The sequence below is a fragment of the Flavobacterium sp. CG_9.10 genome, assembly GCF_015752245.1.
Lineage (GTDB): Bacteria > Bacteroidota > Bacteroidia > Flavobacteriales > Flavobacteriaceae > Flavobacterium.
On sequence record NZ_JADOVD010000018.1, the window covers coordinates 1 to 57671 of the forward strand.

Sequence of the window (57671 nt, forward strand, 5' to 3'; positions counted from 1 at the left end):
CCTGCGCAGATGGTACTGCAGTTATGTGGGAGAGTATGTCGTCGCCTTTCTTTAATCTGAACTCGTTTCAGATTCTTTAAAAACCCCGTTCTAACCAACGGGGTTTTTTGTTTTTAAACCATTTTTATTTTTAGATTTATTATGAATTATTATAGGAATCACCATTAGTAAATGCTATTTTCGCTTTTAAATACATAATATAGTAATGGAATCTAATTTTTTAATAAAGAGTATTACAGTTAATGTAATTCGAATATCATATAATTTTTTAAATAATAAATGTGTCAAGCAAAGTGAATTAATTAATGATTTCATAATGGGTTTTACTTTCTATATGTATTTATTAAAAATGATTTCCCCTCGGACAGTATTTGTTTGTGAAATATTTTTTAACAAAAATATTTTTACATGCAACAACTAAAAAAATTAATCAGTTGCTTTTGTTTAATCTTCTTTCCTTGCTTACTCATTGGACAATATTTACCTTCTCGTAATTATTCGACTAAAGATGGGTTACCAAATAATGCCGTTCGATCATTATTTTTAGATTCAAAAAATGTTTTATGGATTGGAACTGAAAATGGAGTTTCAAGAAAGGAAAATGGAGCATTTATTAACTTGGACGAGTCAGATGGTTTAGGACACAACAGTTGTTGGGATATCTCTCAAGATACTAATGGGAATATGTGGTTTGCCAGTTATGGCGGCGGAGTTAGTAAATTTAATGGCGATAAATTTACGGTTTTCACAACCAAAGAAGGCTTACTCGCCAATAAAACACGAAAAGTTTTTCCTTACAAAAATAAAATGTATGTTGGCACAGAACAAGGCGTTTCTATAATTGATATCAATACCAATAAAGTTGTAACGCCAAAAATGCCTTCACATAAAGAGGATTTTATATGTATTTCATTTTTTGAATATGATGGTGAAGTTTATTTTACTTCTATTTTTGACGGTTTATATAAAATAGATGAATCAGATAAGTATCCCAAAATAATTCCCGTCATTTTACATAAAAACACTTACTGCTTAGGACTTTTTGGTTCAAGTTTATATAGTGCTAATGCAGGTTATATAGATAAATTTAATATTTTAGATATTAAAAAAGCAAAATGTACTTCTTCTAAATTTGGAAAGTCTATGGTTTGGCAATTTGCCAACGATAAAAGAAATTCCATTTTTGCAGCTGCTTGGGGAGTTTATAACCCCGATGGTGGGCTTTATCGCATTGTGGATGACAAAATGACTGATGTTTCAGCGCAGTATGGAATAGATTCAAAAGTCTTACTCAATGTTGTTTATGATAAAACAAAGGACATTCTATATGTTGGTTCGAACGACAAAGGAATCTATCAGGTTCGATTGGATAAAATGATCGATTATTCTCCATTTGATGGAAATTCAATTATTGATTTTGAAAATTTTGATAAACGAAAATTTATTTTACACAACAAGGGAGTAACTATTTTAGAATCTAACAAGGAAATAATAAAAAAGATTTCACTTTCTGATTTTAAAAAGGTTGAACTAGCCTATTTAAACAAAGGAAGTAATATTGTAAACAGACAAGGAGTTGAATCGAGAGATTTTGAACTGAATTTTAATATTAAAGAGGACGGAATTGTATTTTATGAGATGGTTAAACATAAAAATTCATTCTGGATTGGCAGCAATATTGGAATATTTGAAATTAATTCTTTAGGAAAAATCATCAATTACGTACCTAAACATAGTCTAAAATTTGGATTTTCTTCGAACGATAAATTTATTGAAACCATTACTTATGCAGGTGTTCGAGTATATGATGATATTTATAAACTTAAAAGTACAAATTATTCAAAATTTGAAAAAAATACACCACAATATATTGTACAAATATTAAATAATAAGGACAAAACGTATCTTTTGTCGGTTTTTAATGGTTTGTATGTATATCATAACAATCAATTTCAATCGTATTTAGCTGATGGTATTTGGAAAGAAAATAAGTTTAAGCATATCACTGTAAATGATAAAGGCCAACTTATTTTAGCTGCTGAATTTGGAAATGTATTTATTATCGAGGACACTAATACTTTTAAAGTTTTAAAAACGATTTCTAAAAATAAACTCGTTGGTAAAACCATTCTTTTCCTAGAAGCTTACAAAGATTGTATTCTTATAGGAACTGAAAAAGGAATTAACATTTACCTAAATGGTAAATTTCGATTGATCGACCAAGAGCAAGGCTTAAAAGATTGTAATTTTACAACCTCTCAAATTTTTGACAATCAGTTGTCGTTAGGGACGAAAAATGGTTTTTATACTGTTGATTTAGATAAACTTTTAAAGGAGCAAATTACCGTTTCGGGTTTAGATATAACGAAGATAGCGGTAAATAACATTCTCGTCGATCAATCAAATTACAAATGGTTCAAGTATGCTTCAAGTAAATTAGTCCGTGATTATCAACAGAATTCTTTTTCTATTGATTTTATTCCAAAGGGACATCCTTTTCCGGAGAAATTAAAATTCCGTTATCGCTTGAAGTCTACAAATCGATGGAGTCCTTACAGTGATAAAGCAAACTTATTTTTACCTTATTTGCCTTTTGGGGATTATGCAGTAGAAATAGAAGTTTTTGATTCTAACGCTGGAAAATCCAATATTTTTAAACTGTTGGATATTTGTGTGGAGCCGCCATTTTGGTTTACTTGGTGGTTTATATGTCTAATAATTTTATTTATTTCGGGTATTGTATTATATATCATTAACCGAAAAAAGAATATTGCCAGAGATAAAGCTAGTAAAGAAAAACAAATAACTGAAGCTAAGTTTGAAGCCTTGTCTAACCAGATGAATCCTCATTTTATTTATAATGCTTTAAATTCTATTCAAGATTATGTTGGTGCTAATGATGAGCACAATTCAACATTATATATTAGTGAATTTGCCGGATTGATGCGAAAAACTTTGAAAAATTCACCAAAACAGACCATCACAATTGAAGATGAAGTAGAGTATTTAGAAAGTTATATATATATTGAAAACATGCGATTTAAGGATCGTGTTGTAAGTGAAATTTATTTAGATCCTTCAATTGATGATACAGTATTAGAAATTCCTCCCATGCTAATTCAGCCTTTTGTAGAAAATGTTTTTGTTCACGCTTTTGATGAATCACATCCATCGCCAAAACTGAAAATTTCTTTTGAAATGGTTAACGAGAAAGTTTTAGAATGCAAAATAATTGATAATGGAAAAGGATTAAATGCTCATAAACAATCTAAATTTCATGTTTCAAGAGGAATTGCATTAGCTCGAGAGCGAATCATTTTATTGCAGCCTTCTAATGTTGACCCGATCCATATTCAGTTTACGGAAAATGACGGAACTACGGTTACCATCCAATTGTTTTTTTAATAGTCAAAATTCTAATTTTTAAAAGCTCTTATCACTAGGTAAGGGCTTTTTCGTTTTCATTCTTTTAATAATTCAAGAATATTTAACAAAATTATAAATATTTTTTAAAAAAAACAGCTCATTTACGGTTTTCCGTAAAGAATCTCTTTCGAATAGCTATATGTTTGGCTTATAAATTTAGAAACATCAAATTTCACTCGTGTAAAATTTTAAAAAATTGACACAAGCTATTTCAAATTTTTTATGTTAGACCTATTGAATTTTAAAAATATGTTAGACCCAAACCGACCGTATAGCAGAGTAGAAATAGATCGAGTTTTTACCCGAGTTAAAGCAGCTATGCATGTTAAGGCTTTATTAAATGGAGAATCCAAAGGATTGAGCCAAGCACATTTTTATGACGCTTACACAGGAAAAGAACTTATAGGCGGCGATGCATACGATTATGAACACATTCGATCATCGGAAGAAATTCACACAAGGTATAAATCAATCCTAACTGATGAACAAATAGCCTTAGTTGCTAACTGTGTGGAAAACGTTGCTGTAACTCGTACCTCCATTAACAAATCTAAGGGAAAGCGAAAAATGGAAGATTGGTTGCGTAATAAGGACAATATCGTAACTCATGGAATTGATCTGAAATTAGCACTATCCAATTTAAAAAAAGCTGATGATGGGATTGAAAGAATTGTGAAATGGTTTTGAAATTGTAGCATTCAAATCTGGTCTTAAAAGATTATTTGAATCTATACGGTATAATTTATATTTAAATCTGAACTCATTTTTCTTTACAACCCACCTTGTTGGCCAAATCAAGCTCTTAAATAATAATTTATTAACATAGTTGAACAATTGGTTTATATAAAGTACTTTAGAGGAATCTATTTTACCAAAATAAACCACTTAACCTATGAAAAGGAGAACCTTTTTGACCACTGCAACGTTAGCATCTGCAGGCTTGAGTACACTTTTGATTTCGAGTTGTGTTGATACAAAGAAAAATGAAAAACAAGAGGCTACAGATGATTCCGTTGAAGCATTTGAATTAGAAGAAGAAACTATCAGTAATTTAAGAGAAAAGTTAGCTTCGGGAAAGTACAGTTCAGAGCAATTAGTACAAATGTATTTAGATCGAATAGAGGCCATTGATAAAAAAGGTCCAAAACTAAATTCGATTATAGAATTAAATCCAGATGGGTTGTCTATTGCAAAAGCATTGGATTCTGACATGAAAGCAGGTAGAATTAGAGGGATTTTACATGGAATTCCAATTCTGATAAAAGACAATATCGATACTGCTGATAAAATGCAAACTACTGCCGGTTCATTAGCAATGGTTGGTAATATTGCTTCAAAAGATGCTTTTATAGTTAAAAAGCTCAGAGAGGCTGGTGCCGTAATCATTGGTAAAACCAATTTAAGCGAATGGGCAAATTTTCGTTCTACCCAATCCTCTTCCGGATGGAGCAGCAGAGGCGGTCAAACAAAAAATCCTTATATTTTAGATCATAGTCCCTGCGGTTCGAGTGCTGGTTCAGGAGTGGCAGTGTCCGCAAATCTCTGCGCTGCAGCCGTTGGAACAGAGACTGATGGCTCTATTGTGTGTCCAGCTTCAGTTAATGGTGTCGTAGGGATTAAACCTACTGTAGGTTTAGTAAGCAGATCCGGAATTATTCCTATTTCAAAAACGCAAGATACAGCGGGTCCTATGGCAAGGACTGTAAGTGATGCTGCTATTTTATTAAGTGCATTGGCAGCTGTTGACCCAGAAGATGCTGTAACGCTTGAAAGCAAGGGAAAGGCTCAAAAGGATTATACGACTTTTTTAGATGTTAATGCTTTGAAAGGCAAACGCATTGGAATTGAGAAAAAACCTCAAGGGAATAATAAAATCATTAATGAAGTTTTAGACGGTGCCATCAAGCTTCTCAAAAAACAAGGTGCTGTCATTATCGAAATTGACTATTTGGATAAAATTAATGCTTTTGGTCAAGCCGAATTTGAAGTTTTGCAGTATGAATTTAAAGATGGATTGAATAATTATTTGGCTAAATCCAATGCAAAAGTAAAGACTTTGAAAGAAGTAATTGATTACAACAATACTAATGAAGATAAAGCAATGCCCTATTTTAGACAGGAAACTTTAGAAAGTTCAAATGCTAAACAAGGGTTGAATGACCCAAAATATTTAGATGCTTTGGCCAAAAGTTTTGAAGGCAGTAAAAAGGTTTTGAACGCTGTTTTCAAAGAACATCAATTAGATGCCATTTGTGGAATTACAATGGGACCAGCATGCAGTATTGATACTATTTATGGTGACCGTTGGGGATATTCATTAACAACACCGGCCGCCGCGAGTGGTTATCCTCATATTACAGTTCCTTGCGGGCAGGCTTATGATTTACCCGTTGGTTTGTCTTTTTTTGGAACTCCTTATATGGAAGGAGAATTAATTGGGTTGGGTTATGCTTATGAACAAGCATCCAAAAAACGTTTAAAACCGGTGCTTAAAACTTCTTTTTTATAAAATATTACGGTTGAAAATATTTATAAGGGTAAATGAGTGGCTCACTTTTTACCCTTGTATTTTTTTATAAAAGACACAAATGGCGTTAATTGGACATTCCGGACATTTGGGTTGTGGTCTGCAAATTTCTCTTCCCAAAAAAGAGATTGACATCCCAATTTCACCCCAAATTTCTTTAGGAAATATTTGCATGAGTTGTTTTTCGGCTTTGATACCGTCTTTGGTTTCAGGGATTAATCCAATTCTTGGAGCGACGCGGATCACATGTAAATCGGTTATGATTCCTTCTGCAGGAACTTTTGCTTCTCGCATAATGACATTGGCCGATTTTCTTCCAATTCCTTTTAGCGCTGTCAAATCGTCCATTGTGAGGGGAATATTCTTGTCTTTTTGGACGGTTTTTGCAATTTCTAATATCCAACTGGCTTTCGTACCAAAGTTTCTAATTTTAGAGATATAAGGAATCACTGCTTCCACATTCGAAACAGCTAAACTTTCCATATTTGGAAAAGCTTTAAATAAATTAGGTGCAATTAAATTAATTTTTGCATCCGAATCTTGGGCAGATAAAACAATCATTACCACAAATTGGTATAAATTGTGGTAATCCAGTGGATGTTTTCGTCCTTTGTATTTTTTCAGAATAGGTTCCAATTTTTGCGCCCAATCATTTGACTTTTCTGATAAAGACATCTTTTATTTTTCTTTAAAATCTACGGATAAGGAATTTACACAATAGCGTTGTCCTGTTTTAGTAGGTCCATCATCAAATACATGACCCAAATGGCTACCGCAATTTGCGCATAAAATTTCGGTGCGTTTCATTCCATGAGTGACGTCCGAGATGTATTCTACTTTTCCGGGAATTGATTCATCGAATGATGGCCAACCGCAATGCGCGTCAAACTTAGAATTGCTTTCAAATAAAGGTTCTCCGCAGGCGCCACAACAATAGGTGCCTTTTTCGAAAGTAAGGTTGTACTTGCCAGTGTGTGGGTATTCGGTTCCTTTTTGGCGAAGAATACGGTAACGCTCCGCACCTAATTCTTCTTTCCACTGATCTTCTGATTTTTCTATGGGATATTTCATCGTTATTAATTTTAGTAAAAATTATTATTATTTATTTTTTATCTCTAGCTGATAAAATTATAAAATTTTTGATTTATATTGTTGTAAACCAGTTATTTATTCTGAATGAATTGCACTGTCTTTTCAATTACTTTTTGGTTACCCAGAATCTTGCGATGTCCTAATCCTTCGGTTAACATTAGCTCTCCATTTTTTAAGTGTTTGTGAATGTGGATTCCAGCTTTTACAGCAACGTCAGGATCATTTTTATCATGAATTACCAAAACGGGGACGGCAGTTTCTGCAGCTGCCAAATAAGCCGAATAACTATTCATATCTTCCTTATATTTTTTTTCGAAATGCAACCGTAAAAGAGTGCTAATATTTGGTTTCAGTTCTAATTTCGCCACAAAATCATCCATAATATCTTGTACGATATCTCCGCTTCCAATAACTACGGCATGTTCTACTTTAAGTCCTTTTTTTATAGCATTCAAAATTGACATTCCGCCTAATGAATGACCAACAGCAGCTTCGAAAGGGCCAAATTGTTTGTCTATTTCTAAAATAGTGGCAATAAAATCCACCATAATGGTAGTTTTTCCGGGAGATTTGCCGTGTGCCGGTGCGTCAAAACTAATAGTCGAATAACCGGCTTTAAGCATTTCATCTGCTATTTTGAATAATTGAGTACCTCGGCCTGACCAGCCGTGAACTAATAAAATTTTCTTTTCACTTTTACCATAATTATAAACGATTACCTTTTTTTTAATTGTAGGAATAAGAATCAATTTTTGAATGCTTTTACGGTCCATTTCTAATTCTCTTTTAGGAATTTTATGTTTTATAGGCGTGGTAAATAATTTTGCGGCGAATAGCGTAACTAGTTTTGGAGAAATAAAAGAGAAAAATTTACTGGTTAGTATTATTAATCTAGGAATTTTCAATGATTGTGTATGAATAGAAGTTTTTTTTGTCATTACAATAAATTTTCAACAGCGTTATAAGTTTATAAATTTTTCACTAAATTTAGAAAAACATAAAAGTAGTATTTTTTCTAAAAATTTAATGAATTATTAGCAATTACTTAAAAGTAAATAAAGCAAATACGCTGTAATAAAATCTAGTATTGTCTCAGCTATAATTATTGAAAAAAAAATCAGAAATGGAAATATTTCATATTAGTGCAGAATGTTATCCTGTAGCAAAAGTAGGTGGCTTAGCGGATGTAGTTGGCGCATTGCCAAAGTATCAAAGCATTGCCGGACACAAAGTGAGAGTCGTGATGCCTTGTTACGACACTAAATTCAGGAAAGAAAATGAATTTGAATGCGTGCATTGGGGCCATGTAAAATTAGGAAATTTCAATTTTCCCTTCAATATTCTTAAAGAGAAAACGGATAAATTGGAATTTGAACTGTATTTGGTTGAAATGCCAGATTTATTTGATAGAAAAGAAGTTTATGGTTATGAAGATGATATTGAACGTTTCTTGTCTTTCCAAATTGCCACTTTAGATTGGATAATAGGAAGAAATCAGATTCCAGATGTAATTAATTGTCATGATCATCATACTGGATTAATTCCATTTATGATGTTGTATTGTGATAAATATGAAAAATTACAGGATACACCGTCCATGATTACGATTCACAATGGGTTGTATCAAGGGCAGTTTGGATTCGATAAATTGTTTTATTTACCAAAATTTGATTTATCGCATGTCAAAGTTTTAGAGTGGGATAATTGTATCAATTCATTGGCAGTAGCCATTAAATGTGCTTGGGCCGTGACGACAGTTTCTCCTAACTATTTGAATGAAATAAATTATTCGGCAAATGGATTAGAATCTTTATTTAATCTGGTGCGCTATAAGTCAAAAGGAATATTAAACGGAATCGATGTAGAAGTTTGGGATCCTTCAAATGATGCCATGTTGGAAAAAAATTATTCGATTAAAAATTTCGAAAAAGGGAAACAGGAAAATAAAGAAAAATTGTGCAACCTTTTCAATTTAGACCCAAGTAAACCACTTTTTAGTTTCATTGGACGATTATTAGAAGAAAAAGGAGGAGACCTATTGCCTCATGCTTCAGCACTTGCTTTGTCTGAGAATTTTGGGGAAATCAACATTTTGATTTTAGGTTCAGGAAACCCAGTTATAGAAAAACAATTGAATAATTTATTATCAGATTATAAAGGGAACTACAATACTTTTATTGGTTATAATGAAGAGTTAGCACATTTGATTTATGCCGGTTCTGATTTTTTACTAATGCCTTCCAGAGTTGAACCCTGTGGATTAAACCAAATGTATTCGCTACGCTACGGAACAATTCCTATTGTTAGAAGGACAGGCGGATTGAAAGATACTGTAATTGATTTTGGAGATGGAGGAAATGGAATATGCCATGATCAGGCTAGTGTTGGCGACATTTGTTATTCAATACAAAGAGCCGTTGATTTATTTCAGGACAAAAAAAGTTTTAATAAAATTAGAGAAATAGGCATGAACACAGATCACTCTTGGGGAAGTGTTTGCCAAGAATACATAGACACATATAATTTAATAATGAGTAAAAAATGAAAGCTAAAAAGAAAAATGTTATTGCAATTATTTTAGGTGGAGGACAAGGGTCTAGATTATATCCATTAACGGAAAGCAGGTCAAAACCGGCTGTGCCAATAGGAGGGAAATATAGATTGGTTGATATTCCAATTTCGAATTGCATGAATTCAGATATATACAGAATGTTTGTATTGACGCAATTTAATTCGGCTTCCTTAAACGCTCACATAAAAAACACCTATAACTTTAGTATTTTTAGTCATGCTTTTGTTGATATTCTTGCGGCGGAACAAACGCCTGATAATCCTACGTGGTTTCAAGGTACCGCGGATGCTGTAAGACAATGTATGCCGCATTTTTTAAATCATGATTTTGATTATGCATTAATTCTTTCAGGAGATCAATTGTATCAAATGGATTTTAATGATATGGTTGAAGAACATATTAAAAGGGAAGCCGATATTACTATTGCAACCTTGCCAGTTAATGCAAAAGATGCTCCGGAATTTGGAATTTTAAAAACAAATTCGGAAAATTGTATAGAATCCTTTATTGAAAAACCAGCTAAGGAATTATTACCAGATTGGGAATCTGACGTAAGTGATCAAATGAAGAGCGAAGGGAAAAATTATTTGGCGTCCATGGGCATTTATATATTCAACAGAAAATTGTTGATTGATATTATGTCTAATAAAGACACGAAAGATTTTGGTAAAGAAATTATTCCGCAGGCTGTTGGGCATAAAAAGATTTTGAGCTATCAATATGAAGGATATTGGACAGACATTGGGAATATTGACTCTTTTTTTGAAGCTAATATTGGATTGACCGAAGACTTACCTAAGTTTAATTTATTTGATAACGATAATAAGATTTTTACCAGACCAAGATTACTGCCTCCATCAAAATTTCAAAATACTATGGTTGATAAATCATTAATTTCTGAAGGTTGTATTTTGAATGCCAAAGAGATTGGTCATTCTGTAATTGGTATTCGATCCAGAATTGGTGATGGAACCATAATTCAGAATTGTTATGTTATGGGAAATGACTTCTATCAAAGTATTGATGACATGAATGAAGACATTAAAAACGGCAATCAATTAGTGGGAATTGGTGAAAGATGCTTTATCAATAATGCGATTGTAGATAAGAATTGTAGAATCGGAGATGATGTTTACATCAATGGTGGTTCTCATTTAGAAGATTTTTCAAATGAATTATATGCTATTAAAGATGGAATCGTTGTTATTAAAAAAGGCGCAGTGATACCTGATAATTATATAATAAAGTAGAGTAATAACCCGGAGGGTGTAAGTATTAAAAACGTCAGTTCGAGTGTTTTTGTGTAATAAAATGAAACAAAAAATGTATCGAGAACCGTTTTTAATAAAAATTTTTCTTGTTCTCGATACAATATTCTTCCCGAAGCTTAGGGAAGAAAATCACTCGAGCTGACGAAAAATTAACACCAAATACTAATTGCACCCAATGGGTAGAGAAATAAACTGTTTTTTCTTAAAACTAATGTTCTGTTTTTAATAAAATAGAACTAGAAGATTATTATATGAGTAAAGTTATCTCGCATTCCCTTTTTACTGATTTTGATATCGATTTATTTAAAGCGGGGAAGCATTTCCGGCTTTATGAAAAACTAGGTGCGCATCTTATTGAAATTGATGGTGTTAAAGGTGTATATTTTGCAGTTTGGGCGCCCACGGCTCACTCGGTTTCTGTAGTCGGGGACTTTAATTTTTGGACACAAGGGGAACATCCGTTGCAAGTTCGTTGGGATTCTTCAGGGATTTGGGAAGGTTTTATTCCAAATATCGAAAAAGGTACAACCTATAAGTACATGATACAATCTAATAACGGCGGAATTATCACAGAGAAAGCGGATCCTTTTGCTTTTTATTGTGAAAAACCACCACACACTGCTTCAGTAGTTTGGGATTTAGATTATAAATGGAAAGATAAAAAATGGATGGAAACGCGTCAAAATCATAATGGTTTAGACAAGCCTTATTCTGTTTATGAAGTACATTTAGGTTCATGGAAGCGTCATGCTGGAGACAATCGTTTTTTGACGTATCTTGAATTTGCCGAAGATTTGGTAAATTATATAAAAGAAACGGGCTTTACTCACGTAGAGTTCATGCCTATCATGGAGTATCCTTATGATCCGTCTTGGGGATATCAATTAGTCGGGTATTTTGCACCAACATCTCGTTTTGGAAACCCACAAGAATTTATGTTTTTGGTTGATAAATTGCATGAAGCAGGAATTGGAGTGATTCTGGATTGGGTTCCTTCTCATTTTCCTGATGATGCTCATGGTTTAGGTTTTTTTGACGGATCAAATCTATTTGAACATCCGGATCGCAGAAAAGGATATCATCCAGATTGGAAAAGTTTAGTTTTTAATTATGGACGAAACGAAGTTCGCTCGTTCTTAATCAGTAATGCACTTTTTTGGTTGCAACATTATCATGCTGATGCACTTCGTGTTGATGCCGTTGCCTCGATGTTGTATTTAGATTATTCCAGAAATGAAGGGGAATGGGAGCCTAATATTTACGGAGGTAGAGAGAATCTTGATACGATAAGTTTTTTGAAAGAATTTAATGAAGCCGTTTATTCTAATTTTGAAGGCGTTCAGACTATTGCTGAAGAAAGTACCTCTTTCCCTATGGTTTCGAGACCAACATCTGTTGGGGGACTTGGATTTGGTATGAAATGGATGATGGGTTGGATGCACGATACTTTGGAATATTTTCAAAAAGATACTGTTTACAGAAAATACCATCAAAATGATTTGACTTTCTCTATGACCTACACGTTTTCTGAAAATTTCATGTTACCGCTTTCCCATGACGAAGTGGTGTATGGAAAGAAATCTATTGCCGGCAGAATGCCGGGTGACGAATGGCAGAAATTTGCAAACCTACGATTATTGTACGGTTATATGTTTATGCATCCTGGAACAAAGCTTTTGTTTATGGGTTGTGAATTTGGGCAAAGCAGAGAGTGGAATTTTGAAGGAAGTCTGGATTGGCATTTATTTGAATATCCGTATCATGAAGGCGTAAAAAAATTGATTACTGATTTGAACCATTTATACAAAACACAACCTGCATTGTATGAAAAACAATTTAGTCCTGAAGGTTTTGAATGGATTAATTATTCCGATCATCAAAATGCGGTAATGTCATTCATTCGAAAAGGAAACAACCAAAAAGAAGATGTTATTGTAGTTTGCAATTTTACACAAATTGTTCGTCCAAATTATCGCATTGGCCTACCAAGAAAAGGAAAACTAACAGAGATTTTTAATAGTGACGCTAAAATTTATGGCGGAAGTGGAGTAGCAAATCCTAAAAGAATAGCAATTGAAGCAATGCCTTATGACGGAAGAGATTATTCATCTGAATTGCTATTGTCGCCTTTGAGTGTTATCGTTTTTAAAATTTCATAAATTGCTTAAACAAAAACAGACTATTTTTTAACAAAGAGAATTAGAGATTAAGAGGCATTCGTGACAATATGAGCTTTTTTTGTAAACAAACAATCTACCCAGTCCATAAATTCTATACTAATTCAAAGATTTTTAATAACATTTGCTCTTAATCTCTTTAACTCTGTGTTAAAAAAATAAATCTTTAAATTTCATTGTTGAAAAACGAATAGAAAAATGATAATCATATGGTTACAAAAGAATTTGTAAATGATTTAAGTTATGAAATTTTTGCTTCAATAATTGAAGTTCACAAAAATATTGGTCCTGGTTTGATAGAAAGTATTTATCATAAATGTTTGGCCCACGAATTAAGATTGAGGAATATTAATTTCACTTCTGAAGCTTCGTTTGATTTTAATTATAAAGATTTAAATTTAACAACTGATTTTAGATGCGATTTGTTTGTGGAAGATTGTATTATGCTAGAATTAAAAGCCGTTCAGGAGATTATTCCTTATTTCAAAACTAAACTAATTAGTCAAATGAAAATCGCAAAAGCGCCAAAAGGAATTCTTGTAAACTTTAATGTAAAAAATATAATGTCAGAAGGAAAATTTGTATTTCTAAATGAATATTACAGCCAATTGCCGTAAACAAAAGTAAAAAATGAAGCCAGAATTCGAACCCCCTCTAATACTTAAATTTGTTTTTTATAAAACATAAGAATAGCTCTTAATCTCTAGATCTCATTGTCAGGTAACTACAACGTTTTCGTTAATAAACATCAGATATACATAGGCTTACGAAGTAATTTTGTATTTTTGAAAACCCAATTTTGAATAAAAAAAAATTCCACAGAAAATGATTACAAACACAGAATTAGAATATAAAGGAGATTTATATCCTACAAAAATAGTCTCTTTTGAGCATGAAGTTGATTCAATAAGTTTCCATACTGATAATAGTGTTATACTAAAAGTAACCGTATTAAGAGATAGTTTAATTCGTTTTAGATTTACAACAAAAGGATATTTCAGCAATGATTTTTCCTATGCTATTGATAAAAGCCATTCTCATGGATATAATTTTCTTGAAGTTTCTGAAGTTGCTGATTATTACCAGATAAAAACAAGCAAAGTACAATGTAGAATTCAAAAAGCAGATATGAGATTATCTATTTTTGATTTGAATGAAAATATAATTTTAGAAGATGAATTAGGTTTTCATTGGGAGGAAAGCTACGAATATGGAGGTAATATCGTCAAAATGAGTAAAGCTTCCAAAGATGGAGAATGCTTTTATGGACTTGGCGATAAAGCTACACAGTTGAATTTGAAAGGAAAAAGATTGGAGAATTTTGCTACTGACCAATATGCTTTTCAAAAAGACCAAGAACCCTTGTATAAAGTAGTCCCTTTTTACATTGGATTACAAAATAAGCAGTCTTACGGAATTTTCTTTGATAATACATTTAGAACTTATTTTGATTTTTGTCATGAAAGAAGAAATGTAACCAGTTTTTGGGCAGAAGGTGGAGAGATGAATTACTATTTCATTTATGGTCCTCAAATGCAGGATGTAGTCACGACTTATACTGATTTAACTGGTAAACCGGAATTACCACCTTTATGGGCGCTAGGATATCACCAATGTAAATGGAGTTACTATCCCGAAAGTAATGTAAAAGAAGTAACGGCCAAATTCCGAGAATTGAAAATTCCTTGTGATGCGATTTATTTGGATATTGATTATATGGAAGGTTTTCGCTGTTTCACTTGGAACAAAGAATATTTTCCTGATCCGAAAAGAATGGTGGCTGAACTAGCCGAAGATGGTTTCAAAACAGTTGTAATCATTGACCCGGGTATAAAAATTGACAAAGAATATTCCGTATATAAAGAAGCTTTAGAAAAAGATTATTTCTGTAAAAGAGCGGATGGTCCTTATATGAAAGGAAAAGTATGGCCTGGGGAATGTAACTTTCCCGATTATACAAACCCTGCAGTTAGAGAATGGTGGGCAGGATTATTTAAAGAATTAATTTCAGACATTGGTGTAAAAGGGGTGTGGAATGACATGAACGAACCTGCCGTCATGGAAGTTCCCAATAAAACATTCCCAATGGACGTACGTCATGATTACGATGGAAATCCTTGCAGTCATAGAAAAGCCCATAATATCTATGGAACACAAATGGCAAGAGCCACGTATCATGGTGTAAAAAGATTTGCTTACCCGAAAAGGCCTTTTATTATAACTAGATCTGCTTATTCCGGTGCACAACGTTACACCTCTTCTTGGACTGGAGATAACGTTGCAACTTGGGAACATTTATGGATAGCGAATATCCAAGTGCAACGAATGTCTATTTCAGGAATGGGTTTCACTGGTTCAGATATTGGTGGATTTGCGGAACAACCTTCAGGTGAATTATATGCACGTTGGATTCAATTAGGCGTTTTTCATCCCTTTTGTAGAACTCACTCTTCTGGTGATCATGGCGATCAAGAGCCTTGGGCTTTTGACGAAGAAGTGATTGATATTACTAGAAAATTCGTCAATCTACGATACCAATTATTACCCTATTTATATACAATGTTTTGGCAGTATATTGAAGAAGGAATACCTATGCTAAAACCTTTGGTATATTATGATCAGGAAGATATTCAGACGCATTATAGAAATGACGAATTTGTGTTTGGTAATCAAATTTTAGTTTGCCCTATTCTTGAACCAAACTCTTTAGGTAGAAGGATGTATATACCTCGAGGACATTGGTATAATTATTGGACAAACGAGGAAATTAAAGGAGGGAAAGAAATTTGGGTGGATACTAAATTTGATCAAATACCACTTTTTGTGAAAGCTGGCTCGGTTATTCCTAAATATCCTGTACAGCAATATGTAGGTGAGTTAGAATTTGACGAATTGACTTTGGAAATTTATTACAAAGAAGGTAAAGAAAAATCAGTAGTTTATGAGGATGCTCAAGATGGCTATGATTATAAAAAAGGCAGATATAGCTTTTTATCATTTCAAACAACCGGAAAAGAGAAAGAGTTAATCATTCAGTTGCATAAAGAGGGGAAATATGATACACCATATTCTAAATATAAAATAAATTTAATAGGATTGCCTTTTACAATAAATACAATCGAAGTTGACAACGTAAAAATTTCATTTGATCAAAAATCTTTTGAAGAGGATAATTATTTAATCGTAGATAAGGAATTTACCGAGTTACATATAATTGGGGAATAACCAAAAAAGTTGATACTTTTGAATGTAATTATGTAAGAGAATAATTGATAACTATTTGTATTTTTGTGTAATAATAAAACTTAAAATTATGAAAAAACATATATTATTAGGAATTTGTGCATTAGGGTTAGTTTATTCTTGTGCCACTAATCCAATTACAGGAAAAAAGAGTTTGAACTTTGTTTCAAATAGTGAATTGTTTCCATCATCATTTCAACAATATGGAACTTTTTTAAAGGCAAATAAAGTCATAGAAGGAACTGCTGATGCAAGAAGAGTTGAAACAGTAGGAACAAGAATTAAAATGGCATCAGAAAAATATTTAACTTATTTAGGACAAACACAATATCTAAACGATTATCGTTGGGAATATAAATTGGTTGATAATAAAGAAGTGAATGCTTGGTGTATGCCTGGTGGAAAGATTGTGGTTTACTCGGGAATTTTACCTATCACGAAAGATGATTCTGGTTTAGCTACCGTTTTAGGACATGAAGTTTCACATGCATTAGCAAATCATGGAGCGCAACGTATGAGTGCGGGTCAATTACAACAATTAGGCGCAGTAGGAGTAGCAGTTGCAAGCGGTAGTCAAAGCGCTGAAAAACAACAAATGTGGCAACAATATTATGGATTAGGTTCTCAAGTGGGAGTAATGCTTCCTTTTAGCAGAAGTCATGAAAGTGAAGCTGATAAAATTGGTCTTACTCTTATGGCAATTGCGGGTTATAATCCAGATGATGCTATTGTTTTTTGGCAAAGAATGGCAGCGCAGTCAAAGGGTCAATCGCCACCAGAATTTCTTAGTACTCACCCTGCAGATGCCACTAGGATCGCAAATTTAAAAGCATTAATTCCGGAAGCTCGAGCAACAGCTGCGAAAGTTGGAATTATTCGTAGATAATTTTATTTTTTTAAATTCATTGTAAATTTTTTTTTAAACATTTGCAAATAAATTAATTTTCATATCTATTCAAGCTATTCTTTCGAGAATAGCTTTTTTTTTGCATTTAATTAAAAGAGGAGAGCCGATATCTCCTTAACGAAATATTAATGTACGATTTAGTGCTATTTTTTGAAATTCTACGCAAAAAACAAATAAATTCGTAGCATAAAAAATGATAATATGGCAAACCTACCAAAAGGCAGTAAAAAATTATTAAACGCTTGGGCTTTTTATGATTGGGCAAATTCAGTTTATACGCTTACCATTGCCTCGGCAGTATTTCCAATTTTTTATGAAGCTTTATTTGCAGAACGTGATCATTACATTGATGTTTTTGGTTTGCATCTCAAAAATTCAGCTTTAATAAGCTTTGTAACCGCTTTAGCATTTTTATTGGTAGCTTTTATTTCCCCTTTATTGTCTGGTATTGCCGATTATGTGGGAAATAAAAAATTATTTATGAAATTCTTTTGCTACATGGGAGCCTTATCATGTATGGGATTATATTGGTTCAATCTCGAAAATATATATATGGGATTGGCATTTTATTTCTTAGGACTTATTGGTTATTGGGGAAGTTTAGTATTTTACAATTCCTATTTGCCAGACATAGCTTATGTAGAGCAACAAGATAAAATTAGCGCCAAAGGATATTCATTAGGATATATCGGAAGTGTCATTTTATTGATTATCAATTTAGCGATGATCATGAAGCCAAAACTTTTTGGAATTACAGGCTCCGAAGGTGAAGCTGCCATGAAAGCCATGAGATATTCGTTTGTTATGGTAGGAGTTTGGTGGATATTATTCAGTCAGTATTCTTATTATTTTTTGCCTAAAGGCAATAAAAATGCCAATCGTAAAGTGACACATCATGTTGTATTTAATGGTTTTAGAGAGTTGAAAAAAGTCTGGTTTTTATTGAAAGAGAATATTCCATTAAAACGTTATTTAGGGAGTTTCTTTGTTTATAGTATGGCCGTACAAACTGTAATGCTTGTTGCTACTTATTTTGGAGCTCAAGAAATTGCTTGGACCTCAAAAGCTGAAAGCACAATGGGGTTAATTATTTGTATTTTAGTAATACAACTAGTTGCTGTTGTTGGTGCTGTTCTAACTTCAAGAGCTTCAGAAAAATTCGGAAATATTCCAACTTTGATCGTAATTAACTGTATTTGGGTAGTGTTTTGTGTAATTGTTTTCTTTATTACTTTACCGATACATTTTTATGCTATGGCAGGATTAGCAGGATTTATAATGGGTGGAATTCAAGCTTTATCACGCTCAACCTATTCCAAACTATTACCTGAAACGGAAGATACGGCTTCATTTTTTAGTTTTTATGATGTAGCTGAAAAAATTGGAATCGTAATAGGGATGCTAGTTTACGGAATCATAGATCAAATTACTGGAAGCCCTAGATTTGCAGTTGTATTTCTTGGAGTATTTTTTGTTATTGGTATTATACTATTAAAAAGAGTTCCAAAAAAAGGTGTTCTAAATTAATGGCCCATCAAAAATTAGCACTAATTAGTTTTGCGCTGATTTTAAATACAAATGAGTACTCCGGTTTTTGCATTTTATATTGCAGTATTTCCTTAAGTGCTGATTCCTAAATTTTTCTTTATTTGTAAGAAATGGAATTAATTTTACTTTCACTTTGGCACAATGATTGTCTCTTTTAGGGTTGTACAAATTATTATTGTCATACAACGATTTTATTTAAATTAATAGTATGATAGCTTATATTTGCTTGACAAATGAAAATTTTTAATGACAAAAAGACTTAAATAAATATATGTCAAATCATAAAATACTTACAATTGACAATCTGTCACTTCAAGAATTTGATACTGAAGCAGATTTAATACCATTATTGACTCGTGAAGATGAGGAGGAGATGAACAATGAAGCATTGCCCGAATCATTAGCTATTTTGCCTCTTCGAAATATGGTTTTGTTTCCTGGAGTGGTAATACCAATTACGGCTGGAAGAGACAAATCCATAAAATTAATTAATGATGCAAATGCTGCTGGTAAAGTCATTGGTGTTGTTGCTCAAAAAAATGAGGAAGACGAAGATCCCACGACAGAAGATATCCATAAAGTAGGAACTGTAGCAAGAATTCTTCGTGTTTTAAAAATGCCCGATGGAAACGTAACGGTTATTCTTCAAGGAAAAAAACGATTTGAAATTGACAACGTTGTTTCGGAAGCCCCTTATATAGTTGCAAATATTAAAGAAATTGCTGAAAAAAGACCTGCTAAACACGACACGGAGTTTGTTGCAATTCTTGATTCGGTTAAGGAACTTGCTATTCAAATAATTAAAGAAAGTCCAAATATTCCAACGGAAGCAACATTTGCAATCAAAAATATTGAAAGCCAATCGTTTTTGATCAATTTTGTTACTTCAAACATGAATTTATCTGTCAAGGAAAAACAAGACTTACTGGCAATTAATGAATTGAAATTAAGAGCATTAGAGACATTGCGTTATATGAATATTGAGTTGCAAAAACTCGAATTAAAAAACGATATTCAATCTAAAGTTCGTTTTGATTTAGATCAACAACAACGCGAATATTTCCTTCACCAACAAATGAAAACCATTCAAGAAGAATTGGGTGGCGTTTCTCAGGAAGAGGAAATGGATGAAATGAGTTTGAAGGCCAAATCAAAAAAATGGGACGAAAAAACGCAAAAACATTTCGGGAAAGAATTAGCTAAAATGCGTAAAATGAATCCTCAAGCACCTGATTTTGGAATTCAAAGAAACTATTTAGAATTGTTTTTAGATTTGCCGTGGAATGAGTTTTCAAAAGACAACTTCGATTTAAAACGAGCGCAAAAAATATTAGATAGAGATCATTTTGGTCTTGAAGATGTAAAGAAAAGAATGATAGAGCATTTGGCAGTTTTAAAATTGCGAAATGATATGAAATCCCCAATTATTTGTTTGACAGGACCTCCGGGAGTTGGAAAAACCTCTATCGGACGATCAATTGCAGAGGCATTAGGCAGAAAATATGTTCGAATTTCGCTTGGTGGTTTGCGTGATGAAGCGGAAATACGAGGACACAGAAAAACCTATATCGGTGCAATGCCTGGCCGAATAATTCAAAGTTTGAAAAAAGCTGGGACATCAAATCCTGTTTTTGTTTTAGATGAAATAGATAAACTGTCAAATGGTAGTCATGGTGATCCATCTTCTGCTTTACTGGAAGTTTTAGATCCAGAACAAAATAATTCGTTTTATGATAATTTCTTGGAAATGGGATATGATTTGTCAAAAGTCATGTTTATTGCTACTTCTAATAATATGGCTACGATTCAGCCTGCTTTGAAAGACAGAATGGAAATTATACAAATGTCAGGATATACTATTGAAGAAAAAGTAGAAATTTCGCGTCAGCATTTATTTCCAAGACAATTGAAAGAACACGGTTTGACTTCGAAAGATTTGACTATTGGAAAAAAACAATTAGAAAAAATTGTGGAAGGATATACGCGTGAATCTGGGGTTCGTGGCTTAGAAGCAAAAATTGCTCAAGTGATTCGTAATGCAGCTAAATCAGTTGCAATGGAAGAGGAGTACAACAAGAAAGTTACGGATCAAGATATTATTAAAACCCTTGGTGTTCCTAGATTAGAACGTGATAAATATGAAAATAATGATGTTGCTGGCGTAGTTACAGGTTTGGCTTGGACGTCTGTTGGCGGTGATATTCTTTTTATAGAATCTTTACTTTCTCCAGGAAAAGGAGGAATGACCATTACTGGGAATTTGGGAACTGTAATGAAAGAGTCGGCAACAATTGCTTTGGAATATATTAAAGCCAATACGGCTCTTTTAGGTCTAGATTCAGAATTGCTATCAAAATATAATATTCACTTGCACGTTCCCGAAGGAGCTACTCCAAAAGATGGTCCTAGTGCTGGAATTGCCATGTTGACTTCTTTGGTTTCTCTTTTAACACAAAAGAGAGTGAAGAAAAATCTAGCAATGACAGGAGAAATTACCCTAAGAGGAAAAGTATTGCCTGTTGGAGGACTGAAGGAAAAGATTTTGGCAGCAAAAAGAGCGAAGATAAAAGAAATTATTTTATGTCAGGATAATAAAAGTGATATTGATGAAATAAAACCGGAATATCTTGAAGGACTTACTTTTCATTATGTTAGGGAAATGAGTGATGTTTTGAAATTTGCTTTGACTGACCAAAAAGTTAAAAACGCAAAAGTTTTGTAAGATATTTTTTTATTTAAATTAAATTCCAAGATTATTGCTTAATTCTTTAAGTTTTAATCTTGGAATTTTTGTTTTATTTCGAATTTGCGTCGAAACTTCGAAAGGAAATATGAGATATATATGATTATAATTTTATCTTCGCATTTGCGTTTTACTATACATCAACAGCCATTTAAAGCATGCTCAAAAAACTTTTATTATTCTCTTTTTTTTCGGTTTGTTCTGTGTCCCACAGTCAAATAGGAGGGAAGCATATTTATCAGTTTTTAAATTTGGTTACCTCGCCAAGACAAGCAGCTTTAGGAGGAAAAGTTATTACCATATATGATGACGATGTGAATCAGGTTAATTTTAATCCTGCAACATTAAATGTAGAGATGGACAATCATCTGGCTTTAAATTATGGGAGCTATTATAAAGAAGTTACTTATGGAACAGCTTCTTATGCTTACACTTACGATCGCCATTTGCAAACTTTTCAAGCAGGCGTAAATTACGTAAATTATGGAAATTTTGAAGGTTACGATGAAAATGGTCAGCCTACATCAGAATTTACTGGAAGTGAAATTGCCCTTTCCCTTGGCTATGCGTATAACATTCCAAATACTACTATTCATCTTGGCGCTAATGCAAAATTGATTTCTTCAACTTTAGAGAGTTATAATTCTCTTGGAGGCGCGATTGATTTAGGCGCACTTTTCATCGATGAAAGAAATGATGTGAATTGGGGTTTGGTAATTCGAAATATTGGAACCCAATTCACCACTTATTCGGGTACAAATGAAAAATTACCATTAGAAATTATAGCTGGCGTTTCACAGGAATTATCTAATGTGCCCATTCGCTGGCATCTTACTTTAGAGAATTTGCAACAATGGAATATTTCCTTTTCTAATCCGGAAAGAGCTCAAGGATCAATCGATGGAAGTTCAAGTAACGAAAAAGTTTCAGTACTAAATAATGGTTTGCGTCATGTAATTGTAGGGGTTGAACTTTTTCCTAAAAAAGCATTCAATCTCCGATTGGGATATAATTTTCGCAGGGCAGAAGAATTAAGGATTGTAGATCAACGGAATTTCTCTGGAATTTCGGTTGGTTTTGGACTTAAAATGAATAAATTAAAATTTAATTATTCTTATTCGAGATATACATCAGCAGGAAATACGAGTTTATTTGGATTAACTATTAACTTACAATAATAACATTTTGGATAAAAAAATTACGATTGCAATAGATGGATTCTCGTCGACTGGAAAAAGTACTTTAGCAAAACAGCTGGCTAAGCATTTAGGGTATGTATATGTAGATACGGGAGCTATGTATCGTGCCGTGACGTTTTTTGCGATGCAAAACGGATACATAAATCCTGATTCTTTTGACAAAGAATCATTAATAAATAGTTTACCATTCATAAAATTACACTTTAAATTTAATCCTGATTTGGGTTTTGCCGAAATGTATTTAAACGATGTCAATGTAGAAACAGCCATTCGAAAAATCGAAGTTTCAAATTTTGTAAGCAAAGTAGCCGAAGTTTCTGAGGTTCGAACCAAATTAGTGGAGCAACAAAAGGAAATGGGAAAAGATAAAGCGATTGTTATGGACGGCAGAGATATAGGGACTGTAGTTTTTCCTGATGCAGAACTTAAAATCTTTATGACTGCAAGCGCAGCTACAAGAGCGCAAAGACGTTTTGACGAATTGCAACAAAAAGGAGATGATGTGTCTTATGAAGCAGTTTTGAAAAATGTGGAAGAACGCGATTACATTGATACTCATAGAGTTGATTCACCTTTAGTAAAAGTGGATGATGCGATTGAAATTGATAATTCACATCTCAGTCGTGAAGAACAGTTTCAAGTTGTTTTAGATTTAGTAAATGAAATTACTAAAACGCTATAAATATTTGCAAATCTCTTTTTTAATATTAGATTTACGCTTTGTTATTTTTTAAAAATATAAAATACAATTCATCTTATGGGGATTAAAAATAAATTGACGGTAATGAGTTTTCTTCAATTCTTTGTTTGGGGAGCGTGGTTGATTACTGTTGGAAATTATTGGTTTGGTACAAAACAATGGAGTGGAGCCGAATTTGGAGCCGTTTTTTCAACTCTTGGGATTTCTTCGATAATAATGCCTGCAATTACTGGGATTATAGCTGACAGATGGATCAATGCCGAGAAATTATATGGAATACTACATATCTTAGGTGGATTAGCGATCTGTTATATTCCGCAAGTGGAAAATCCTACCACTTTTTATTGGGTAATATTTTTAGCAATGCTGTGCTATATGCCTACAATTTCTTTGTCAAATTCAGTTGCTTATAACATATTGAAAAACAATGATTTTGATGTAGTGAAAGTTTTTCCTCCTATTCGGGTTTGGGGAACAATTGGTTTTATTGTTGCGATGTGGATTACTAATTTATCTGGAAATAAAGCATCGGCTAATATGTTCTATATTTCAGCCTTTGCGTCTTTCGTTTTAGGTATTTATTCCTTTGCATTACCAAAATGTCCACCACAAAAATTAATTGCCGAGGATTCTACTTTTGCTAAAAAATTAGGGTTGGATGCATTTAAGTTGTTTGGAACCTATAAAATGGCATTGTTTTTCATTTTTTCTATGTTTTTGGGCGGTGCGTTACAACTGACAAATATGTACGGTGATACTTATTTATCTGAATTTGCAAATGTTCCTCAATATGCGGATTCTTTTGTGGTAAAATATTCTACAATTATCATGTCTATTTCTCAAATTTCGGAAACCTTGTTCATTTTGGCCATTCCATTTTTCTTAAAAAGATTTGGAATTAAACAAGTAATGCTGATTTCAATGTTGGCATGGGTTTTACGTTTTGGATTGTTTGCTTATGGAAATCCAGCTGATGGGCTATGGATGATCGTTATGTCATGTGTTGTTTATGGAATGGCATTTGATTTTTTCAATATTTCAGGTTCATTATTTATTGAAACCACTACCGACTCTAGAATTCGTTCTAGTGCTCAAGGATTATTTATGATGATGTCTAATGGTTTTGGCGCTTTCTTTGGAGGAATAGTTAGTGGAATTGTAATCGATAAATTTTTCACGCATGATGGTGTTAGGGATTGGCATAACATTTGGCTTTCGTTTGCGGGATATGCTTTGATTATCGCGGTTGCTTTTGCTGTTTTGTTCAAGCACAAGCATTATCCAGAAGATGTTTCTAAAGTGAGTCACTAAAAAGCGGCAGATAATAAATAGAAACCGATAACTGAAAAATAGTTATCGGTTTTTTTTTATGTTTATAAATACGGATTAAAATAAATTAGCCCCGAGTGAAGCGGCATCCTTTTATATAGCTTCCAGCCTTTTGAAGGCTGGAAGCTATATAAAAGATACAGCGGAAAGCGGGAGCAGAGTTCTTGAAAATCGCAAAATGTTCTGCTCCTAATAATCAACTGATTATCACAATATAAATATTTTGCTATTTAAGATAAAAGTGTTACTTTTGCAGTCCTTTTGGTGAATAAGAGTTTCCTTTAGGGTTCAACTAATTATACAAACAACTTCTGTTGTTTTCTAGCACATTAAGAAACTCGAGAGAATACAGAATACAAATTTTTAATCAGCATGTCTGAACAAGTAAAATCACAAGAAGAGTTTTTAGCAAATTTTAACTGGCACAATTTCGAAGAAGGTATTGATGCAGTTGATGAGAAAAACTTATTAGAATTCGAAGAACTAGTTTCAAAAACATTTATCGCTACGGATCAAGAAGAAGTGGTTGATGGTACAGTTGTTAGAATTACAGATAGAGACGTTATCGTTGATATCAACGCAAAATCGGAAGGTGTTATTTCATTGAATGAATTCCGTTACAACCCAGCATTAAAAGTAGGTGATACTGTTGAAGTATTAATTGACATCCGTGAGGACAAAACTGGTCAATTAGTATTATCTCACAGAAAAGCACGTACTATCAAATCATGGGATAGAGTTATTTCGGCTAACGAAACAGGAGAAATCGTTAATGGTTTTGTAAAATGCAGAACTAAAGGTGGTATGATCGTTGACGTTTTCGGAATTGAAGCTTTCTTACCAGGATCTCAAATTGATGTTAAACCAATTAGAGACTACGATGTATATGTAAACAAAATGATGGAATTCAAAGTGGTAAAAATTAACCACGAATTCAAAAATGTTGTTGTTTCTCATAAAGCGCTTATTGAAGCGGATATCGAAATCCAGAAAAAAGAAATCATCGGTCAATTACAAAAAGGACAAGTATTAGAAGGTGTTGTTAAAAACATTACTTCTTATGGTGTCTTTATTGACCTAGGTGGAGTTGATGGATTGATTCACATTACTGACCTTTCTTGGTCAAGAATCAACCACCCATCTGAAGTTCTTGAATTAGATCAAAAATTAAATGTTGTAATCCTTGATTTCGATGATGAGAAAACAAGAATTCAATTAGGATTGAAACAATTGAACGCTCACCCTTGGGATGCTCTAGATGCTAAATTAGCAATTGGAGACAAAGTAAAAGGTAAAGTAGTTGTAATCGCTGATTATGGTGCATTTATCGAAGTTGCTGAAGGTGTTGAAGGTTTGATCCACGTTTCTGAAATGTCTTGGTCTACTCATTTACGTTCTGCTCAAGATTTCGTAAAAGTAGGAGATGTTGTTGAAGCAGTTATCTTAACTTTAGACAGAGATGACCGCAAAATGTCATTAGGTATCAAACAATTGTCTCAAGATCCTTGGACTGATATCACTTCTAAATACCCAGTAGGTTCTAAACATACAGGTATCGTTAGAAACTTTACAAACTTTGGTATTTTCGTAGAATTAGAAGAAGGAATTGATGGATTAATTTACATCTCTGACTTATCTTGGACTAAGAAAATCAAACACCCATCTGAATTTGTAAACGTTGGTGAGAAACTTGATGTAGTAGTATTAGAATTAGATGTTGAAGGACGTAAATTATCTTTAGGTCACAAACAAACTACTGCTAATCCTTGGGATCAGTATGAAGATTCTTTCGCTGTAGGAACTATCCACAACGGTGAAATTTCTGAAATCGTTGACAAAGGAGCTACTGTAGAATTCGGAGATGATATCGTTGCTTTCATTCCTACTCGTCACCTTGAAAAAGAAGATGGTAAGAAATTGAAAAAAGGAGAATCAGCTGATTTCAAAGTAATCGAATTCAACAAAGAATTTAAAAGAGTAGTTGCATCTCACACTGCTATCTTCCGTGAAGAAGAAGAGAAAAATGTGAAAACTGCAACTGAAAATACTTCATCTGCATCTTCATCTGCAAATGCACCAGCTGCTGCAACTTTAGGTGATAACAATGATGTATTAGCAGCATTGAAAGCTAAAATGGAAAAATCAGAGAAAAAATAATTCTCAATATTTCTTAAATAGTAAAAAGCCTCACAGTAATGTGAGGCTTTTTTTATGTTTAATTATCTATTTTCGATATTTTATTTCCATTCGGCAAAAATAAATGTTGTATGAAGTCAATTTGTATCCGATCTTATTGTTCAGATTTTATTCACAAATCTTTTTTTAGTTGTCAGACAGCCAGAATGAAGCCGTTTTTTCTATTTCTAATTTCTAATTCTCATCAATAATTAGATTGCTGCGATTATTAGGTTTTATTTCTAAAAAAGAATATTAATCTAATAATTAGCTTATTTTTGAATTAAATTAAGAAATTTTTATGAATTTAAAAATACTTTTACCATCAAAACAGCTCTTTCTACTTTTTCTATATATCCTAGTTTTCTTTTTTTCGGTAACAAAAACCAATGCACAATGCGCAGGAAAAGATAACAGCATTACAGTTTGTGATATTCCAAATCCAAGTAGCAAGTCAATCAATCTTTTTAACCTTTTAGGAGCCCATACGAATGGCGGAATTTGGAAAGATAATCTTAAATCAGGCGGATTAAATCTTTTTACAGGAATATTGAACGCACAAGTTATTCGTACTAGTGGTGTTTATACTTATACCTATACCGTTGATAATGGCAGTGGTTGTAAAGACTCTGCTACCATAAGTGTCACGATAGGAGCATATTCTGGAATTACAAGCCCAAATGTTTCTGTTTGCAGCGATAATCTCAATTTTAATTTGTTTCATGCATTTGATGGAAATTATCTCAACCCACAATCTGGAGGAAAATGGATTGACAACAATAATACAAACGCGTTAACGGGAAATCTACTTAATGCTGAAATTGCTGGAGTAGGAAGTTATTCTTTCACTTATACCGTGCCGGCAATAGGAACTTGCCCTGCTCAATCTTCAAACACTTATGTTACTATTTATCCTGCTCCAAATCCTGGAATTGCTGCCAATTTATTATTATGTAATACTGATAATTTGGCATTATACAGTAATTTAAATTTGAAAGACAAATTGACTGGAGAAGATCCTAATGGTACTTGGGCAGAGTCCAGTACTAACGAATTATCAAGTCGTTTTGATTCAATTGTGGATGTTCAGCATATCTATAATACTTTTGGGGCTGGAGTTTATAATTTTAGTTATTCGGTTTTGCCAACTAATCCTATTTGTGATATTAAAACATCTGTTGTAAGTATCATTATAGAAGAGCTACTCGATTTCACTGGAGCTAATTTGGTAATAAACTCGGATATTTGTGAAAACGAAATTGGTACGGCTAGGTATAAAGCTGTATTAAATCAAGGAAGTAAAGAAATACCTAATGGCAGTTATTACGTCACGTATGAAATTGCAGGAATTTCATCAACGGTTACGAATACTTCAGTTGCGGATTTTAGTAATGGCGTTTTAGTTTTTGATATAAACCGAATTTATTTTCCACAAGTTGACAATTACAATGTCAGTATAAAAAAGGTAGTAAAGACGGGAAGTTTTGGTGCTTGTAACAATATTATTGGAACTCTTTCCGATGTACTTCATGTTTATCCATTACCAAGAATCAACAATGCAACGCTAGCCATCGATCCTGTTTGCAAAGGCTTTGGTGCGACAGTTAAAATTTCTGGAGATACAAATTTAACGGATGGGAATTATAGTGTTGTTTATGATTTATCAGGAAGCAATTCAGCCGTTGCCCAGCGAACGGTTTGTGCCGTTACCAATGGATTTGGGAGTTTTATTATTCCGGCTAACTTAATTCCTAAAGTTGGCGACTGCAAAATTTTAAATACAAATATTACAAATTTAACTACTGGTTGTACTAACACGTCAAATTTATCTAAAGCATTTATAATAAAAGCGTTACCTGAGGTACCAAACCTAACGTTAGATATAAAAGATGTTTGTCAAAATCAGCCCATTTCGGTAGTACTTGCAGGATTAGGAACTTTGACGAATGTTATCTTAAATTTTAATCTAACAGGATCCAATTCGGCGACAAACCAAACGGTAACTGTACCTGTTGATAAGGGCAATGCAAATTTCACGATTCCTGCTGTTTTGCTTGCCAATGCCGGAATAACAGCTTTTGTTATCAATGACTTAATTGACAATGCTAAAGGCTGCGCAGCTATAATTAGTAATGGTACTAAGAGTTTTACAATAAATGCAATTCCAAATGTAATAGTAAGCAATTTAAATTTTTGTAAAAATGAAAATAAAACGGTTGCAAATTTATTGCCAAACGGAAGTAAGTTCCAATGGTTTGATTCATTAACAAGTACAACTATTTTAGGAAGCAGCACGCTTTTAGCTTCTAAAAATTATTACGTAAAAGAGGTGAATGCAACTACTGGATGTGAATCTGGGCGAGCAGTGGTTAATGTTACACTAAATGAAGTACAAACTCCAATACTAATCCAAGACGGACAAAACTTTTGCGGTTTAGACAAACCTACTTTGCAAAGTTTGACTGCTAATACTCTTACTAACGGAACCATAACTTGGTTTGACGCTGCTGCAAATGGCGCGAAATTACCACCAACAGAATTGCTTAAAGAAGGATTTACCTATTACGGATTCGATTTTTCCAATACCACAAACTGTTATTCGAACGCTTTGGCAGTTACAGTATCGCTTACCAATTGTATTCTGCCAAATAAATTATTTATTCCTGACGGGTTTTCTCCAAACGGCGATACTGTCAATGAAACTTTCAAGATTCCAAATATTGAATTTCTATTTCCTGACTATTCGTTGGAAATTTATAATAGATACGGAAATTTAATGTACACAGGCAATAAAAATAAGCCAAATTGGGATGGGAAAAATTCCGATTCAAAAATTGCAATTGATGGATTTGCACCAAACGGAATTTATTTTTATATAATCAATTATAATAAAGACAACAAATCACCTGAGCAAGGTCGACTTTATCTGAACCGATAAGTATTCTTTATTACTTTAAACTTAAATTTCAAATGAAAAAAACCATACTATTTGTAAGTTTTTTATTTTTTATAATTAATTCCTCAGCACAACAAGACCCGCAATATACTCAATATATGTATAATATGAACGTGGTAAATCCTGCCTATGCTACAGGTATGCAATCTATGTTAGATATAGGAACAATGTATAGAACACAGTGGGTTGGAACGGTTGGTGCTCCAAAAACACTGACTCTTTTTGCACATATGCCAATCGACAAAAAAATAGAAATGGGTTTTTCATTGGTTTCTGATGATATTGGAGATGGTGCAAAAAAAGAAGATAATTTTTCTGCAGATTTTGCATACGTACTTCAATTAAAAAATTCACATCGTCTTTCCTTAGGATTAAAAGCTGGCTTTACAGCATTTAAAACTAATTTTAATGGGTTTGTATTTGAGAGTGGCGATGCTTCAACAGATCTAGCTTTTTCCGAAGATTTCAATAGAACGCTTCCAAATATTGGAGTAGGAGCATTTTATTTTACTGATCAATATTACATAGGTTTATCCACTCCCAATTTACTTTCTTCAAAAAACATTGAAGAGCGTTCTGGAATTTATGCATTTGGTTCAGAAAATATCCATGCTTTTTTTAGCGGAGGCTACGTCTTTACGCTGTCAGATTCATTCAAATTAAAACCGGCCTTTATGTCAAAATTCGTGAAAGGAGCACCGGTAACTTTAGATATTTCTGCCAACGTGTTGTATAATGAAAAATTTGAGTTTGGTGCAGCTTACAGGTTTGGAGATGCGGTAAGCGCTTTAATGAATGTAAAGGTAACCCCGATAATTAGAGTGGGTTATGCCTATGATTACACGATTTCTAATCTGGGACAGTTTAATTCAGGGACTCATGAAATTTTTATATTATTCAATTTAGATTTATTAAGCAAAGGATATGATAAATCACCGAGGTTCTTCTAAAAAAATAAACATGAAAAGAGTATTTCTAATTTTAATTGTATTTTCAATACAGCTTATAAATGCCCAAACTCAGCACTTACAAAGAGCCAAACGCTTTTTTGAACGGACTTTTTACAGCGAAGCAATTCCTTTGTATGAAAATATCATTCAAGAAAATCGCTCTATTGATGTGGTGAAAAACTTAGCGGATTGTTATTATTACACCAATGATTATGTGAATGCACAAAAAGAGTATCATTTTTTGATTACCAGATTCAATAAAAATATTGAAGAGGAATACTATTTCAAATACTCTCAAACATTGAAAGCAACAGGGAATTACGAAGAATCAAATGCGCTTATCCGAGATTATCTCTCTGGTTCAAATAACAAACAAGCCTTGCTTGATTTTGAAAAAGACAATGCTGAACTTGAAAATGTATCAGCAATAGGAAATAGATTCGAAATAAAGAATCTGGCATTAAATACTGTAAATTCGGAGTTTGGGGCAATCAAAGAAGGAGAGAATTTGATTTTTTCTGGAGTCAAAAAAAAATCCGGTTTGTTTGACAAAACATACAAATGGAACAATGAAGGTTATTTGGATTTAGTTTCAATTCCTTTAAAAAATGTCGATTCAGCCGATTCAATTGTAAATGATTTTTCAAATGAGTTGAACACAGCAATGCATGAGGCAAGTGCTGTTTTTACAAAAGACGGAAAAACAATTTATTTCACCAGAAATAATTATAAAAAAGGGAAAAGAGGTAAAAACACCGATAAGATTTCAAACCTTCAAATTTTTAAAGCAGAATTTATAGATAATAAATGGACAAAAATAGTATCGCTTCCTTTCAATAGCGATGACTATTCTACAGAACATCCCGCGCTGAGTGTTGACGAAAAAACATTGTATTTTGCATCAGATATGCCTGGTACTTTGGGTTCATTTGATATTTTTTGCGTAGCTATAAATGGAGGAGCTTTTGGAACTCCAAAAAATTTAGGAAACAAAATTAATACAAATAAAAAGGAGCAATTTCCTTATACCTCAAAAGACAACAAATTGTATTTTTCTTCTAATGGACATGCAGGTTATGGGTCGTTGGATGTTTTTGTCTCCGAAATACAAGACAATATGTTCTCCAAACCTATGAATATTGGATTGCCTGTAAATTCTGGTTATGACGATTTTTCTTTTACTATTGATTCGGATTCAAAAGAAGGTTATTTTTCATCTAACAGATTGGGTGGAAAAGGCGGCGATGACATATACGCAATTAAAGAAATAAAGCCTTTGTTAATCGAAGATTGCATGCAATTTATCACTGGAATCATTACAGATGTGGATACAAAACTGCCATTAGAGAATACATTAGTTAGTTTGCAAAATGACAATAAGGTGGAAATCCAAAACACTATGACTTCACAAGATGGAAAATTCAGTTTTAGTGTTGCTTGTGAAAACGGTTATTCGGTTTTTGCATCCAAAGAGAATTATACAAAGGATTCAAAATCATTTAAACTTAAAAAAGAACGAAATAAAACTAGTGATGCTTCCATGTATTTGAAATCCTTGGAAACAATCAAAAACGAAGAGCAAATTGCCCTTAAACAGTTGGAGAAAGACAAGCAAATTGTAGCTAAAAAAGAAATAGAGGATGCAACAATTAAGGAAAAAGAAAAAATAGATCATATTATCGCAAAAGAAAAAGATGTGGTAAAAGATAAAGACCGATTGCTAATTAAGACCAATCCTATCTATTTTGATTATGATTTATGGTATATCCGTAAAGAATCCAAACCAATCTTAAATCGAGTTATAGAGTTAATGAAAAAGTACCCTAATATGGTTGTAGAAATTGGTTCGCATACTGATAATAGAGGCAATAGCAATTATAATATGAATCTTTCTTCTAATAGAGCGGTGTCCACAAAAGAGTATTTTATTAATCAAGGAATTACCTCAAACAGAATCATCGCTAAAGGTTACGGAGAATCTGTTCAAATTATAAAATGTGAACCTAGTGAATCTTGTATGGAAGAACAACATGAACTAAATAGACGTAGTGAATTTGTAATTAAAAGTTTATAGACCATCAAAACACTAATTTTAAAGGTTTTTAAAAAGTAAAGTCCACATTATGTGGACTTTTTCTATAGATTAATTTCTTCTGTTATTATTTCCACTCCTGCAAATCAGGTTCTACATAGAGCCATTTTACTTCGGGTCTTAAAGTTCTGAGCTCATTTTCAAAGTGGTTTATCAAGCGACTAATCGATTGCGTATTGAGATCAGGACTACATTTTATTTTTATACAGACTAAAACTTCCCCTGGACCTTGTTGAATAGTCCTGCAATTTAGAAGTTGAGTAATGTGCAGTTCTTTTTCGATGATAGCTTCTATGGTTTCTAGGATAATTGAATCCGCACTTTCGCCAATTAAAAGTGATTTTACTTCAACTGCTAAAAAAATTGCGACTAAAATTAAAACAATACCAATTGCCAGCGAACCAATGGCGTCATAACGGCTATCACCAGTATAATAGGAAGCTAATAGTGCAGTAAGAGCTAAAAAAAGACCAATTACCGCTGCAGAATTCTCACCGAAAATTACAATTAAATCACTGTCTTTTGTAGTGCGCAAATAATTGAAAAAGCCGCTATTCCCTTTTCTTTTATTAAGTTCTATTATATTGGAATAAGTGGCGTACCCCTCCAATCCTATGGCGAACAGAAGAATACCAATTCCCCATGCGATTTCGTGAACGGGTTCAGGCGTGTTATACTTATGAATTCCTTCGTAGATGGAGAACATTCCTCCAATAGAAAATAGGAGCATAGCCACCATAAAAGACCAAAAATAAACAGACATTCCGTAACCAAAAGGATGTTGTTCATCAGCTGGGCGACCGGATTGTTTCATGCCTAAAAGCAATAAAACTTGATTGGCACAATCTGCAGAAGAATGTATAGTTTCTGCTAGCATCGCACCCGATCCAGTCATAAAAGCAGCGAATCCCTTAGCAACTACAATAATAACATTTACTAAAAGGCTTTGAATGATATGATTTGAACTCTTTTTATCCTGAATAATAGCTTGAGAATTTTTCTCCATTTTCACTTATAATTTAATGCATTAAAAATAAGTATATATTGAGTAACTAAATAATAGATTTATAAAAATAAAATATTTTCTTGAAGCGTAAATTTTTTAGGTTTTATCTATTTGATAATTAAGTATTTATAAAATACTTTCGTTTTTTTAAAACCAAAAGCAATCTAACTGCGTAAATGCCTTTATATAACTTTAATAATAGATTTTATGAAAACTAGAAAAATTTTATCGATTGCATTATTTGCATTAGTATTTGGAGCAACTTCTTTCGCTCAAAAAAGTGTTATGGTTGGTGGTGCTGCTATGTATCCAACAAAAAACATTATTGAAAATGCGGTAAACTCAAAAGACCACACCACATTAGTAGCAGCTGTAAAAGCAGCCGGATTAGTTGAAACTTTACAAGGCAAAGGTCCATTCACGGTTTTTGCTCCAACAAATGTTGCTTTTGATAAATTACCAAAAGGAACTGTTGAGACCTTATTGAAACCAGAAAACATGAAAATGTTGCAAACTATTTTAACGTATCACGTTGTTGCTGGAAAAATGAATTCAACTGCAATTGCAAAAGCAATCAAAATGGGGAATGGAAAAGCAATGTTGAAAACAGTTAGCGGTGGAACACTTACTGCATGGATGAAAGGTAAAAAATTATATATTACTGACGAAAATGGAAAATCAGCAAAGGTTACCATTGCAAATGTTAATCAATCAAATGGTGTAATCCATGTTGTAGATGCAGTTTTATTACCAAAAAAATAAACTATTTGATTTAAGGTTGAGAATTGTTTATTGAGAAAGCCTGGCCAATTGGTCAGGCTTTTTGCCGCAAAAAAAATCCTAATTATAAAATAGAGAATTAGGATTTTTTACATTTATAAAAATAAAATCTATCTTAAACTTGCTCCAAGTTCAGTTTCAAAATTCTTTTGTAATTTGTTCATTATTTTATCAATTTGCACATCAGTCAAGGTTTTTGAATTGTCTTGGATAATAAAGCTTAACGCATATGATTTTTTACCTTCGGGAAGATTCTGACCTTCGTATACATCAAATAAATTAATGTCTTTCAATAGTGTTTTCTCCGTTTGTCGTGCAATTGAATAAATACTGTCATAAGTTACATTTTGATCAATTAACAAAGCTAAATCTCTACGTACTTCTGGATATTTAGGAATCTCAGTATATTTTATTTTTGTTGAAATCATTTTTAGAACTGCGGCCCAATTGAAATCAGCAAAAAATACTTCTTGCTTTATTCCAAAACTTTTCAATATTGACTTTTTTACCACACCTAATTCCACAAGAATTTCATCACCAAAACCAATAGCAATTCCTTCTGAAAATACATCAGAGGTAACTGGTACATTTTGTGTTTTTTGAATACCTAATCTTGAAAGAATAGCATTTACGTAACCCTTGAATAAAAAGAAATCAGAAGGTTTTTGTGTATTTGTCCAACTCTCTTGGTTTCTGTTTCCAGAAAGAAATAAGGTTAAATGTTTACGTTCTTCATAACCTGAAGGCAAATTATGATATGTTTTTCCAAATTCAAATAACTTCAAATCGGAATTTTTACGATTGATATTGTATGAAATCGCTTCTAAGCCTGAAAATAATAAGGATTGACGCATTGTTGCCAAATCATTGCTCAAAGGATTAAGCATGGTTACATTGTGCGCTGAATTTAAAGCTTCAGAAAGCTCAACATACGATGCCGTAGTCAATGAATTGGCCATCATTTCGTTAAAACCTTGCGAGTTTAATTGTGTGGCAACACTATTTTGTATTTTATAATCTTCGTTTCTTGGTGAGTTAGAAACTGTAGCATTTAATTTTTTAGAAAAATTAATATTGTTATAACCGTACACTCTTAGGATTTCTTCAATAACATCGATTTCTCTTTGAACATCGACACGGTAAGCAGGAATAGTTAATCCCAATCCGGCATCAGAAACACTATTTACTTTAATGTCCAAAGAAACTAAAATTTTCTTAATAGTGTCTTTTGATATTTCCTGACCTATAATTTTGTTTACATTACTGAAGTTTACAAAAACTGAAAAATCCTCAATTTTCTTTGGATACATATCAACCATATCCGAAGTAATTTCTCCGCCTGCCACTTCTTTAATTAATAAAGCAGCACGTTTCAACGCGTAAGCTGTAATTGTTGGGTCAATACCTCTTTCAAAACGAAATGAAGCATCAGTATTCAATTGATGTCTTTTTGCTGTTTTACGAATACTCACAGGATTAAAATAGGCACTTTCTAAGAAAATAGAATTAGTGTTTTCTGATACTCCTGATTTTTTTCCTCCAAAAACTCCTGCAATGCACAAAGGTCCTTTTTCATCGCAAATCATCAAATCTTCTTCGTGTAATGTTCTTTCAACATCATCGAGTGTAGTAAATTTAGTGCCTGCAGGAAGTGTTTGTACAATTATTTTTCCGTTTATTTTTGAAGCGTCAAAAGCGTGTAACGGCTGACCTAATTCGTGTAAAACATAATTAGTTACATCAATAATATTATTTTTTGGATTTAATCCAATAGCTTTTAATCGGTTTTGTAACCATTCTGGTGACGGTTTTATAGTAATTCCAGAAATAGTGACACCACAATATCTAGGAGCCAGTTTAGACTCTTTTACATCAATGTCAATTTTCAATGTTCTTTTATCAACTCTAAAATTACTTACTGAAGGAGTGATCAATTCAACACTCACGCCACTTTGTAACATTCCGGCTCTTAAATCACGGGCAGTCCCTAAATGACTCATTGCATCGGCACGATTAGGTGTCAACCCAATTTCGAATACTTCATCATTTTCAATTTTAAAAACTGTCGCGGCAGGAGTTCCCGCTTTTAGAGTATCGTCAAGAACCATAATTCCATCATGACTTTCACCAAGACCTAATTCATCTTCGGCGCAAATCATTCCGTGGCTTTCCTGTCCTCGTATTTTTCCTTTTTTAATCGAAAAAGCAACACCATCTTTATCATATAATGTTGTCCCAATAGTAGCTACCGGTACTTTTTGTCCTGCGGCCACATTACTGGCGCCACAAACAATTTGAACTGGAATCCCATCACCTAAATCAACTGTTGTTATTTTTAGTCTGTCCGCATCGGGATGTTGAATACAGGTAAGCACATGTCCTACAACAATGCCTTCTAGTCCGCCTTTTACCGATTGGTATTTTTCAACAATTTCTACTTCAAGACCTAAATCTGTTAGTAGCGCTGCTGTTTCTTCGGATTTCCAGTCTATTTTAATGAATTGTTTTAACCAGTTGTAAGATATTTTCATCTGTCAATTTTAATGAGAATGCAAATATAAGGATTGCAGGTTGGAGTAAGAAACTATTTTTTTGGTTTTTTATAACTGATTTATCACATTTTACTGTTATTAAAAATAAGAATTTACTAGTTTTAAATATAAATATATAAGAATTAAATAATAAAATAACGTTAAAAAAACACATATGAAAGTTTAATGCTATCAGTTGAATGAATTGTGCTATTCGAATGACTTGAATGATCCTAAATTTGAGAAAATAAAAAATTATAACGATATGGATAACGTAGTAAAAAGACCTGAATTTAAGGCAAAATATGACAATTATATAGGAGGGAATTTCGTTGCACCAATCGGCGGACAATATTTTGATGTTGTTTCTCCAATCGATGGAAAAGTATTCACAAGGGCGGCACATTCAACTAAAGTGGATATTGATTTAGCTGTTGATAAAGCGCATGAAGCTTTTCAAACATGGGGAAAAACATCTGTTACAGAACGAAGTAATTTATTGAATAAAATTGCTCAGGTAATGGAAGATAATCTAGAATATCTTGCTACCGTTGAAACTATTGATAACGGAAAGGCGATTCGAGAGACTTTAGCAGCCGATATGCCTTTGGCAATTGACCATTTTAGATATTTTGCAGGAGTAATTCGCGCTGAGGAAAGTTCGATTGCTGAGCTGGATTCGCAAACTGTTTCTATTGCTTTAAGTGAACCATTGGGTGTAATTGCCCAAATTATTCCTTGGAATTTTCCAATTTTAATGGCGATTTGGAAATTAGCACCAGCATTAGCAGCAGGAAATACAGTTGTCCTAAAACCAGCGGAAAGCACGCCAATCTCTATTTTGGTATTGATGGAATTAATAGGCGATATTCTTCCTCCGGGAGTTGTAAATATTGTCAATGGTTTTGGTGCGGAGCTGGGAAGAGCTTTGGTTACCAACAAAAAAGTGTCAAAAGCTGCCTTTACAGGTTCTACGCCAACCGGTCGTTTAGTGATGCAATATGCCACAGAAAATATTATTCCCGTAACACTAGAATTAGGGGGAAAATCTCCAAATATTTTCATGAAATCCGTTGGTGATGCTGATGATGATTTCTTTGACAAAGCGATTGAAGGCGCCGTAATGTTTGCCTTAAATCAAGGAGAAATTTGTACGTGTCCTTCTCGATTATTAGTCCATGAAGACATCTACGAAAAATTTATTGCTCGAGTAATCGAAAGAACTGCGGCAATCAAAATGGGTAATCCATTGGACAGAACCACGATGATGGGAGCACAGACTTCATTGGTGCAAAAAGAAAAAATCCTTAGTTATATTAAATTAGGAAAAGAAGAAGGTGCCGAAGTATTAACTGGCGGTGAAGAAAACCATATGGAAGGGGATTTTGCGGGTGGTTATTATATCAAACCAACGCTTTTCAAAGGGAATAATAAAATGCGTATTTTTCAGGAAGAAATCTTCGGACCTGTTTTAGCTGTTACCACTTTTAAAACAACGGAAGAAGCTATTGCTATTGCAAATGATTCGATGTACGGTTTGGGAGCAGGAGTTTGGACGCGTGATGCACACGAAATTTATCAGGTTCCAAGAGCCATTCAATCTGGTCGTGTGTGGATTAATCAATACCATTCTTATCCTGCAGGAGCTCCTTTTGGAGGGTACAAACAATCAGGGATTGGTCGTGAAAACCATAAAATGATGCTGGGACATTATCGTCAGATAAAAAATATGCTGATTTCTTATGATAAAAAGAAATTGGGTTTCTTTTAGTAGTTATAGATTATTGGTTAATGGTAAACCTGACAGATTGTATGATTTGTCAGGTTTTATTTTAAATTTAAAAAAATGACAAAAAGACTCGATGCCACAGAAAAAGCAATAGAATTAATCAAAATATTACAGGAAAAACATGGTGATTTGATGTTTTATCAGGCCGGAGGATGTTGTGAAGGAACACAGCCCCAATGTTTTGAAAAAGGCGGATTTTACCAGCGATTTGGAGATGTATGCATTGGAAGTATTGAAGATACTGAATTCTGGGTAGATAAGGATCTATTCGAATATTGGAAACATGCTCATTTTACTTTGGATGTAATTGATGCCTTTGGAGTAGGAGGTTTTTCTTTGGAAACACCACTGAAAAAAACATTCCGAATTGAATACCGGATTTTTACTCCCGAAGAAGAACAATCGCTTGAGCCTTTAAAATATATTGAATAAATCTAGTTTACTATATATAACAATTGATACTGCTTTGGTGTAATTCCTTCGTGTTTTTTAAACAAACGGATGAAATAATTGGAATCTTCAAATCCGGATAAGTAGCAAACTTCATTGATTTGTATTGTTGGATTTTTGAGCAATTGTTTGGCGCATCTTATCTTTTCGCTGATTACAAATTCTATCGGACTCATCCCTAATTCTCTTTTGAAAAGTCTATAGAAAGAAGTGGTACTCATACATGCTTTTTCGCTCAAATGTTTCATGCTGATATTTTCCTTCAAATTCAATCGGATGAATTCTACGACTTGTGTGATGGGATTTTTTGGATCCGTAAATAAACCATCATCAATCGCTTTTGCAGTTTGCGTTTGAATAATTCGAATTAATAATTCCTGTAAAGTCAAATCGGCCAAAGCATCTTTGGTAATCGAAGTGCTCATGCATTCTTTAATCAGTTTATTTATTGTTGTTGCCAATTCTACATTATTGTAAAAAAAATAATTCTGATAATTCAAATGCCAAAATTGTGAATTCCCTTCCTTTGGATACCGTTCGTTTAAAAATTGTAGCGTATCGGTAATTTTAGTTTGGTCGATCGCCAAAGCCAGACACTGCGTAGGATTGCTTTTTGTGGCTTCGGGAAAATCGATTTTCATTTCCACATTCGAAGGAATAACAACGGTTTCACCTGGTAAGTATTCAAACGAAGGATCGTCAAAAAGATGCATTACTTTTTTACCTCTTAACATGCTTGTCACTACCAAATCATTAAACTTTAGCGGAACCAATGCAGAAGATTCATAGGTTTCAAAAAGATTCAGTTCACAATGATTTAGGGAATAAACCGTTCTGTTTTCTACTAATGTTTTTAACGATTTCTCGTTCGATAAATGAGGTGGATTTATAAAAGCACGCTTGTTATTCATAGTTTCAAACTTAAAGAAGGCAAAGTTTAAATTTAATGAAAATAATTAGAACAGGAACACAGTTTAACAAATTTTAAATTAATTCTTCTACGTGTTTTTTAATATTTGCGGCAATCTTTTTTGTAGGTAAATCATTTTCATCATTCCCAAAAGGATCTTCAATTTCCTCTGCAATTAACTCTAAACTGGCCAAAACATAAAAAATAAAAACCACAACTGGTGCTACATAATAACCCAGACTAAAAGAGTAACCAAACGGCAAAGTCATTACGTAAAAGAAGATGAATTTTTTAAGAAAAGCGCTGTAGGAGTAGGGAATAGGCGTGTTTTTGATTCTTTCGCAAGCACCGCAAATTTCAGTGAATGATAATACTTCGGCATTTAAAATAATTAATTGGTCTCCAGTAATCTTTTTGGAAACATATAAATCATTTATTTTTTGAAATAATATTTTCGCAACCTGATTGGGCCTGTGTTTGTGATGATCAATTTCTAAATCTACATCATCAAATAATTGCTTTCCAGTTTCCTCATCTTTTAAATGTTTATTTAAAATGGAAGCATAAGTGGGAATTATTTTCCTGAAAAAAGCCCGATCTTTTTCATCCGCTAAAATTACGGAAAGTTTAATGGCTAAATTACGGCTATTATTGACCAAACTGCCCCACATTTTTCTTCCTTCCCACCAACGGTCATAGGCAGTATTAGTTCTGAAAACGAGTAATAACGAAATCACAAAACCCAACATTCCGTGCATGATGGTGATGTTTTTTACATAACTGTCATCAGCAAGTTGCCAATATTCAACTTCTAAGTAACCGATAATTCCAGCATATGCGCCTATGGCAAGCATAATTGGAAACAAAGTCCGAAAAGTGTCTGCTTTGTGAAAACGAAAGATAAAAGTAAACCAGTCCTTAGTATTGTATGAAATCATTTTGGGCTAAAATTTTATACAAAATTAAATTAAAAACTAAGACTTCCCGCTAATTCTTTTAGCGCGATTTCAGATAATTTAGCTTGGAATTGGGCATTGCTATAACGCACTTTTGCATTTACGTAATTTAATTGTGCGGTCCTAAATTCTAAAGTTGTTATGGTTCCAATTCTAAATTTGTCTAAAGTGATATTTAGATTTTGTTTGGCAATAGCTGCATTTTTTTCTTCTAAAGCAATTAATTCCAGATTCGTTAAATAGGTTTGATAGGAAGTCGCTAATGCTGAATTTAGAGATAAAGTCTGCTGATCAATTATCATTTTAGAATTCTCGATTTGAATTTTAGCAATTTTTTCATTTCGGTTTTGAGCAAATCCGTCAAATAAATTTAACGAAGCACTAAAACCATAATTCAGTCCTCTTGCAGATGATTGTGTGGTAAAACCAAGACTGGATTGGCTTTCAGCAAAATTATAACCGCTATTTACTTTAACGGTTGGATATCGTGTCGCTTTTATTTGTTTCAATTGCAATTCTGAGACTCTTTTATTGATGATTTGAGATTCCAATTGCGGATTTTGTTTTTCTGCCAAAGCCGTCAGTTCAGGAAGCAATAATTGAGAATCAACAATAATTGAATCAACCACAATAAAATTAGTTTTCGCATCTCTGGCAAGAATTTGATTCAATAAAATTTTAGTATTGGCATACAATTCTTTTTGTCTTAAAACGGTAACTCTGTCGGTGTTTAAATCAACTTGTGCATTCAAAACTTCCAATTTTGAGGCTTTTCCAATACTAAACCGATTCTGTGCCAAAGTCAGTCTTTGATTTGAAATTACAATTGTCGAATCTAGCGCTACCAATTGTTGCTGTTGTTGCACCAAATCAAAATAGGCAGCATGAACATCACTTATTTTTGTAATTATAGTAAGTTTTAACTGGGCTTCACTTAATTTTTGTAACTCTTTTAATTGTTCCAGTTTGGCAAACATTTTGAAACCATCAAAAATCGTCCAATCTAAACCGACACCGTAATTTAAACTATTACTTTTCGCATTATTAAGCGTATTAACAGTTCCGTCGGTTCGTGTTTGTGACAGATTTTGAATTGCATTATTATCAACAATAGTGGCAGTTGCCTTAGGTAACATTCCCGCATTTCCGGTGGTTACATTTGTTTTATTGATCAGTAAATTATTGGAAGCAATTTTGATTTCATAATTGTTTTCTAATGCGATTTTTACCGCATCTTCTAAGGTTAGAACTTCTTGTGCATTTGTTTTTGCAACAAAAAAGAGTAATAGAATCAAACTTCGAAACAGTATTTTGGTATTTATCATAATTATATTTTTTGGACCCAAATTGATTTTGTCGAAATTACTTTAAACTAATTTTATATAAAAAAATCATGTAAATTTGTTCAATCTGCGTCATCTGTGTTCCATTTAAATTATTTTACTTCCTTTTCATATTCTTCAATATGATCAAATTCAGGATAATGCTTTCTGGCTTTAGACCACATTAAATACATAGCCGGAATTACAAATAAGGTTAAAACCAATGAGAAAATAGTTCCACCCACGATGACAACTCCCATTCCAATTCTACTAGTTGAAGCGGCGCCAAGTGACATTGCAATAGGTAAAGCCCCTAGTGAAATGGCCAAACTGGTCATTAAAATTGGTCGCAATCGTGCTTCCGAAGCTTCTAAAATTGCATCCAATTTCGATTTTCCCTGTTCTCGGAGCTGATTGGCAAATTCGACTATCAGAATTCCATTTTTGGTTACCAAACCAATTAACATTATGGTTCCAATTTGGCTAAATATATTCCAAGTCTGGTCAAACAGCCATAAAGAGAATAAAGCTCCCGCAACAGCCATTGGCACCGTTAAAATAATAATAAAAGGATCGATAAAGCTTTCAAATTGTGCGGCCAAAATCAAGAAGATTAATATCAAAGCTAATCCAAATGCGAAAGATGTATTTGAACTACTCTCCACAAAATCTCTGGATTCTCCTCCCAAATCGGTGGTAAAAGTATCATCTAAAACTTTTGCTTTTATTTCATTCATCGCGTCAATTCCATCGCTGATACTTTTGCCTGGAGCAAGACCCGCAGAAACTGTTGCCGACATATATCGGTTATTATGGTATAATTGCGGAGGATTACTTTTTTCCTCAATTGTAACAACATTATCCATTTGGATTAATTCGCCTTTATTATTTTTGACAAACATTGAGGTCAAATCCAACGGTTTGGAACGGTCTTTTTGATCAAATTGTCCAATAACTTGGTATTGTTTTCCATTTCTCATAAAATAACCAAATCGTTGACCGCTCAATGATAGCTGCAAAGTTTGGGCGATATCAATTACAGATATTCCTAAACTTTCGGCTTTTTCACGATCGATAGTTACATTGATTTCCGGCTTGTTGAATTTTAAATTAACATCACTAACGGCAAAAGTTTCGTTTTTTCCCACTTCATCCATAAACACAGGAATTTTTTCACGCAATTTTTCGAAATTAGGTGCTTGAATAATGTATTGAATGGGTAAACCACCACGTCTGTTTACTGCAATTGTAGGCTGTTCGATTACCGATGTTTTAGCATCTGGATATTTCTTGGTCCACTTGGTTAATTTATCAGCAATTTCTTTTTGAGAATCTTTTCTTTCATTTGGTTCAACCAAGGATACACGAATAAAACCACTATTTACGGAGGAAGATCCAAAACCGGGAGAAGTGATTACCAAGCTGACTTTTTTTCCAGGAATAGAATCATCTACTAATTTAGATATTTCTTGCATGAAACGGTCGGTGTATTCATAGGAGGAACCTTCGGGTGTTGTCATACGCATTACAAATCCACTTCGGTCATCGTATGGTGCCGTTTCTTTTTGAATTAAATTAAAAAATAAATAAATCAAACCAAAACAAGCAATCAAAATAGGAAAGCTCAACCATTTTCTTTTCATAAAACGTGTCAAAGCACTAGCATAACCACTGTTTAGTCTTTGAAAATAAGGTTCTGTTTTAATATAGAATTTAGATTTTTTTTGCTCTCCGCCTTTCATCAAGTAAGCGTTTAGCATAGGGGTTAAAGTCAGGGAAACAAAAGCAGATATTAATACTGCCGCACCAATGACCACGCCAAATTCCCTGAACAGTCGACCGACAAATCCTTCTAGAAAAATTACAGGAAGAAATACCGCTGCCAAGGTTATCGAAATGGAGATTACGGCAAAAAAGATTTCATTCGAGCCCTTAATTGCGGCTTCAATTGGTGACATTCCTTCTTCTACTTTTTTGAAAATATTCTCGGTGACTACAATTCCGTCATCAACTACAAGTCCTGTGGCGAGAACAATTGCCAATAAAGTCAACACATTTATCGAAAACCCAAAAAGCCACATAATAAAGAAAGTAGCAATTAAGGAAACGGGAATGTCGATTAAAGGTCTAAAAGCAATAGCCCAATCTCTAAAGAATAAATAGATAATCAGAATAACCAAAATGATTGAAATCCCCAATGTTTCGGCTACTTCAATAACTGATTTTTTTACAAATATGGTATTATCTATGGCAATGTTTAACTTGATATCTTTCGGTAAATCTTTTTTTAATTTTTCAAATTCTTTATAAAATGCCGCCGAAATATCTAAATAGTTAGCACCTGGTAAAGGAACAATGGCAACACCAACTAATGGCGTTCCCGACTGTGTCATTTTAGTTTCTAAATTTTCAGCACCAATACTTGCTGTTCCAATATCGCTTAAACGGACTATTTTTTCTCCTTCGGAACGAATAATTATATTGTTAAATTCTTCGGATGTAGAAAGATTTCCAACTGTTTTAACTGTGAGTTCCGTATTGGCACCAGTCAATTTACCAGAAGGTAATTCCACATTTTGTTTGATCAGCGCTTCACGAACTTCTGAAACAGTGCATCCATAAGACGCTAATTTCACCGGATCAATCCACAAACGCATTGCATATCTTTTTTGTCCCCAAATTTGCACACCGCTTACGCCAGGAATTGTTTCTAATCGTTGTGCAATTACGTTTTCGGCATAGTCACTTAAGGCCAATGCATCTCTGGAATCACTTTGTACCGTCATCGAAATAATAGCATCGCCATTGGCATCAGCCTTAGAAACTACTGGTGGTGCATCAATATCTTGCGGTAAACTACGAACGGCTTGAGAAACTTTATCACGAACGTCGTTTGCAGCTTCTTCCAGATTTTTATCGAGATTAAATTCGATTGTAATATTGCTGCTTCCTTGTGCGCTTGACGAAGTTACATTTCGAATTCCGTCAATTGAATTGATCGCTTTTTCAAGAGGCTCCGTAATTTGGGATTCGATAATATCTGCATTTGCTCCGGTATAATTGGTACGAATCGAGATTTGAGCTGGATCTATCGAAGGAAATTCTCTTACGCCCAAATAGGTATAGCCAATAATACCGAATAATACGATTGCTAAATTAATAACAATAGTAAATACGGGTCTTTTTATGCTTAAAGTAGATAAACTCATTTTTGTTGAATTATGAGTAATAAGTTATGAATTAAGTTTCCAGTGTAAATTCTAACCTATAACTTTTAAAATTATTTAATTTTCACTTTGACAGGTGTTTCTTCTTTTAAAGTCATGACTCCACTGGTTAAAACGGTGTCGCCGGCTTTTAAACCAGACAGAATTAAAATTGAAGCATCTGTTCTGGTGGCAGTTTCTACCATAACTTCTTTGGCTTGACCATTGGAGGAAATAAAGACTTTTTTTCCGTTTTGTACAGGAATAATCGCTTCTGTAGGAACTACAATTGCATCCTTAATTATATCCAAAGGCAATTCAACATTAGCAAACGTCCCCGGTAATAATTTACCGCCTCTGTTTTCCGCGATTGCCCGAACTTGTAATGTTCTGGTTGCCACTTCAACTCCAGGTTCAATAGCATATACTTTAGCCTGATACTTTTCAGTAGTTCCGGCAACTGTAAAAGTTAAATTAGTGTTGGTTCTTACTTGATTAGCATATTTTTCAGGAATTGAAAAAGTGATTTTCAGTTTGTCTACATTGACCAATTTGGTAACTAAAATAGCTGGAGTAATATAAGTTCCCGGTGAAATAGAGCGCAATCCTATTTTTCCTGAAAATGGTGCCCTTACGGATGTTTTTGCAATTTGCGCTTTAATCAACTGGCTTTGTGCTTGCGCCGACTTCAAATCAGCTCTTGCTATATCATATTCTTCTCGGCTGATAGCCTCTTTTTGGAGTAAAAGTTTAGCTCTTCTTTCATTTTCTGAAGCTAAACCTTCTTTGGTGGCCATCTGTCTTAATTGTGCTTTTAACTCTAAATCGTTTACTTTAAAAAGCACTTGACCTTTACTGACATTACTTCCTTCTTGAAAATAAATCCTTTCAACGATACCAGAAACTTCACTTCTAATTTCTACTTGTTCATTTGCTTCAATAGATCCTGAAAGTGATAGATTGTTATCAAAAGTTTGAGGTTGTACAATAATTCCATTTACACTCATGGGCTTGCCTTTCCCATCTTTTTCTTTAGAATCTGCATTTTTGGCACTATTTGCTGTAATTCGATAAGCAATAAAGCCAATTATTCCGGCCAATATTAAGGTATAAACAAGGTATTTTATTTTCATATGATAGGATATAAAGTAGGATTAAATTTCATTAATTTTAGTTAAAAACAAATTTAGGATATACAAGTGGAATAAGTGGATTTGTTGATTTTTATTTAACGTTTGTACATACAAATATTAATATTAAAAAAATATAGTATTTATAAATCAAAAAAAATATCCACAATACAGTTCTAATAAGACTGCTAAAAAAGGAAATGGTTTAACCGGTAATTGATTTTTTTTTTTTGAGAATTAATTGCAAGGATAGGAATTAATGAAAGTTTTGAAACACATTATTAATAAAAGGTTACATAAGTTTCCATTAAATGTTTAATTGAACTTAAATTTCTTATATGGTTTAAAAAAAATAGGTTATGCAGCTTAACTAATGTAGTTCCAAATATTCTTCTTCTTTGTCATTTCTATAAAAACAGTTCTAAGGGTAGCATGTTCCGGTTTTTGCATGCCCGCGTCTTCCTTCAGTAATTTCAATGCGTAATTTCTGGCTAATGCCAAAGTATCTCTGTCTCTTACTAAATCGGCAATTTGAAGGTTGAGTATGCCACTTTGTTGCGTTCCCATTAAGTCGCCCGGACCACGAAGTTTTAAATCTACTTCAGCAATTTCGAAACCATCGTTCGTTTGCACCATCGTTTCCATTCGGGTTTTACTGTCGGAACTCAATTTATGGCTCGTCATCAGGATGCAATAACTTTGTTCGGCACCACGTCCCACGCGACCTCGAAGCTGATGCAGTTGCGACAATCCAAAACGCTCCGCACTTTCAATGATCATTACACTGGCGTTAGGAACATTCACACCGACTTCAATCACGGTTGTGGCGACCATAATATTGGTTTTTCCTTCCGAAAAGCGTTTCATTTCGGCATCTTTATCTACTGGTTTCATCTTTCCGTGCAAGATAGAAATGGAATACTGCGGCAACGGAAAATCTCTGGAAATACTTTCGTAACCATCCATTAAATCCTTGAAATCCATTTTCTCCGATTCTTGAATCAATGGATACACAATATAAATTTGTCGTCCCAAAGCGATTTCATCCCGCAGGAATTTCCAAACTTTCAATCGGTTGCTGTCAAATCGATGTACGGTTTGAATGGGTTTTCGTCCTGGCGGTAATTCATCGATCACAGAAATATCCAAATCACCATACAAACTCATCGCCAAAGTTCGCGGAATAGGAGTGGCCGTCATCACCAAAACATGAGGCGGAATCGTATTTTTTTTCCACAATTTAGAGCGTTGTTCTACTCCAAAACGGTGTTGTTCATCAATCACGGCCAATCCTAAATTCTTGAATTTAACTTTATCTTCTAATAAAGCATGAGTTCCGATAAGGATATGTAACGTTCCGTTTTCCAGTTCTTCATGAATTATTTTTCTAGCTGCCGTTTTACTGGAGCCAGTTAGGATTTTAATATTTATATTTAAACTTTCTGCCAATTCGGATAAACCAATAAAATGTTGGTTTGCTAAGATTTCCGTGGGCGCCATCAAGCAAGCCTGAAAGCCATTGTCTAATGCCAAAAGCATGCTCATGAAAGCCACAATTGTTTTTCCGGAACCTACGTCGCCTTGCAGCAATCGATTCATCTGGGCGTTGCTACCCATATCGGTACGAATCTCTTTGATAACTCTTTTTTGAGCATTTGTCAGTTGAAAAGGCAAATGATTCAGATAGAAATCATTGAAATATTCGCCCACTTTATCAAATGGATGTCCTTTTATTTTATGTTTCCTGATGAGATTTTTCGTGATTAATTGCAACTGGATAAAGAACAATTCTTCGAATATTAGTCGGAATTTGGCTTTCGCCAAAACTTCAGCGCTTTTAGGAAAATGAATATTGAATAAAGCAGCTTTTTTAGGAATCAGTTTTAGTTCTGCAATCAGATAATCAGGCAAAGTTTCCGTAAATAATGCTTGTGTTTCCAAAAACAATTGTTGCATCAGCTTATTAATCAATCGATTCGAAATCCCGCGATTCGTCAAAGTTTCAGTCGAAGGATAAACGGGTTGCATCGCAGAACGCAAACTTTGTTCGTGCTCGGTCATTAACTCAATTTCGGGATGCGCCATATTGAAGGCATTTCCAAAAGATGTGCATTTTCCGAAAATCACACACATTTCATTCAGCTTTAAACTCTCCCGAATCCATTTGTGACCTTGAAACCAAACGAGTTCCATTTGTCCCGTATCATCCACAAAAGTCGCTACCAATCGTTTTTGATTTCTACCAAATTCAACGGTTTTGATGGTGATAATTTTACCGATAATCTGAACTTCGGCAATGTTGTTTTGCAGTTCGTTAATCTTGTAATACCGCGTCCTGTCAATGTATCTGTTCGGGAAAAAATTAACCAAATCCACGTACTTATAAATTCCCAATTCCTTACGTAGCAATTCGCCCCGATTGGGACCAACGCCTTTTAAGTATTCTATTGGAGTGAGTAGGAGGTTTTGCATTTAAATTTTTTAGACACGGATAAAACGGATTTGACAAAGCAAAAACGCAGATTGAAACGGATTTTTAATTTGATGGAGCGAAGATAGTTTTTTGTTTGGAAATTTGGAAATGGGAAGGCTTGGAAATGGAGTAGGAAAATATGTATATTTGAATAATTAAATATTTAAGTTTATTTAAAATTAAATAATATTTTTTTAATCAGGTAAAATATTAAATCCAAGGGAATTCGTATTATTCCAAAAAAAATAAAAAATGACTATAAAAGAAGCAATTTTAAAAAGTTTAGATGAAATCGGTAAATTAACAAACTACAATGAAGTTACTAATCATATCATATCAAAAAAATTATATGACTTTAAAATAGCAAAAACATCAACTGCAACTGTTTCAGCTTTATTAGGAGATTTTATACGACTGGGTGACACAAGAGTAAAAAGAATAAAGGACTCCGGTTCGTATTTTTACTATTTAACTAAAAATGAAGAAAATATTGGCCTCGACCTTCTAATTGAAAACATTGACACCGAAAAGAAGAAGATGAAAGGAATTGTCAAATCTAATTCATACGAAGAAAGAAATTTACATAAACTCTTAAGCAGTTATTTAAAAAATACGGACATATATTCAAAAACTATTTTTCATGAACAATCTAATGGGAAAGATAGTAACCAAATTTGGACACATCCTGATATGGTTGGAATAAAGTTTCTTAATTTGCAAACCAAAGTAAGTCAAAATTTTTTGAAATCAATAAATCGAATTGATACTTTTAAATTAAGTTCTTATGAAATTAAAAAAGAGATAAATAACGATAGTGAATTAAAAAAAGCATTTTTTCAAGCAGTTTCAAATTCAAGTTGGGCTAATTATGGATATTTAGTTGCATTCGAGTTTAGTGATAGTTTAACTGAAGAAATGTCAAGACTTAATCAATCATTTGGTATTGGTATTATCGAACTTAATGCAAATCCATATCAAAGCAAAATATTATATACTGCAAAATATCGGGATTTAGATTTTAAGACAATCGATAAACTTTGTAAAATCAATAAAGAATTTGAAAAGTACATAGAACAGACTGAAAAATTAATGACAGCAGAAGAGAGATATTATAAATCCACAGAAAAAGAATTAGATGATTTTTGTGATGACTATTTTGAAAATGATAGTGATGTTGAAAAATATTGCAAGGAAAACTATATACCGACAGAACTTGATGTATAAAATATAATTTTATATGATTTTGTAAATTGATTAGGCAGTTAATCTATATCTCCGTCAAACACAATACCTTCGCAAAATAAAATACCTTAAAAATGACAACTCATCTCGCATTACTTCGTGGCATCAACGTTTCCGGTCATAGTATGATAAAAATGGAAGCGCTAAAAACGACCTTAGAAGCCATTGGTTTTCAAAATGTGCAAACGTATATTCAATCCGGGAATGTTTTTGTGGATACCGAAGAAGAAAATGCTGCGGCTGTTGGTTTCAAAATCAAGCAGGAAATTTTCAAGGCTTTTGGTCATGAAGTGCCTGTTGTGGTTATTAGTTCTGCGGATTTAGAAGCCTGCTTCAAGAACAATCCTTTTTTGAAGGAAAAAGATATCGATACTAAGAAGTTATATGTAGCGTTTATTTCGACCACGTTGCAAAGTACCAGTATGAATGATTTAAGAATTAGTCAATTCAAACCGGATGAAGCGAGTATTGACGGCAGCAGAATTTTTATTAAATATGCTGTTGGAGCTGGAAAAACCCGATTTGATCAAAAATACATCGAGAAAAAACTAAATGTAACCGCAACAATCCGCAATTGGAATACAGTAACGCAGTTGCTGAAAATGTACGAAGAAAGGTAGTGAGATAGATGTTTTCAGTATGTTTCAACCGCAAATTCGCTAATTATAATTGTTGTAATTCATTTAAAATTGGCGAATTATCGCTTTTTTTAGCAAAAAAAAAGAGTTTTCAGGATCTTATTTTTTTATATTTATATTAAAAAAATAGCATTTTACGTAACCTTTTGCAGCAAGTAGTATCTAAATAATATCTGTAAAATCTGACACATGAAAAACCTAATAGCTCTCATTGCTTTCCTGACTGTTTTTAGTTCCTGTTCAAAAGAGATTGTAGTAATAGATAACAGTGGTTATTTTGGAAAGTGGACTTTGGTTAAAATGTCTGGTTCTAAACCTAATTCAGAAACAACAGGCACAGCAATGGAATGGCAAGAATTTTATTTGTTGAATACTAACGGAACATTTACTAAATCCAGAGCAATAAATGGGGTTAAAACAACCATTTCTGGAATTTACACCACTACTAATCATTCGGACGGAATTTATTTTGAATTAACATATCCCAATGATAGCGAAATTATAGGAAGCTGTTACGGAAATCTTAAAGAGGAACTTTATTCAACTGCGACCAATACCTTGTCAAGTACTTGGAAAAATTGCGATGGTCCCGGTTTAGAATACAAAAAGTAGATTCGAAGTATTTACAATATATTTATTTAGCGATTCCAAAACACAAACAATGCTCCAACGAAAAAGTTTGACATTAAATACAAAATTATTTATATTTACTCTTAATTCTTAATGAGTGTCTTTGTCTTTAGTCTTTAACCTAACCAATATATAAATGAATTTCAAATATTCTTTTATCCTTACTGTGCTTTTTGTTTGTGCCGCTATAGCGCAAAACGGAAACCCAAATGATTACTTGTCAGCTCAATTCCATAAAGAGCGAAGAGAAGCTTTGCGTGCTAAAATGCCTCAGAATAGTGTTGCGGTATTTTTTGGAAACCCCATTCGAAACCGCGCCAATGATGTGGATTTTATCTATCACCAAGATCCTGATTTTTATTATTTAACGGGGTATAAAGAACCCAATTGTGTATTAGTTGTTTTTTCGAATAATCAAACGAAAGACGGAAAAACTTATAATGAAATGCTGTATGTTCAGGAAAAAAATCCAAAAGCGGAGCAATGGACAGGAGTGCGTTTGGGAACTGAAGGCGCTAAAAAAGAGTTAGGGTTTGACAATGCTTTAAATGGTGCAGCATTTCTGAATTCTGGAATTGACTTTAGGAGTTTTAACAATGTGCTCTTTAAAGAATTTGAAGGGGATAACAGAAATTCAAAACGAGAAAAAGCGGATCTATACAAATTAATTGAAGCTTTTAAAACTCAAATAGGTTATGATGTTAAAACAGGAAAACAAGTAGATTCTAATTTGCAAAATGAAATTAATCTTAAAAAAAGTATCACTCCAAAAAAAGCGATTACAGATACCAAATCGATTACAACATACATGGCGAGTTTGCGTGAGAAAAAATCCAAAGAAGAAATGGTTTTGCTTACCAAAGCGGTTCGAATTTCGGCAATGGGGCAACGCGAAATTATGAAAGCGATGCATCCCGGAATGTCTGAAACTGAAATTCAAGGTGTACATGAGTTTGTGTATAAAAAGTACGGAAGTGAGTTTGAAGGCTATCCGTCAATCGTAGGAGCCGGTAATAATGGCTGCGTATTGCATTATATTGAGAACAGCAAAATGAAAGTTGAAAATGACTTGGTTCTAATGGATTTAGGTGCTGAATATCATGGTTATACTGCTGATGTAACTCGAACTATTCCTGCCAACGGGAAATTTTCAACAGAGCAAAAACTAATTTATGATATGGTTTATGATGCTCAAGAAGCGGGAATTGCTACAGCAAAAATAAGAAATAGCTTTAGTGCTCCAGATGCGGCTGCCCGAAAGGTAATCAGTGATGGTTTAATGAAATTAGGAATTATTAAAACAGCAGATGAATCACGAAAATATTTTCCGCATGGGACTTCACATCATATCGGGTTAGACGTTCATGATCCAGGATTATATAATAATTTTGAAGAAAATATGGTGCTCACCGTAGAACCTGGAATTTACATCCCTAAAGGAAGTGATTGTGATAAAAAATGGTGGGGAATTGCCGTGCGAATCGAAGATGATATTTTGATTACTTCTAATGGTCCAGTAAATTTATCTGGGGAAGCACCTAGAAAATCAAATGAAATTGAAGCACTTATGAAAGAAAAAAGTGTTTTTGATGGTTTTACTTTACCAAGTTTAGATTAGCTTATTCTTTCAGATTCAATAAAAAATAAAACTCCGTTGTCTTTTCTGATTTCGGAGTTTTTTATTTAAAATTATTTAGCAACTAAATCACAGTACCAGAATCCAAAATCAAAAGCACCGGAAGCACTTGTGTCGCAAGCGGTATTTGAGGATTCTTTTTCTTTAGGTTTTTCGTATTTTCTATAAACGATTTCTCCTATTTCAAAATCAATCGGTTTAGAGAAAATTGGCCCATCAAAAGTGAAGGTGTGGAACTCTCCATTTTCGCCACAAACATCCACATTTTCTGGTAAATCGTTAATGAAATCCTGATCGATGACGCGACCCACAAAGCTTTTGTCGAGAAACCGCTCGTTTACACAAACCACAATCGTTTTAAATCCTAAACTTATAAATTCTTGAATCAAATCCAACGTTGGGATTTTCCAAAGCGGGAAAACACCTTCGAAACCTATCTCGCCTAATTTTTCCTCCCGGTATTTACGTAAATCTTCCAGAAATATATCTCCAAAAATAGAATGTGTAACACCTTGGTTTTTTAGTTTTGCCAATGTTGCTGTCATGACCTTTTCATAGACTTCCATCGTGGGCATTTCGGGAATTTGCATGATTTCAAGTGGCAATCCAATACTGTTGGCTTGTTGTTCTAACAATTCTACCCGAACTCCGTGCATGGAAATGCGCTGGAATTGTTGGTTCACACTCGTAAGCAAACAGGTAATTTCAAATTCGGGATTTTGTAATATTTTGTATAACGCTAGAGCAGAATCTTTTCCGCTGCTCCAATTAAATAGGGCTTTCGTTTTCAATGGGAATTTATTGGATTTTATTTCAAAGTAAACTTACAAATTTCCGCCGATTAGTTGCGCAAATGATTGTAACTTTGAATTTTTCGTTTAAAATATTCATACATGAAATACCTATTAATTTTATTTTCTACTTTCATTTTTGCACAGCAAACTAAATATGTTGATTTCAAATCAGTTTTTGCTCAGATCGCAATCGATGCCAAAGAAAAAACTGTTTCGGGAAACGTAATTTATTGGTTTACCATTTTAAATCCAACAGATACTATTAAAATAGATGCGCAAAGCATGAGTTTTTCTAACATGAAAATGAATGATAAAAGTATTGAATATCTCAATACTGGCAGGCAATTACAGATCATTTTTCCGTTCAAAAAAGGAAAAAATGAATTGGTTTTTGACTATGTGGCAAAGCCAAAACAAACGATGTATTTTGTAGAAGATCAAATTTGGACACAAGGGCAGGGGAAAAATACCAGTCATTGGTTTCCTAGTTTTGATGATGTAAATGAAAAAGTAACTTTCAATTTAGGAATTGCTTTTGATGCGGATTATCAGGTGATTTCTAATGGATCTTTGAGTAGTAAAATCGTAAATAGCGAGAATAAAAATAAAGTATATTGGCAATTCCGCATGGAAAAACCAATGAGTTCTTATTTACTAATGCTTGCCATTGGAAAATTCGAAAAGAAAATAGAAATCTCGCATTCTGGAGTGCCGTTGGAAATGTATTATGAAGCTAAAGATGCCGCTAGATTTGAACCAACCTATCGCTATTCACAGGTAATGTTTGATTTTCTGGAAACAGAAATAGGAGTGAACTATCCTTGGGAAATATACAAACAAACGCCAGTTCGTGATTTTTTATATGCAGGAATGGAAAATACCTCGTCGACCTTGTTCTCGAGTCGCTATATGGTTGATTCGACAGGTTTTGAAGATCGAAGCTACACTAATGTGAACGCACATGAATTGGCGCATCAATGGTTTGGAAATTTAGTCACCGCCGAAAACAGCAAACATCATTGGTTACAAGAAGGTTTTGCGACTTATTATGCGCTGCTGGCTGAAAAGGAAATCTATGGTGAAGATTATTTTTATTCCAAATTATATGAATCTGCGCAGCAATTAAAATACGCTTCCCGAACGGATTCGATTCCAGTTTTGAATGCCAAAGCAAGTTCGTTGACTTTTTACCAAAAAGGAGCTTGGGCATTGCATGTTTTACACGAAGAAATTGGGGACAAAGCCTTTAAAAAAGCAGTAAAGTCCTATCTTAAAAAGTATGCTTATCAAACCGTAAATACTCAAAATTTCTTTGATGAAATTAAAAAAGTATCTCATTATGATTTAAATAATTTTAGTAAAGTATGGCTTGAATCAAGTGCGTTTAATACGCAACAAGCTAATGCTTTATTGTTAAAAAATAAATCTATGCAAACGCTGTTTGAAGTTGAAAAATTTAGAAGTAAACCATTATCGGAGAAAAAATATTTTTTTGTAAAAGTCTTACAATCCAATGTTTATTTTACTATTAAAAAAGCGATTGTAAATCAATTAAAAAAAGAAAAATTCGAAGATAAAAAACAGTTATTAATTCTTGCTTTGGAAACAAATAATTTACAAGTTCGTCAAGAAGTTGCCAATAATTTTAATGAAATTCCAGAGGATTTCAGAGCGCAATATGAAAGTTTATTGAATGACAAATCGTATCAAACTCAGGAAATAGCATTGTATAATTTATGGAATAATTTCCCGGAACAACGTTATAAAAATTTGGATAAATCTAAAGATTGGATTGGTTTCAATGATTATAACTTAAGGACATTATGGTTATCACTGGCTTTAACAACTCCCGATTATTCGAAAAATAAAGAGGTTTTAATTAAAGAATTAATCGGATATTCATCTTCCAAATATGAAGCAACTACACGCCAAAATGCTTTAGAAAATCTCATCGCTTATCAGTTAATCAATGACATTGTTTTGAAAAATTTAGTTAATGCAACCACACATCACATGTGGCAATTTTCTAAATTTGGACGAGATAATATCAGAAACTTATTAAAAAATAAGGAGATGAGAGTATCTTTCGAAAGAATTTTAATGGATTTGGACGAAAAAGAGCAATTTCAACTCAACCGATTATTAAAAGAATAGCAAGCATATAATGCTTACCATAATTGTCCAACTTCATTTTTAATGTAGGCTAACGCCGCATTACTTGGAGATTGTTTTTCCAATAAATCACTCAAAATGACTTCACGAAGTTTGTCAGCGCTATCCACACGATCACTCATGTTTGCTTTTCGAAGCATCTGGATTGTTGCATTTTTTGCGGTAACTATAATAGTCCAGCATTCATCAGACATGTATATTTGTTGGGTCAAATTGTGTTCAAATTCCTGTTCTATTTGTGCAATTACAAGGTTTTCGTAATCATTTTTATCTTGTGAAAGAGGAGCAATTCGAATTAATAATTTAGTAGGATTAATTCGTTCCATGTATAAAGTCAATCGCTCGTATGCTTGCAAACGCAACGGTAAAGCATTTTTCTGCGCTTCTTTATTTAATAAATACCTACGTCTTCCTTCCTCGTTTTTAGTATGAAGATCAAAAAAATAATAAGCCACAAGACCTGTAATAATTGCCGGCAAAGTGTAACTTAATAATTCTATAATTTTAATTGAATCCATATTTTTGTTGAAATTTATAAAGGCAAAAATATACTTTTAGTTTATAAATCGGTGTCATTTTAATTGTAAAAAATAAAAGCGAACTGTATTTTTACGAACTATTAGTTTTTATAAAAATTTTAAATGGAGTCTTACATAATTATTTTGCTTTGTATTGCCGCTTTTGCTGCCGGATTTATCGATGCGATTGTTGGCGGTGGCGGATTGATTCAAACTCCTATGGGATTAATTTTATTGCCAAATCTTCCGGTTGCGACAGTAATAGGGTCGTTAAAAGTACCTTCTTTCAGTGGAACTGCTTTTGCAGCTCATCAATACCTCAAAAAGGTCGATATGAATTGGAGATTATTGGCCATTATGATGATTATGGCCTTCCCTTCGGCGTTTCTAGGATCTACTTTGCTAACTTATGTCAGTAATGACTTCATGAAACCGTTATTATTGGTTGTTCTATCTTTTTTAGTGATTTATACGTATGCTAAGAAGAATTTTGGACAACATATAGAAAAAAATCTCTCTCATAAAACTCAAATCTTCCATGCCATCGGAATCAGTTTTGTAGTTGGTTTTTATGACGGATT

The 57671-nt window shown here is 33.3% G+C and carries 40 protein-coding genes (1 of these 40 running past the window's edge); 27 read left to right on the forward strand and 13 right to left on the reverse strand.

The genetic code is table 11. The features are described 5' to 3' along the window. Positions 1-408 precede the first annotated feature (408 nt). The 3 genes from IWX84_RS13720 (at position 409) to IWX84_RS13730 (ending at position 5935) form a co-directional block, all read left to right on the forward strand. Positions 409-3405, forward strand: a complete 2997-nt coding sequence (locus IWX84_RS13720) for a histidine kinase (protein WP_196851326.1) — start codon at positions 409-411, stop codon at positions 3403-3405. Positions 3406-3675: 270 nt separating this feature from the next. Next, positions 3676-4113, forward strand: a complete 438-nt coding sequence (locus IWX84_RS13725; RefSeq protein ID WP_196851327.1) for a hypothetical protein — start codon at positions 3676-3678, stop codon at positions 4111-4113. A 205-nt stretch (positions 4114-4318) separates the two neighbouring features. Then, positions 4319-5935: an amidase gene (locus IWX84_RS13730; RefSeq protein ID WP_196851328.1), complete on the forward strand. Its 1617-nt coding sequence runs from the start codon at positions 4319-4321 to the stop codon at positions 5933-5935. A 48-nt stretch (positions 5936-5983) separates the two neighbouring features. Here the strand turns inward: IWX84_RS13730 and IWX84_RS13735 are convergent, their stop codons facing one another. From IWX84_RS13735 to IWX84_RS13745, 3 genes are all read right to left on the reverse strand, one after another. After that, positions 5984-6628 (reverse strand): endonuclease III domain-containing protein, encoded by a 645-nt coding sequence (locus IWX84_RS13735; protein WP_196851329.1) that lies wholly within the window; start codon positions 6626-6628, stop codon positions 5984-5986. Between the two features lie 3 nt (positions 6629-6631). After that, positions 6632-7024 carry a peptide-methionine (R)-S-oxide reductase MsrB gene (msrB, locus tag IWX84_RS13740; protein WP_196851330.1) on the reverse strand — a complete coding sequence of 131 codons (393 nt, stop codon included), beginning with the start codon at positions 7022-7024 and terminating at the stop codon, positions 6632-6634. 92 nt (positions 7025-7116) lie between these two features. Continuing rightward, entirely contained in the window at positions 7117-7983 is an 867-nt protein-coding gene (locus IWX84_RS13745; RefSeq protein ID WP_196851331.1) for an alpha/beta fold hydrolase, read from the reverse strand. 185 nt (positions 7984-8168) lie between these two features. Between IWX84_RS13745 and IWX84_RS13750 the strand changes: the two genes are divergently transcribed. From IWX84_RS13750 to IWX84_RS13820, 15 genes are all read left to right on the forward strand, one after another. After that, positions 8169-9590 (forward strand): glycogen synthase, encoded by a 1422-nt coding sequence (locus tag IWX84_RS13750; RefSeq protein ID WP_196851332.1) that lies wholly within the window; start codon positions 8169-8171, stop codon positions 9588-9590. After that, on the forward strand, positions 9587-10867 hold the full coding sequence (locus tag IWX84_RS13755) for a glucose-1-phosphate adenylyltransferase (protein ID WP_196851333.1): 1281 nt from the start codon (positions 9587-9589) through the stop codon (positions 10865-10867). Before IWX84_RS13750 ends, IWX84_RS13755 begins: the two co-directional genes overlap by 4 nt. A gap of 272 nt (positions 10868-11139) precedes the next feature. Next, positions 11140-13047 carry a 1,4-alpha-glucan branching protein GlgB gene (gene glgB / locus IWX84_RS13760; protein WP_196851334.1) on the forward strand — a complete coding sequence of 636 codons (1908 nt, stop codon included), beginning with the start codon at positions 11140-11142 and terminating at the stop codon, positions 13045-13047. Positions 13048-13274: 227 nt separating this feature from the next. Further along, a complete protein-coding gene (locus IWX84_RS13765) occupies positions 13275-13682 on the forward strand; it encodes a GxxExxY protein (protein WP_196851335.1) in 408 nt (135 codons plus the stop codon). 208 nt (positions 13683-13890) lie between these two features. Continuing rightward, positions 13891-16290, forward strand: coding sequence for a glycoside hydrolase family 31 protein (locus tag IWX84_RS13770; RefSeq protein ID WP_196851336.1), 2400 nt, complete (start codon positions 13891-13893; stop codon positions 16288-16290). A gap of 88 nt (positions 16291-16378) precedes the next feature. Further along, entirely contained in the window at positions 16379-17194 is an 816-nt protein-coding gene (locus IWX84_RS13775) for a M48 family metallopeptidase (RefSeq protein WP_196851337.1), read from the forward strand. A gap of 222 nt (positions 17195-17416) precedes the next feature. Next, positions 17417-18742: an MFS transporter gene (locus tag IWX84_RS13780; RefSeq protein ID WP_196851338.1), complete on the forward strand. Its 1326-nt coding sequence runs from the start codon at positions 17417-17419 to the stop codon at positions 18740-18742. A 292-nt stretch (positions 18743-19034) separates the two neighbouring features. Continuing rightward, entirely contained in the window at positions 19035-21485 is a 2451-nt protein-coding gene (gene lon / locus IWX84_RS13785; protein ID WP_196851339.1) for an endopeptidase La, read from the forward strand. A 179-nt stretch (positions 21486-21664) separates the two neighbouring features. After that, on the forward strand, positions 21665-22684 hold the full coding sequence (porQ, locus tag IWX84_RS13790; protein ID WP_196851340.1) for a type IX secretion system protein PorQ: 1020 nt from the start codon (positions 21665-21667) through the stop codon (positions 22682-22684). A gap of 7 nt (positions 22685-22691) precedes the next feature. After that, positions 22692-23387, forward strand: coding sequence for a (d)CMP kinase (gene cmk, locus IWX84_RS13795; RefSeq protein WP_196851341.1), 696 nt, complete (start codon positions 22692-22694; stop codon positions 23385-23387). A 75-nt stretch (positions 23388-23462) separates the two neighbouring features. Next, positions 23463-24716 carry a nucleoside permease gene (locus tag IWX84_RS13800; RefSeq protein WP_196851342.1) on the forward strand — a complete coding sequence of 418 codons (1254 nt, stop codon included), beginning with the start codon at positions 23463-23465 and terminating at the stop codon, positions 24714-24716. Between the two features lie 390 nt (positions 24717-25106). Beyond that, a complete protein-coding gene (gene rpsA / locus IWX84_RS13805) occupies positions 25107-26891 on the forward strand; it encodes a 30S ribosomal protein S1 (RefSeq protein WP_196851343.1) in 1785 nt (594 codons plus the stop codon). A gap of 319 nt (positions 26892-27210) precedes the next feature. After that, positions 27211-29847 (forward strand): gliding motility-associated C-terminal domain-containing protein, encoded by a 2637-nt coding sequence (locus IWX84_RS13810; protein ID WP_196851344.1) that lies wholly within the window; start codon positions 27211-27213, stop codon positions 29845-29847. A gap of 32 nt (positions 29848-29879) precedes the next feature. After that, positions 29880-30815, forward strand: a complete 936-nt coding sequence (locus IWX84_RS13815; RefSeq protein WP_196851345.1) for a type IX secretion system membrane protein PorP/SprF — start codon at positions 29880-29882, stop codon at positions 30813-30815. A 10-nt stretch (positions 30816-30825) separates the two neighbouring features. Next, entirely contained in the window at positions 30826-32889 is a 2064-nt protein-coding gene (locus tag IWX84_RS13820; RefSeq protein ID WP_196851346.1) for an OmpA family protein, read from the forward strand. 85 nt (positions 32890-32974) lie between these two features. Here IWX84_RS13820 and IWX84_RS13825 read toward each other — a convergent pair whose 3' ends face one another. Beyond that, complete coding sequence (locus tag IWX84_RS13825; RefSeq protein WP_196851347.1) at positions 32975-33913, reverse strand: cation diffusion facilitator family transporter; 939 nt, start codon at positions 33911-33913, stop codon at positions 32975-32977. A 207-nt stretch (positions 33914-34120) separates the two neighbouring features. Between IWX84_RS13825 and IWX84_RS13830 the strand changes: the two genes are divergently transcribed. Continuing rightward, positions 34121-34675, forward strand: a complete 555-nt coding sequence (locus tag IWX84_RS13830) for a fasciclin domain-containing protein (protein ID WP_196851348.1) — start codon at positions 34121-34123, stop codon at positions 34673-34675. Positions 34676-34803: 128 nt separating this feature from the next. On the opposite strand, the gene pheT is transcribed toward IWX84_RS13830, so the two are convergent. Next, a complete protein-coding gene (pheT, locus tag IWX84_RS13835) occupies positions 34804-37224 on the reverse strand; it encodes a phenylalanine--tRNA ligase subunit beta (protein ID WP_196851349.1) in 2421 nt (806 codons plus the stop codon). A gap of 265 nt (positions 37225-37489) precedes the next feature. Here pheT and IWX84_RS13840 point away from each other — a divergent pair, with 265 nt between their 5' ends. Beyond that, on the forward strand, positions 37490-38995 hold the full coding sequence (locus IWX84_RS13840; RefSeq protein WP_196851350.1) for an aldehyde dehydrogenase family protein: 1506 nt from the start codon (positions 37490-37492) through the stop codon (positions 38993-38995). A gap of 75 nt (positions 38996-39070) precedes the next feature. Beyond that, a complete protein-coding gene (locus tag IWX84_RS13845) occupies positions 39071-39445 on the forward strand; it encodes a DUF779 domain-containing protein (protein ID WP_196851351.1) in 375 nt (124 codons plus the stop codon). Positions 39446-39447: 2 nt separating this feature from the next. Here the strand turns inward: IWX84_RS13845 and IWX84_RS13850 are convergent, their stop codons facing one another. The 6 genes from IWX84_RS13850 to recG all read right to left on the reverse strand — a co-directional run bounded on the left by IWX84_RS13850 (position 39448) and on the right by recG (position 49459). After that, complete coding sequence (locus tag IWX84_RS13850; protein ID WP_196851352.1) at positions 39448-40374, reverse strand: AraC family transcriptional regulator; 927 nt, start codon at positions 40372-40374, stop codon at positions 39448-39450. Between the two features lie 73 nt (positions 40375-40447). Continuing rightward, complete coding sequence (locus tag IWX84_RS13855) at positions 40448-41311, reverse strand: bestrophin family protein (RefSeq protein ID WP_196851353.1); 864 nt, start codon at positions 41309-41311, stop codon at positions 40448-40450. A gap of 29 nt (positions 41312-41340) precedes the next feature. Next, positions 41341-42654: a TolC family protein gene (locus tag IWX84_RS13860; protein ID WP_231385498.1), complete on the reverse strand. Its 1314-nt coding sequence runs from the start codon at positions 42652-42654 to the stop codon at positions 41341-41343. A 110-nt stretch (positions 42655-42764) separates the two neighbouring features. Continuing rightward, on the reverse strand, positions 42765-45860 hold the full coding sequence (locus IWX84_RS13865; protein WP_196851354.1) for an efflux RND transporter permease subunit: 3096 nt from the start codon (positions 45858-45860) through the stop codon (positions 42765-42767). A 71-nt stretch (positions 45861-45931) separates the two neighbouring features. After that, on the reverse strand, positions 45932-46990 hold the full coding sequence (locus IWX84_RS13870) for an efflux RND transporter periplasmic adaptor subunit (protein ID WP_196851355.1): 1059 nt from the start codon (positions 46988-46990) through the stop codon (positions 45932-45934). A gap of 363 nt (positions 46991-47353) precedes the next feature. After that, positions 47354-49459 carry an ATP-dependent DNA helicase RecG gene (gene recG / locus IWX84_RS13875; RefSeq protein ID WP_196851356.1) on the reverse strand — a complete coding sequence of 702 codons (2106 nt, stop codon included), beginning with the start codon at positions 49457-49459 and terminating at the stop codon, positions 47354-47356. Positions 49460-49712: 253 nt separating this feature from the next. On the opposite strand from recG, the gene IWX84_RS13880 reads away from it, so the two are divergent. The 4 genes from IWX84_RS13880 to IWX84_RS13895 all read left to right on the forward strand — a co-directional run bounded on the left by IWX84_RS13880 (position 49713) and on the right by IWX84_RS13895 (position 53588). Continuing rightward, on the forward strand, positions 49713-50684 hold the full coding sequence (locus IWX84_RS13880) for a hypothetical protein (protein WP_196851357.1): 972 nt from the start codon (positions 49713-49715) through the stop codon (positions 50682-50684). Positions 50685-50776: 92 nt separating this feature from the next. Then, positions 50777-51322, forward strand: a complete 546-nt coding sequence (locus tag IWX84_RS13885) for a DUF1697 domain-containing protein (protein ID WP_196851358.1) — start codon at positions 50777-50779, stop codon at positions 51320-51322. A 207-nt stretch (positions 51323-51529) separates the two neighbouring features. Next, positions 51530-51952: a hypothetical protein gene (locus IWX84_RS13890; RefSeq protein ID WP_196851359.1), complete on the forward strand. Its 423-nt coding sequence runs from the start codon at positions 51530-51532 to the stop codon at positions 51950-51952. A 154-nt stretch (positions 51953-52106) separates the two neighbouring features. Then, positions 52107-53588 carry an aminopeptidase P N-terminal domain-containing protein gene (locus tag IWX84_RS13895; RefSeq protein WP_196851360.1) on the forward strand — a complete coding sequence of 494 codons (1482 nt, stop codon included), beginning with the start codon at positions 52107-52109 and terminating at the stop codon, positions 53586-53588. Between the two features lie 71 nt (positions 53589-53659). Here IWX84_RS13895 and IWX84_RS13900 read toward each other — a convergent pair whose 3' ends face one another. After that, positions 53660-54397 carry a diphthine--ammonia ligase gene (locus IWX84_RS13900; protein ID WP_196851361.1) on the reverse strand — a complete coding sequence of 246 codons (738 nt, stop codon included), beginning with the start codon at positions 54395-54397 and terminating at the stop codon, positions 53660-53662. Between the two features lie 102 nt (positions 54398-54499). Here IWX84_RS13900 and IWX84_RS13905 point away from each other — a divergent pair, with 102 nt between their 5' ends. Beyond that, positions 54500-56554 (forward strand): M1 family metallopeptidase, encoded by a 2055-nt coding sequence (locus IWX84_RS13905; RefSeq protein ID WP_196851362.1) that lies wholly within the window; start codon positions 54500-54502, stop codon positions 56552-56554. Between the two features lie 14 nt (positions 56555-56568). Here IWX84_RS13905 and IWX84_RS13910 read toward each other — a convergent pair whose 3' ends face one another. Further along, complete coding sequence (locus tag IWX84_RS13910) at positions 56569-57090, reverse strand: hypothetical protein (protein WP_196851363.1); 522 nt, start codon at positions 57088-57090, stop codon at positions 56569-56571. Between the two features lie 123 nt (positions 57091-57213). On the opposite strand from IWX84_RS13910, the gene IWX84_RS13915 reads away from it, so the two are divergent. Continuing rightward, on the forward strand, positions 57214-57671 hold the 5' portion of the coding sequence (locus IWX84_RS13915) for a sulfite exporter TauE/SafE family protein (protein ID WP_196851364.1). Its footprint extends 319 nt past the window's final position; only the first 458 of its 777 coding nucleotides appear in the window; its start codon is at positions 57214-57216; its stop codon lies off the right edge, out of view.

Bases quoted from the DNA above. Each gene is read 5' to 3' on its own strand.
- IWX84_RS13750 (WP_196851332.1), top strand. From the start codon at position 8,169: ATGGAAATATTTCATATTAGTGCAGAATGTTATCCTGTAGCAAAAGTA.
- glgB (WP_196851334.1), top strand. From the start codon at position 11,140: ATGAGTAAAGTTATCTCGCATTCCCTTTTTACTGATTTTGATATCGAT.
- IWX84_RS13720 (WP_196851326.1), top strand. From the start codon at position 409: ATGCAACAACTAAAAAAATTAATCAGTTGCTTTTGTTTAATCTTCTTT.
- IWX84_RS13845 (WP_196851351.1), top strand. From the start codon at position 39,071: ATGACAAAAAGACTCGATGCCACAGAAAAAGCAATAGAATTAATCAAA.
- IWX84_RS13855 (WP_196851353.1), bottom strand. From the start codon at position 41,311: ATGATTTCATACAATACTAAGGACTGGTTTACTTTTATCTTTCGTTTT.
- IWX84_RS13810 (WP_196851344.1), top strand. From the start codon at position 27,211: ATGAATTTAAAAATACTTTTACCATCAAAACAGCTCTTTCTACTTTTT.
- IWX84_RS13905 (WP_196851362.1), top strand. From the start codon at position 54,500: ATGAAATACCTATTAATTTTATTTTCTACTTTCATTTTTGCACAGCAA.
- IWX84_RS13820 (WP_196851346.1), top strand. From the start codon at position 30,826: ATGAAAAGAGTATTTCTAATTTTAATTGTATTTTCAATACAGCTTATA.
- IWX84_RS13860 (WP_231385498.1), bottom strand. From the start codon at position 42,654: ATGATAAATACCAAAATACTGTTTCGAAGTTTGATTCTATTACTCTTT.
- IWX84_RS13800 (WP_196851342.1), top strand. From the start codon at position 23,463: ATGGGGATTAAAAATAAATTGACGGTAATGAGTTTTCTTCAATTCTTT.
- IWX84_RS13770 (WP_196851336.1), top strand. From the start codon at position 13,891: ATGATTACAAACACAGAATTAGAATATAAAGGAGATTTATATCCTACA.
- IWX84_RS13780 (WP_196851338.1), top strand. From the start codon at position 17,417: ATGGCAAACCTACCAAAAGGCAGTAAAAAATTATTAAACGCTTGGGCT.
- IWX84_RS13765 (WP_196851335.1), top strand. From the start codon at position 13,275: ATGGTTACAAAAGAATTTGTAAATGATTTAAGTTATGAAATTTTTGCT.
- recG (WP_196851356.1), bottom strand. From the start codon at position 49,459: ATGCAAAACCTCCTACTCACTCCAATAGAATACTTAAAAGGCGTTGGT.
- IWX84_RS13890 (WP_196851359.1), top strand. From the start codon at position 51,530: ATGAAAAACCTAATAGCTCTCATTGCTTTCCTGACTGTTTTTAGTTCC.
- IWX84_RS13730 (WP_196851328.1), top strand. From the start codon at position 4,319: ATGAAAAGGAGAACCTTTTTGACCACTGCAACGTTAGCATCTGCAGGC.
- IWX84_RS13725 (WP_196851327.1), top strand. From the start codon at position 3,676: ATGTTAGACCCAAACCGACCGTATAGCAGAGTAGAAATAGATCGAGTT.
- IWX84_RS13735 (WP_196851329.1), bottom strand. From the start codon at position 6,628: ATGTCTTTATCAGAAAAGTCAAATGATTGGGCGCAAAAATTGGAACCT.
- pheT (WP_196851349.1), bottom strand. From the start codon at position 37,224: ATGAAAATATCTTACAACTGGTTAAAACAATTCATTAAAATAGACTGG.
- IWX84_RS13825 (WP_196851347.1), bottom strand. From the start codon at position 33,913: ATGGAGAAAAATTCTCAAGCTATTATTCAGGATAAAAAGAGTTCAAAT.
- IWX84_RS13910 (WP_196851363.1), bottom strand. From the start codon at position 57,090: ATGGATTCAATTAAAATTATAGAATTATTAAGTTACACTTTGCCGGCA.
- IWX84_RS13775 (WP_196851337.1), top strand. From the start codon at position 16,379: ATGAAAAAACATATATTATTAGGAATTTGTGCATTAGGGTTAGTTTAT.
- IWX84_RS13755 (WP_196851333.1), top strand. From the start codon at position 9,587: ATGAAAGCTAAAAAGAAAAATGTTATTGCAATTATTTTAGGTGGAGGA.
- lon (WP_196851339.1), top strand. From the start codon at position 19,035: ATGTCAAATCATAAAATACTTACAATTGACAATCTGTCACTTCAAGAA.
- IWX84_RS13885 (WP_196851358.1), top strand. From the start codon at position 50,777: ATGACAACTCATCTCGCATTACTTCGTGGCATCAACGTTTCCGGTCAT.
- IWX84_RS13745 (WP_196851331.1), bottom strand. From the start codon at position 7,983: ATGACAAAAAAAACTTCTATTCATACACAATCATTGAAAATTCCTAGA.
- IWX84_RS13840 (WP_196851350.1), top strand. From the start codon at position 37,490: ATGGATAACGTAGTAAAAAGACCTGAATTTAAGGCAAAATATGACAAT.
- IWX84_RS13865 (WP_196851354.1), bottom strand. From the start codon at position 45,860: ATGAGTTTATCTACTTTAAGCATAAAAAGACCCGTATTTACTATTGTT.
- IWX84_RS13815 (WP_196851345.1), top strand. From the start codon at position 29,880: ATGAAAAAAACCATACTATTTGTAAGTTTTTTATTTTTTATAATTAAT.
- rpsA (WP_196851343.1), top strand. From the start codon at position 25,107: ATGTCTGAACAAGTAAAATCACAAGAAGAGTTTTTAGCAAATTTTAAC.
- IWX84_RS13850 (WP_196851352.1), bottom strand. From the start codon at position 40,374: ATGAATAACAAGCGTGCTTTTATAAATCCACCTCATTTATCGAACGAG.
- IWX84_RS13870 (WP_196851355.1), bottom strand. From the start codon at position 46,990: ATGAAAATAAAATACCTTGTTTATACCTTAATATTGGCCGGAATAATT.
- IWX84_RS13880 (WP_196851357.1), top strand. From the start codon at position 49,713: ATGACTATAAAAGAAGCAATTTTAAAAAGTTTAGATGAAATCGGTAAA.
- IWX84_RS13895 (WP_196851360.1), top strand. From the start codon at position 52,107: ATGAATTTCAAATATTCTTTTATCCTTACTGTGCTTTTTGTTTGTGCC.
- porQ (WP_196851340.1), top strand. From the start codon at position 21,665: ATGCTCAAAAAACTTTTATTATTCTCTTTTTTTTCGGTTTGTTCTGTG.
- msrB (WP_196851330.1), bottom strand. From the start codon at position 7,024: ATGAAATATCCCATAGAAAAATCAGAAGATCAGTGGAAAGAAGAATTA.
- IWX84_RS13830 (WP_196851348.1), top strand. From the start codon at position 34,121: ATGAAAACTAGAAAAATTTTATCGATTGCATTATTTGCATTAGTATTT.